Origin of the sequence: Micrococcus lacusdianchii (assembly GCF_023155805.1) — a bacterium.
Taxonomy (GTDB): domain Bacteria; phylum Actinomycetota; class Actinomycetes; order Actinomycetales; family Micrococcaceae; genus Micrococcus; species Micrococcus lacusdianchii.
Map to the genome: position 1 here is coordinate 57,672 of NZ_JAKNUW010000011.1, position 50,938 is coordinate 108,609.

The 50,938-nt window shown below is 73.8% G+C and carries 44 protein-coding genes (1 of these 44 running past the window's edge); 26 read left to right on the plus strand and 18 right to left on the minus strand.

Annotation, left to right across the window (positions count from 1 at the left end):
* From murC to nrdR, 13 genes are all read left to right on the plus strand, one after another.
* On the plus strand, positions 1-940 hold the 3' portion of the coding sequence (gene murC, locus MA879_RS08300; protein ID WP_248125062.1) for a UDP-N-acetylmuramate--L-alanine ligase. 533 nt of this gene lie to the left of the window's left edge; only the last 940 of its 1,473 coding nucleotides appear in the window; its start codon lies beyond the left edge, outside the window; it ends in the stop codon at positions 938-940.
* Positions 937-1,731: a cell division protein FtsQ/DivIB gene (locus MA879_RS08305; RefSeq protein ID WP_248125064.1), complete on the plus strand. Its 795-nt coding sequence runs from the start codon at positions 937-939 to the stop codon at positions 1,729-1,731. The genes murC and MA879_RS08305 overlap by 4 nt, the downstream gene beginning before the upstream one ends.
* Positions 1,728-1,940, plus strand: a complete 213-nt coding sequence (locus MA879_RS08310) for a hypothetical protein (RefSeq protein WP_248125066.1) — start codon at positions 1,728-1,730, stop codon at positions 1,938-1,940. Before MA879_RS08305 ends, MA879_RS08310 begins: the two co-directional genes overlap by 4 nt.
* Before the next feature lie 110 nt (positions 1,941-2,050).
* A complete protein-coding gene (gene ftsZ / locus MA879_RS08315; protein WP_248125068.1) occupies positions 2,051-3,268 on the plus strand; it encodes a cell division protein FtsZ in 1,218 nt (405 codons plus the stop codon).
* Entirely contained in the window at positions 3,265-4,083 is an 819-nt protein-coding gene (locus tag MA879_RS08320; RefSeq protein ID WP_248125070.1) for a purine nucleoside phosphorylase YfiH/LACC1 family protein, read from the plus strand. Before ftsZ ends, MA879_RS08320 begins: the two co-directional genes overlap by 4 nt.
* Positions 4,058-4,858, plus strand: coding sequence for a YggS family pyridoxal phosphate-dependent enzyme (locus MA879_RS08325; RefSeq protein ID WP_248125072.1), 801 nt, complete (start codon positions 4,058-4,060; stop codon positions 4,856-4,858). Before MA879_RS08320 ends, MA879_RS08325 begins: the two co-directional genes overlap by 26 nt.
* Before the next feature lie 93 nt (positions 4,859-4,951).
* Positions 4,952-5,569, plus strand: coding sequence for a cell division protein SepF (locus MA879_RS08330; RefSeq protein WP_248125074.1), 618 nt, complete (start codon positions 4,952-4,954; stop codon positions 5,567-5,569).
* A gap of 2 nt (positions 5,570-5,571) precedes the next feature.
* Positions 5,572-5,859 (plus strand): YggT family protein, encoded by a 288-nt coding sequence (locus MA879_RS08335; protein ID WP_248125076.1) that lies wholly within the window; start codon positions 5,572-5,574, stop codon positions 5,857-5,859.
* A 117-nt stretch (positions 5,860-5,976) separates the two neighbouring features.
* Positions 5,977-6,564 carry a DivIVA domain-containing protein gene (locus tag MA879_RS08340; protein WP_248125086.1) on the plus strand — a complete coding sequence of 196 codons (588 nt, stop codon included), beginning with the start codon at positions 5,977-5,979 and terminating at the stop codon, positions 6,562-6,564.
* A complete protein-coding gene (gene lspA / locus MA879_RS08345) occupies positions 6,561-7,124 on the plus strand; it encodes a signal peptidase II (RefSeq protein WP_418001232.1) in 564 nt (187 codons plus the stop codon). The genes MA879_RS08340 and lspA overlap by 4 nt, the downstream gene beginning before the upstream one ends.
* Positions 7,125-7,145: 21 nt before the next feature.
* The gene (locus MA879_RS08350; protein ID WP_418001233.1) at positions 7,146-8,084 is read left to right on the plus strand and encodes an RluA family pseudouridine synthase; all 939 of its coding nucleotides are present in this window, start codon (positions 7,146-7,148) and stop codon (positions 8,082-8,084) included.
* 114 nt (positions 8,085-8,198) lie between these two features.
* Entirely contained in the window at positions 8,199-11,798 is a 3,600-nt protein-coding gene (gene dnaE, locus MA879_RS08355; protein ID WP_248125090.1) for a DNA polymerase III subunit alpha, read from the plus strand.
* A gap of 22 nt (positions 11,799-11,820) precedes the next feature.
* On the plus strand, positions 11,821-12,315 hold the full coding sequence (nrdR, locus tag MA879_RS08360; protein WP_248125092.1) for a transcriptional regulator NrdR: 495 nt from the start codon (positions 11,821-11,823) through the stop codon (positions 12,313-12,315).
* Positions 12,316-12,413: 98 nt separating this feature from the next.
* On the opposite strand, the gene ppgK is transcribed toward nrdR, so the two are convergent.
* Together ppgK and map are read right to left on the minus strand one after the other, a co-directional pair.
* On the minus strand, positions 12,414-13,226 hold the full coding sequence (gene ppgK / locus MA879_RS08365) for a polyphosphate--glucose phosphotransferase (RefSeq protein ID WP_282447759.1): 813 nt from the start codon (positions 13,224-13,226) through the stop codon (positions 12,414-12,416).
* A gap of 61 nt (positions 13,227-13,287) precedes the next feature.
* Positions 13,288-14,229 carry a type I methionyl aminopeptidase gene (map, locus tag MA879_RS08370; RefSeq protein ID WP_248125094.1) on the minus strand — a complete coding sequence of 314 codons (942 nt, stop codon included), beginning with the start codon at positions 14,227-14,229 and terminating at the stop codon, positions 13,288-13,290.
* Positions 14,230-14,298: 69 nt separating this feature from the next.
* Here map and MA879_RS08375 point away from each other — a divergent pair, with 69 nt between their 5' ends.
* Positions 14,299-14,523 carry an SPOR domain-containing protein gene (locus MA879_RS08375; RefSeq protein ID WP_248125096.1) on the plus strand — a complete coding sequence of 75 codons (225 nt, stop codon included), beginning with the start codon at positions 14,299-14,301 and terminating at the stop codon, positions 14,521-14,523.
* A gap of 32 nt (positions 14,524-14,555) precedes the next feature.
* Here the strand turns inward: MA879_RS08375 and panB are convergent, their stop codons facing one another.
* Positions 14,556-15,458 carry a 3-methyl-2-oxobutanoate hydroxymethyltransferase gene (panB, locus tag MA879_RS08380; RefSeq protein WP_248125098.1) on the minus strand — a complete coding sequence of 301 codons (903 nt, stop codon included), beginning with the start codon at positions 15,456-15,458 and terminating at the stop codon, positions 14,556-14,558.
* 122 nt (positions 15,459-15,580) lie between these two features.
* On the opposite strand from panB, the gene MA879_RS08385 reads away from it, so the two are divergent.
* Together MA879_RS08385 and MA879_RS08390 are read left to right on the plus strand one after the other, a co-directional pair.
* Positions 15,581-16,921, plus strand: coding sequence for a glutamine synthetase family protein (locus MA879_RS08385; protein ID WP_248125099.1), 1,341 nt, complete (start codon positions 15,581-15,583; stop codon positions 16,919-16,921).
* Between the two features lie 4 nt (positions 16,922-16,925).
* Entirely contained in the window at positions 16,926-20,033 is a 3,108-nt protein-coding gene (locus MA879_RS08390) for a bifunctional [glutamine synthetase] adenylyltransferase/[glutamine synthetase]-adenylyl-L-tyrosine phosphorylase (RefSeq protein ID WP_418001234.1), read from the plus strand.
* Positions 20,034-20,085: 52 nt separating this feature from the next.
* Here the strand turns inward: MA879_RS08390 and MA879_RS08395 are convergent, their stop codons facing one another.
* Positions 20,086-21,105 carry an LLM class flavin-dependent oxidoreductase gene (locus tag MA879_RS08395; protein WP_248125101.1) on the minus strand — a complete coding sequence of 340 codons (1,020 nt, stop codon included), beginning with the start codon at positions 21,103-21,105 and terminating at the stop codon, positions 20,086-20,088.
* A gap of 146 nt (positions 21,106-21,251) precedes the next feature.
* Positions 21,252-22,676, minus strand: coding sequence for a type I glutamate--ammonia ligase (gene glnA / locus MA879_RS08400; RefSeq protein WP_248125102.1), 1,425 nt, complete (start codon positions 22,674-22,676; stop codon positions 21,252-21,254).
* A 145-nt stretch (positions 22,677-22,821) separates the two neighbouring features.
* On the opposite strand from glnA, the gene MA879_RS08405 reads away from it, so the two are divergent.
* On the plus strand, positions 22,822-23,349 hold the full coding sequence (locus MA879_RS08405) for an RDD family protein (protein ID WP_248125103.1): 528 nt from the start codon (positions 22,822-22,824) through the stop codon (positions 23,347-23,349).
* Positions 23,350-23,429: 80 nt separating this feature from the next.
* Here MA879_RS08405 and MA879_RS08410 read toward each other — a convergent pair whose 3' ends face one another.
* The 3 genes from MA879_RS08410 to lipB are packed head-to-tail and all read right to left on the minus strand — an operon-like array spanning position 23,430 to position 25,973.
* Positions 23,430-24,242, minus strand: coding sequence for a DUF4191 domain-containing protein (locus MA879_RS08410; protein ID WP_248125104.1), 813 nt, complete (start codon positions 24,240-24,242; stop codon positions 23,430-23,432).
* A 25-nt stretch (positions 24,243-24,267) separates the two neighbouring features.
* Positions 24,268-25,275: a lipoyl synthase gene (gene lipA / locus MA879_RS08415; RefSeq protein ID WP_248125106.1), complete on the minus strand. Its 1,008-nt coding sequence runs from the start codon at positions 25,273-25,275 to the stop codon at positions 24,268-24,270.
* Positions 25,272-25,973: a lipoyl(octanoyl) transferase LipB gene (gene lipB / locus MA879_RS08420; protein WP_248125108.1), complete on the minus strand. Its 702-nt coding sequence runs from the start codon at positions 25,971-25,973 to the stop codon at positions 25,272-25,274. The genes lipA and lipB overlap by 4 nt, the downstream gene beginning before the upstream one ends.
* A 142-nt stretch (positions 25,974-26,115) precedes the next feature.
* On the opposite strand from lipB, the gene MA879_RS08425 reads away from it, so the two are divergent.
* Positions 26,116-27,678 (plus strand): serine/threonine-protein kinase, encoded by a 1,563-nt coding sequence (locus tag MA879_RS08425; RefSeq protein WP_248125110.1) that lies wholly within the window; start codon positions 26,116-26,118, stop codon positions 27,676-27,678.
* A gap of 87 nt (positions 27,679-27,765) precedes the next feature.
* Here MA879_RS08425 and MA879_RS08430 read toward each other — a convergent pair whose 3' ends face one another.
* The 4 genes from MA879_RS08430 to MA879_RS08445 form a co-directional block, all read right to left on the minus strand.
* Positions 27,766-28,125: a hypothetical protein gene (locus tag MA879_RS08430; protein ID WP_248125112.1), complete on the minus strand. Its 360-nt coding sequence runs from the start codon at positions 28,123-28,125 to the stop codon at positions 27,766-27,768.
* Positions 28,126-28,141: 16 nt separating this feature from the next.
* Positions 28,142-29,998 carry a 2-oxoglutarate dehydrogenase, E2 component, dihydrolipoamide succinyltransferase gene (gene sucB, locus MA879_RS08435; RefSeq protein ID WP_248125113.1) on the minus strand — a complete coding sequence of 619 codons (1,857 nt, stop codon included), beginning with the start codon at positions 29,996-29,998 and terminating at the stop codon, positions 28,142-28,144.
* Between the two features lie 95 nt (positions 29,999-30,093).
* Positions 30,094-31,473: a dihydrolipoyl dehydrogenase gene (lpdA, locus tag MA879_RS08440; protein WP_248125114.1), complete on the minus strand. Its 1,380-nt coding sequence runs from the start codon at positions 31,471-31,473 to the stop codon at positions 30,094-30,096.
* Positions 31,474-31,583: 110 nt separating this feature from the next.
* On the minus strand, positions 31,584-33,119 hold the full coding sequence (locus MA879_RS08445) for a leucyl aminopeptidase (RefSeq protein ID WP_248125115.1): 1,536 nt from the start codon (positions 33,117-33,119) through the stop codon (positions 31,584-31,586).
* A 199-nt stretch (positions 33,120-33,318) separates the two neighbouring features.
* Here MA879_RS08445 and MA879_RS08450 point away from each other — a divergent pair, with 199 nt between their 5' ends.
* The 3 genes from MA879_RS08450 to MA879_RS08460 all read left to right on the plus strand — a co-directional run bounded on the left by MA879_RS08450 (position 33,319) and on the right by MA879_RS08460 (position 37,193).
* Positions 33,319-34,302 carry a PAC2 family protein gene (locus MA879_RS08450; RefSeq protein WP_248125116.1) on the plus strand — a complete coding sequence of 328 codons (984 nt, stop codon included), beginning with the start codon at positions 33,319-33,321 and terminating at the stop codon, positions 34,300-34,302.
* A 37-nt stretch (positions 34,303-34,339) separates the two neighbouring features.
* Entirely contained in the window at positions 34,340-35,500 is a 1,161-nt protein-coding gene (locus MA879_RS08455; RefSeq protein WP_248125117.1) for a DUF4192 family protein, read from the plus strand.
* Positions 35,501-35,735: 235 nt separating this feature from the next.
* Positions 35,736-37,193 carry an RNA polymerase sigma factor gene (locus tag MA879_RS08460; protein WP_248125118.1) on the plus strand — a complete coding sequence of 486 codons (1,458 nt, stop codon included), beginning with the start codon at positions 35,736-35,738 and terminating at the stop codon, positions 37,191-37,193.
* A gap of 72 nt (positions 37,194-37,265) precedes the next feature.
* On the opposite strand, the gene MA879_RS08465 is transcribed toward MA879_RS08460, so the two are convergent.
* Entirely contained in the window at positions 37,266-37,490 is a 225-nt protein-coding gene (locus MA879_RS08465; protein ID WP_248125120.1) for a DUF7455 domain-containing protein, read from the minus strand.
* A 240-nt stretch (positions 37,491-37,730) separates the two neighbouring features.
* On the opposite strand from MA879_RS08465, the gene MA879_RS08470 reads away from it, so the two are divergent.
* Both MA879_RS08470 and MA879_RS08475 read left to right on the plus strand, forming a co-directional pair.
* Complete coding sequence (locus tag MA879_RS08470; protein ID WP_248125122.1) at positions 37,731-39,836, plus strand: DNA gyrase/topoisomerase IV subunit B; 2,106 nt, start codon at positions 37,731-37,733, stop codon at positions 39,834-39,836.
* Positions 39,837-39,888: 52 nt separating this feature from the next.
* Complete coding sequence (locus tag MA879_RS08475; protein ID WP_248125124.1) at positions 39,889-40,389, plus strand: hypothetical protein; 501 nt, start codon at positions 39,889-39,891, stop codon at positions 40,387-40,389.
* Between the two features lie 35 nt (positions 40,390-40,424).
* Here the strand turns inward: MA879_RS08475 and MA879_RS08480 are convergent, their stop codons facing one another.
* The 5 genes from MA879_RS08480 to MA879_RS08500 all read right to left on the minus strand — a co-directional run bounded on the left by MA879_RS08480 (position 40,425) and on the right by MA879_RS08500 (position 47,020).
* Positions 40,425-41,489, minus strand: a complete 1,065-nt coding sequence (locus MA879_RS08480) for an NAD-dependent epimerase/dehydratase family protein (RefSeq protein ID WP_282447742.1) — start codon at positions 41,487-41,489, stop codon at positions 40,425-40,427.
* Positions 41,490-41,494: 5 nt separating this feature from the next.
* The gene (locus tag MA879_RS08485) at positions 41,495-44,491 is read right to left on the minus strand and encodes an alpha/beta fold hydrolase (protein WP_248125128.1); all 2,997 of its coding nucleotides are present in this window, start codon (positions 44,489-44,491) and stop codon (positions 41,495-41,497) included.
* Positions 44,492-44,518: 27 nt separating this feature from the next.
* Positions 44,519-45,550 carry a 3-oxoacyl-ACP synthase III gene (locus MA879_RS08490; protein ID WP_017489669.1) on the minus strand — a complete coding sequence of 344 codons (1,032 nt, stop codon included), beginning with the start codon at positions 45,548-45,550 and terminating at the stop codon, positions 44,519-44,521.
* Between the two features lie 132 nt (positions 45,551-45,682).
* Positions 45,683-46,657 (minus strand): M56 family metallopeptidase, encoded by a 975-nt coding sequence (locus tag MA879_RS08495; protein ID WP_248125129.1) that lies wholly within the window; start codon positions 46,655-46,657, stop codon positions 45,683-45,685.
* An 18-nt stretch (positions 46,658-46,675) separates the two neighbouring features.
* The gene (locus MA879_RS08500) at positions 46,676-47,020 is read right to left on the minus strand and encodes a BlaI/MecI/CopY family transcriptional regulator (protein WP_049147394.1); all 345 of its coding nucleotides are present in this window, start codon (positions 47,018-47,020) and stop codon (positions 46,676-46,678) included.
* Positions 47,021-47,187: 167 nt separating this feature from the next.
* Here MA879_RS08500 and MA879_RS08505 point away from each other — a divergent pair, with 167 nt between their 5' ends.
* The 3 genes from MA879_RS08505 to MA879_RS08515 all read left to right on the plus strand — a co-directional run.
* Positions 47,188-48,768, plus strand: a complete 1,581-nt coding sequence (locus tag MA879_RS08505; protein WP_248125130.1) for a cytochrome ubiquinol oxidase subunit I — start codon at positions 47,188-47,190, stop codon at positions 48,766-48,768.
* Between the two features lie 28 nt (positions 48,769-48,796).
* Positions 48,797-49,819 (plus strand): cytochrome d ubiquinol oxidase subunit II, encoded by a 1,023-nt coding sequence (gene cydB / locus MA879_RS08510; RefSeq protein WP_248125132.1) that lies wholly within the window; start codon positions 48,797-48,799, stop codon positions 49,817-49,819.
* Positions 49,816-50,938: ABC transporter transmembrane domain-containing protein (locus MA879_RS08515; RefSeq protein WP_248125134.1), on the plus strand; the 1,123-nt coding region annotated here is incomplete at its 3' end. The genes cydB and MA879_RS08515, both read left to right, overlap by 4 nt.

The window sequence follows — 50,938 nt, forward strand, 5'->3', positions numbered from 1 at the left end:
CCTGGTGGCCTACCCGAGCACCGTGGCGATCGTGACCACGGTGGAGGCCGACCACCTCGACCACTACGGCACCGAGGCGGCCGTCCACGAGGTGTTCCGCACCTTCGTCGGGCAGCTGCCGGCGGCGGACGAGGGCGGCGCCCTGGTGGCCTGCCTGGACGACGACGGCGCGGCCGGACTGGCCGCGTGGGCCCGGGAGAACGCGCGGGCCTCCGTGCTCACCTACGGCACGGCGGAGCGCGACGGCGTGGCGCCCGATCTGCTCGTGTCCGACCTGGAGGTCGAACCGGGCGAGTCCGGCGTCGGGCAGCGGGCCCGCTTCACGCTCGCGGACGGGCCGTCCCTGACCGTGCGCTTGCAGGTGCCGGGCCGGCACAACGCCCTCAACGCCGCCGCCGTGGCCCTGGCGGCGGTCCGTGCGGGGATGCCGTTCGAGGACGCGGTGCGCGGGCTCGAGGCCTTCCGGGGGACCGCCCGCCGCTTCGAGTTCCGCGGCGCGGGCCGCGGCGTGCGGGTCTTCGACGACTACGCGCACCACCCGACCGAGGTCGCGGCCGCCGTCTCGGCCGCCCGCGCGGTGGCCGGGGAGCACCGCGTCCACGTCCTGTTCCAGCCGCACCTGTTCTCCCGCACCCGCGACTTCGCCGTCGAGTTCGCCCAGGCCCTGTCCGGAGCGGACCGGGTGCGGGTCCTGCCCGTGTACGCGGCGCGGGAGGAGCCGATGCCGGGCGTCGACGCCGGCCTGATCGCCTCCCGCCTCACCACCGCGGACCCGGCGGACCGCGCCGTCGCCGAGGACCGCGGGGCCGCGGTCCGCGAGCTCGCCGACGGCGCCGCCCCCGGGGACGTGGTCCTGACCATGGGTGCCGGCGACGTCACGGCCCTCGGGGCCGACCTCGTCGCCCGTCTGGCGGACGATCCCTCCGCCGCCTCCGCGTGAGCCGCCGACGCGGGGCGACGGCCCCCCGTCGGGCCACCGCCCCGACCGGCAGCACCGTGGTGGCGTTCCCCGGACTCAGTGCCCGCCAGCGCCGGGTGCGCCGTCTCACGGCCGTGCTGGCCGCCCTGCTGGTGGCCGCCGCGGCCGTCTGGGCGGTCTTCCTCTCCCCGCTGCTGGCGGTGGACCGGATCGAGGTCACCGGCACGTCCCTCGTCGACCGGGACGTGGTGCGGTCCCGGCTGGAGCCGCTGATGGGCACGCCCCTGCCGCGGGTGCGCTCCGACGACGCCCGCGGGCTCCTGGAGGGCACCCCCGGCATCCGCGAGGTGACGTCCGTGGCACTGCCGCCGACCGGGGTGGAGGTCCGCGTGGCGGAGCTGGCCCCCACCGCCCGGGCGGAGGACGTCGAGGACGGCGTGCTGCTGGCGGACGGGTCCGTGCTGACCGGGGTCGCCGAGGAGACCCTGGTGCGGGCGCGGGAGGGGGAGGACGTCCTGCCCCGCGCCTCGGCCGGCCTCCTCGCCGCGGGACCGGACGTCCGGGCCGCCGCGGCGGCCGTGCTGGCGGGCCTGCCCGCGTCCGTGGCCGCCCGGGTGACGGGCGTGGACGCCCAGACCCCCGAGCAGGTGTCCCTGACCCTGGCGGACGGGCCGGTGCTGGTGTGGGGGGACGCGTCCCGCCCCGGGGCCAAGGCCGCCGTGGTGGAGGCGTTCCTCGACGGGACCGACGGCGCCGTGCGGGGTGTCTCCGAGCTCGACGTCTCCGTCCCGGAGCGGCCCCTGACCCGGTGACGGTGCACAAGGCCATGTCGGGTGCGATTCACCCTCTGATCGAGGGTGAGACCGCGCTCACCGGTCGCGACGGCGGCGAGCCGGGCCGGGCGGTCCTCGACCTTCACGTGAAGGTTGAAGAACGGCCGGAGAACGGCGCGCCGTCGCGCCAATTCCTTTGCGTCGCCCCGCCCGCGCGCAGTACGGTGGGACCGAACGCGCGCGCGTGACCTCCTTCAAGCACGCCTTGAGACCGGAGGCGTGAACCGGCTCGGCGGGACCCTCGTCCCCCAGGTCGCGCGCGGCACAGCGAGCATCGTCGAACAAGGGAATGGACACCGTGGCTGCACCCCAGAACTACCTGGCCGTCATCAAGGTCGTCGGCATCGGCGGCGGCGGCGTCAACGCCGTCAACCGCATGATCGAGACGGGGCTCCGCGGCGTGGAGTTCATTGCCATCAACACCGACGCGCAGGCCCTCCTGATGTCCGACGCGGACGTGAAGCTGGACGTGGGCCGGGAGCTGACCCGCGGCCTCGGCGCCGGCGCCAACCCGGAGGTGGGCCGCCAGGCCGCGGAGGACCACGCCGAGGAGATCGAGGAGGTCCTGCGCGGGGCGGACATGGTCTTCGTCACCGCCGGCGAGGGCGGCGGCACCGGCACCGGCGGCGCGCCCGTCGTGGCCCGCATCGCCCGCTCGCTCGGTGCGCTGACCATCGGCGTCGTGACCCGCCCCTTCACCTTCGAGGGCCGCCGCCGCGCGAGCTCGGCCGAGTCCGGCATCGACGCGCTGCGCGACGAGGTCGACACCCTGATCGTCATCCCCAACGACCGCCTGCTGTCCATCTCGGACCGCAACGTCTCCGTCATGGACGCGTTCCGCCAGGCGGACCAGGTGCTGCTGTCCGGCGTCCAGGGCATCACCGACCTCATCACCACCCCGGGCCTGATCAACCTCGACTTCGCGGACGTGAAGTCCGTCATGCAGGGGGCCGGCTCGGCCCTCATGGGCATCGGCCACGCCCAGGGCGAGGACCGTGCCGTCAAGGCGGCGGAGCTGGCGATCGCCTCGCCCCTGCTCGAGGCCTCGATCGACGGCGCCTACGGCGTCCTGCTCTCCATCCAGGGCGGCTCCGACCTGGGCCTGTTCGAGATCAACGAGGCCGCCCGCCTGGTGCAGGAGGTCGCGCACCCGGAGGCCAACATCATCTTCGGCGCCGTCATCGACGACGCCCTGGGCGACGAGGTGCGCGTGACCGTCATCGCCGCGGGCTTCGACAAGGTGGACGCCACCTCCGCCCCGGCCGCACCGCAGCAGCAGGCCGTGCCGCAGCAGGCGCCGCAGCAGCAGCCCGCCCCCCAGCGTGTCGCCCCGGCGCAGCCGGCGCCGCAGCAGCCAGCCGCCCCGCAGCGCACCCAGGTGCCGGGCACCATGCCGCTGTCCTCCTCGGGCGGTCAGCAGCAGGCGGCCCCGCAGCGGCGCCAGCAGGACCTGCCGGCCGTGGTGGAGCCGGAGCTGGGCGCCGGCGACCTCGACGTCCCGGACTTCCTGAAGTGATCCTCGGGGAGGGGCCGGTCGGGACCCAGCCGGTCCCGTCCGGCCCCTTCGTCCACCGGGCCGACCTGCGCCCGGACTCCCGGGGTCGGCGCGCGCACGTGGCCTGGACGTCCGTGGACGCCGGGAGCCTGGCGCTGCACATCCTCGGCGCGGACAACCCCTCGGGCCGGCGTGGCGTCGAGCGGTCACGGGCGGCCGTGGAGGACGCGATGGGCGTGGCCCGCGGCAGCACGTTCTACCTGGACCAGGTCCACTCCGCGGACGTCGTGACGGCGGACGGGATCGGCTGGGGCGGAGCCGCGGGTCCCGAGGCGGACGCCTCGGTGAGCCCAGACGGCGAGCAGCCGCTGGCCGTGCTGGTGGCCGACTGCCTGCCCGTGCTCTTCGTGGACGGTCTCACCGGAGCCACCGCGGCGGCCCACGCCGGGCGTCGGGGCCTGCTGGACGGCGTCCTGGAGCACACGGTCGAGGCCCTCGAGGCGCTGCGGCCCGCGGGCGCGCGCGGCACGTTCGGCATGAAGGCGTGGATCGGCCCCGGCGTGTGCGGCCGGTGCTACGAGGTGCCGGAGGACATGCGGGCCGACGCCGCCGCGCGGATCCCCGAGCTGCACTCCACCACATCGTGGGGCACGCCCGCGCTGAACCTGCCCGCCGGCGCCCAGGCGGTGCTGCGGAGCCGTGGAGTGGCGGTCGAGCGCATCGACGTGTGCACCCTCGAGGACGAGCGCGTCTTCTCCCACCGGCGCGATCCGGGACGAGGGCGCTTCGCCGGCCTCGTGTGGACCACCGATGCGCGGGCGGACGACCGTGGCTGAGACCGCCCCCGGCCGCGCACGGGACCCTCGGACGGCCGAGCTCGCCGCGCGCCTCGACGCCGTGCGGGAGCGCATCGCCCGCGCCGCCGCGGCCGCCGGCCGCGCCGACCTCCCGCGCCTCGTGGTGGTCACCAAGACCCATCCGGCCGAGGACGTCCTGCGGCTCGCCGCCCTCGGCGTCACGGACGTCGGGGAGAACCGGGACCAGGAGGCGCGGCCGAAGGCCGCGGAGACCGCCGCGCGGCTCGGGCCGGACGCCCCGCGCTGGCACTTCATCGGCCAGCTCCAGACGAACAAGGTCAAGCACGTCGTGAAGTACGCGGCGGCCGTGCACTCGGTGGACCGGGTCGAGCTCGTGGACGCCCTGTCCCGGGCCGTGGTCCTGCGCCGGGAGCGCGAGGGCGCGGACGCCGTCGCCGACCTGGAGTGCCTCGTCCAGGTGGACGTGGACGAGCGGGCCGACGCGCACCGCCCCGAGGGGATCGGACCCCGCGGCGGGGCGCCGCTGGACCGGGTCGACGCCGTCGCGGGCCGGCTGGCCGCCGCTCAGGGGCTGCGGCTGCGCGGCCTGATGTGCGTCGCCCCGCGCGGCGTGGACCCGGCCGCCGCGTTCGCCCGCCTGGCGCAGCTCGGGGCGCGCCTGCGCGCCGACCACCCGGAGGCCGACGTGCTGTCCATGGGCATGTCCGCCGACCTCGAGGCCGCGGTGGCCGTGGGGGCGACACACGTGCGGATCGGCTCGGACATCCTGGGGCCCCGCGGCCCCGTGGGTTAGCGTGGTCCAGCGCGACCCTGTCCGGGGCGCCCGACCCGACGACGAACGACGGCGGGTCCCGACCGCGGGACCCCGACGACGCGGAGGAAGCACATGGCCGGCGGCCTGAAGAAGACGATGATCTACCTCGGCCTGGCCGACGGCGACGAGTACGAGGAGCAGCAGCGGGTCGAACCCCGCGAGGCCGCGCCCCGGCGCGACGCCGTGGAGGCCCGCCGGGTGACCGAGGACACCGCCGTGCGCACGACCCTCGAGCCTGCCCCCGCGGTCCTCTCGGCCGGTGCCGGATCCTCGGCGGCTGAGCCCGCGCCGCGCCGGGCCGTCCGAGCGGAGCCCGAGCCGACCCCTCGACCGGCCCCCGACCAGGGGTATCGTGCACCGGTCACCCCCATCAAGCGAGCTGCCGCCTCGTCGGCCGAAGGAGACTCCGTGCGCACCCTGTCTACTGTCCACCCGCGCTCCTACAACGACGCGAAGAGCATCGGTGAGGCATTCCGCTCCGGCATGCCCGTGATCATGAACGTGACCGACCTGGGCGAGAACGAGGCCAAGCGCCTCGTGGACTTCGCCGCCGGCCTCGTGTTCGGCCTGCACGGGTCCATCTCTCGCATCACGAGCAAGGTCTTCCTGCTCACCCCCGCCACCGTCGAGGTGGTGGGGGAGGACTCCCCGGCTCCGCGTGACGCGGACGCCCCGTACGACAACGACTGATCGTGCAGCTGCTCCTCGCCCTCGCCTACCTGGTCCTGACCGTCGCGCTGGCCGCCCTCACGGTGCGGATCGTCCTGGACGTCACCCGCTCGTTCGCGCGGCAGTGGCGCCCGACGGGCCCCGCCCTCGTGATGGCCAGCGCCGTGTATGCGGTCACCGACCCATCCCTGGACGCCCTGCGCCGGAGGATCCCTCCGCTCAACCTGGGCGGAGTGGGCCTGGACCTGGCCTTCCTGGTCCTGTTCCTCGCCGTGGTGCTGCTGCGAACCCTGGTGCTCATCCTGGCCTGACGGACCGGCTGGGGGCGATGATATCGTCGACCACCGACAGTCCGGCGCCCCGCGGTCGCCCGCCGTGACAGCGAATCCCCGTCCCGGCCGCCGTGCGAGAGAGAGGGGTGCCCGCCGATGGCACTGTCCTGGGAAGACGTCGTCAACAAGGAGTTCCAGCTAACCAAGTTCCGCGAGGGCTACGACCGCGAGGAGGTCGAGGACTTCCTCGACGACGTGGTCGAGGAGCTCAAGCGCCTCACTGAGGCCAACGCGCGCCTGACGTCCGAGCTCGAGGAGTGCCGCGCGGGATCCCCGGCCGCCGCGCCGGAGCCCGCACAGGCGGACCCGGCCGTCGCGGACTCGACCCCGTCCCAGGCCGTGTCCGTCCCACAGCCCGCCGCCGATTCCGCGAGCTCCGCCGCCGGCATGCTGGCGATGGCTCAGCGCCTGCACGACGAGTACGTCGCCGAGGGCGAGCAGCGCCGAGCCCAGATCATCGCCGAGGCCGAGAGCACCGCCACCACCGTGGTCCGCGAGGCCGAGGAGACCCGGTCCCGCACGCTCACGGAACTGGAGACCCGTCGCAAGGGCCTCGAGGAGGACGTCGAGCGCCTGCGCGCCTTCGAGACCGACTACCGCGCCCGGCTGACCTCGTACATCGAGGGTCAGCTGCGGGAGATCACGTCCCAGGAGCGGGTCGCGCCCGCGCAGGGGACCGTGTGAGCGCTGGCGCCGTTCCCGAGGACACCGCCGCCCGCCCCGCCCCGCCCGTCCGTCGGACGGGGGTGAGGCGCGTCGTGCTCTCCGGGCTGGCGCTGGCAGTGCTGGCCTACCTGATCGACCAGGGCACCAAGCTGTGGGTCGAGCGGACGATGGAGCTCGGCGAGTCGATCGTGGTCGTCCCCGGGCTGCTGCGCTGGTACTACATCCTGAACCCCGGTGCGGCGTTCTCCATCGGCACGGACGTCACGTGGGTGTTCACGATCGTGCAGGCGGCCGTCGCCGTCATCGCCCTCGTCAGCCTGCTGCGTGCCCGGTCGTGGGCGTGGGGCCTGGCCCTGGGCGGGCTGCTGGGCGGCGTCCTGGGCAACCTGACGGACCGGCTGTTCCGGCCGCCGTCGTTCGGCCAGGGCCACGTGGTGGACATGATCTCCGTGCCGAACTTCGCGGTGTTCAACGTGGCGGACTCCTTCATCGTGTGCTCGATCATCGGCCTGTGCCTGCTGATGATGACCGGCCGGAACCTGGACGGCACCTGTGACGGTGCCGCCGGACGGGACTGAGCGATGGGGCTGCGACCGGGCGTGACCGAACGACTCGAGGTGGACGACGCCGCGGCGGGCCGACGCGCCGACGCGGTGCTCGCCGAGGCCTTCGGCGTGTCCCGCGCCTCGCTGGCCGACCTGTTCGCCCGCGGCCTGGTCCGCGCCGAGTCCCGCACGGGCCGCCGCGACCGCGTGCTGGCGAAGTCGGCGAAGACGACGGCGGGCGAAAGCCTCGTCGTCGACGTGCCGGACGACCCCGACCCCCTGGAAGTGAGGGCAGAGACCGTGGAGGCCATGACGATCCTCTACGAGGACGAGCACATGCTGGCGGTGGACAAGCCGACCGGCGTGGCCGCGCATCCCTCCCCGGGCTGGTTCGGCCCCACGGTGGTCGGCGGCCTGGCCGCCCTCGGCCACGACATCTCCACCTCGGGCGCTCCAGAGCGCCAGGGGATCGTGCACCGGCTCGACGTCGGCACCACCGGCGTCATGGCGGTCGCCAAGACGGAGCGGGCCTACACGGCCCTGAAGGACCAGTTCCGCGACCGGGTGCCGGAGAAGGTGTACCACGCGGTGGTGCAGGGCATGCCGGACCCGCTGGCCGGCACGATCGACGCGCCCATCGGGCGCGACCCGGGCCACCACTGGCGGTTCGCCGTGCTCGAGGGGGGCCGGCCCTCGGTGACCCACTACGAGACCCTCGAGGCGTTCGGGCGGGCCACCCTCCTGGAGATCCACCTGGAGACGGGCCGCACCCACCAGATCCGCGTGCACACCTCCGCCCTGCGCCACCCGTGCGCCGGCGACCTCACGTACGGGGCGGACCCGCGGCTGGCCGCCGAGCTCGGCCTGACCCGGCAGTGGCTCCACGCGCACCGACTCGTGCTGCCGCACCCGGTCACGGGCGAGACGCTGCGGATCGAGTCTCCGCACCCGCACGACCTCGCCCGCGCCCTGGAGGTCCTGCGCGGCGGCTGAGCCCCGCCCCGCCCGCCCCGCGGCGCCGGCCACTAGACTGGTCCGGTCCCGCACCCCGCCGTCCGACCGGTCGGTGAACCGTCCGCGCGGGGCGTCAAGGAGGATGGACGCGTCATGACCGTGCAGCAGGAGACCACCGCGGAGGCCACGGGGGACGGCGGGTTCGTCCATCTGCACACGCACACCGAGTACTCCATGCTCGACGGCGCCGCGAAGCTGGACGAGCTGTTCGCCGAGGCCCGCCGCCTGGGCATGGACTCCCTGGCCATCACGGACCACGGCTACCTCTTCGGCGCGTTCGACTTCTGGAACAAGGCGACGCAGGCCGGCGTCAAGCCGATCATCGGTCTCGAGGCGTACCTCACGCCCGGCACGCAGCACCGCACGGACAAGGCGAAGACCCGCTGGGGTGAGCCGCACCAGCGCGGGGACGACGTGTCCGGCGGCGGCGCGTACACCCACATGACGCTGCTGTCCGAGGACAACACCGGCATGCGCAACCTGTTCAAGATGGGCTCGATCGCCTCCCTGGACTCGGTCTACGCGAAGTGGCCGCGCATCGACCGCGAGCTGCTGAGCCAGTACTCGAAGGGCCTGATCGCCACCACCGGCTGCCCGTCCGGGGAGATCCAGACGCGCCTGCGCCTGGGCCACTACCGCGAGGCGTTGCAGGCCGCTTCGGACTTCCGCGACATCTTCGGCAAGGACAACTTCTTCTGCGAGGTCATGCACCACGGCCTCGACATCGAGCGCCGGGTGATGGAGGACCTGCGCCGGCTGGCCAAGGACCTGGGCCTGCCGTTCGTGGCCACCAACGACCTGCACTACACGCACGAGCACGACGCGAAGGCCCATGAGGCGCTGCTGGCCATCCAGTCGGGCTCCAAGCTCAACGAGCCCACCTACGACCAGGGCGGCTCCCGCTTCGCCTTCGCCGGCACGGAGTACTACCTGAAGTCCCCGCGGCAGATGCGGGAGCTGTTCCGGGAGCTGCCCGAGGCGTGCGACAACACACTCCTGATCGCCGAGCGGTGCGAGGTGTCCTTCGACACCGACGCGAACTACATGCCGCTGTTCCCCACCCCCGAGGGGGAGGACGAGACCAGCTGGCTCATCAAGGAGGTCGCCAAGGGCCTCGACTACCGCTATCCCGACGGCGTCCCGGACCACGTGCGCAAGCAGGCGGACTACGAGCTGGACGTCATCATCTCGATGGGCTTCCCGGGCTACTTCCTCGTGGTGGCCGACTTCATCACCTGGGCCAAGGACAACGGCATCCGCGTGGGCCCCGGCCGCGGCTCCGGCGCCGGCTCGATGGTGGCGTACGCGCTGCGCATCACGGATCTGGACCCGCTCAAGCACGGCCTGATCTTCGAGCGCTTCCTCAACCCGGACCGCGTGTCCATGCCGGACTTCGACGTCGACTTCGACGACCGCCGCCGCTCCGAGGTGATCGACTACGTCACCCGCAAGTACGGCGACGAGCGCGTCACCATGATCGTCACGTACGGCACCATCAAGACCAAGCAGGCGCTGAAGGACTCCGCCCGCGTGATGGACCAGCCGTTCTCGATGGGCGAGGCGCTCACCAAGGCGCTGCCGCCGGCGGTGATGGCGAAGGACATCCCGCTGAAGGACATCGAGGATCCCGAGGCCACGCGCTACGCCGAGGCCGCCGACTTCCGCCAGCTGGTGGCCACGGACCCGGTGGCCAAGGAGGTCTTCGAGACCGCCAAGGGCATCGAGGGCCTGAAGCGCCAGTGGGGCGTGCACGCCGCCGGCGTGATCATGTCCTCGCATCCGGTGATCGACGTCATCCCGATCATGCGACGCCTGCAGGACGGCCAGGTCATCACCCAGTTCGACTACCCCACCGCCGAGGGTCTCGGGCTGATCAAGATGGACTTCCTGGGGCTGCGCAACCTCACGATCATCTCGGACGCGATCGAGAACGTGAAGGACAACACGGGGATCGAGCTGGACCTCGAGACCCTCGACGTGGACGACCGGGCGTCCTACGAGCTGCTGGCCCGGGGCGACACCCTCGGCGTGTTCCAGCTCGACGGCGGGCCCATGCGCTCGCTGCTGAAGATGATGCGGCCGGACAACTTCGAGGACATCTCGGCGACCATCGCGCTCTACCGCCCGGGGCCCATGGGCGCGAACTCCCACACGAACTACGCCCTGCGCAAGAACGGCCAGCAGGAGATCACCCCGATCCACCCGGAGCTCGAGGAGCCGCTGAAGGACATCCTCGACACGACCTACGGCCTGATCGTGTACCAGGAGCAGGTCATGGCGATCGCCCAGAAGGTGGCGGGGTACTCGCTCGGCCAGGCGGACATCCTGCGCCGCGCGATGGGCAAGAAGAAGAAGTCGGAGCTGGACAAGCAGTACGCCGCCTTCCAGCAGGGCATGCTGGACCGGGGCTACTCGCAGGCGGCCATCACGGCGCTGTGGGACATCCTGCTGCCCTTCTCGGACTACGCGTTCAACAAGGCGCACTCGGCCGCGTACGGGCTGGTGTCCTACTGGACCGCGTACCTCAAGGCCCATCACCCGGCCGAGTACATGGCGGCGCTGCTCACCTCGGTGGGCGACGACAAGGACAAGCTCGCCATGTACCTCAACGAGTGCCGCCGCATGGGCATCACGGTGCTCCCGCCGGACGTGAACGAGTCCTTCCAGAATTTCACCCCGGTGGGCACGGACATCCGCTTCGGCATGGGCGCGGTGCGCAACGTCGGCACGAACGTGGTCAAGGGCATGGTCCAGGCCCGCGAGGACAAGGGCGCGTTCACGGGCTTCGGCGACTTCCTCGCCAAGGTGCCCCTCGTCGTCTGCAACAAGCGGACCATCGAGTCCATGGTCAAGGCGGGCGCCTTCGACTCCCTCGGCTACGCCCGCCGCGCCCTGCTGGCCGTGCACGAGGAGGCGGTGGACGCCACGGTCCAGCAGAAGCGCAAGGAGGACCACGGTGAGTTCACCTTCGACCTGTTCGCCCTCGGGGGTGCGGGAGAGGAGGACGACTCGGACGCCGCGGACGGCGTCGCCGTGCCGGACCTGCCCGAGTGGCCCAAGAAGGAGAAGCTCACGTTCGAGCGGGAGATGCTCGGCCTCTACGTCTCCGACCACCCGCTGCAGGGCCTCGACGCGGTCCTCGGGCAGTTCGCGGACACCCCGATCACGCGCGTGCTCGACGACGACGGGCCGGCCGACGGCGCGCACGTCACCATCGCGGGGCTGATCACCACGCTCGAGCGGCGGATCGCCAAGAGCTCGGGGAACGCCTACGCGCGCTGTGAGATCGAGGATCTCGGGGGCTCGATGGACGTGATGTTCTTCGGCCAGGTGTACGCGCCGATCGCCATGATGCTGCAGGAGGACCTCGTCGTCGCCGTGAAGGGGCGCGTCCAGCGCCGCGACGACGGCTCCGTGGTGCTCTCCGCCATGGAGCTGGCCATCCCCGAGCTGACGGACGCCACCGGCGGGCCGGTGCGGATCACGATGCCCGCGTTCAAGGCCACCGAGCGCGTGGTCGGCCAGCTCGCCGATGTGCTGCGCACCCACGAGGGCTCCTCCGAGGTCCGCCTGACCCTCGCGGGCCAGCGCGGGGCGCAGGAGTTCGCGCTCGGCCCGCAGTTCCGGGTGGCGCCCACGCCGGCCCTGTTCGGGGACCTGAAGATCCTGCTCGGCCCCGCCTGCCTGACCTGACCCCGCCGAGAGGACGCCCGCCGTGCACTGCCCCTACTGCCGCCACGAGGACTCCCGCGTGGTGGACTCCCGCTCCCTCGAGGACGGCTCCGCCATCCGTCGGCGCCGGCAGTGCCGGGCGTGCGGCAAGCGGTTCACCACCATGGAGACCACGTCGCTGACCGTGGTCAAGCGCTCCGGGGTGGCCGAGCCGTTCGACCGGTCCAAGGTCATCAACGGGGTCCGGAAGGCCTGCCAGGGCCGGCCCGTCTCGAGCGACGACCTCGCCGTGCTGGCCCAGGAGGTCGAGGAGGCCGTGCGCGCCTCGGGCCACGCCGAGGTGGACGCCCACACCGTCGGCCTGGCGATCCTCGGGCCACTGCGACAGCTCGACCAGGTGGCCTACCTGCGCTTCGCGTCGGTCTACCAGGACTTTGAGTCCCTGGACGACTTCGCCGACGCCATCGCCGAGCTGCGCACCCAGGAGACGGCGGCACGCGGCCGGGCCGCGGTGCAGCCGCGCCTGCCCAGGCGCTAGAGTGTCCGTCGTGGCCGCCATGTGCGGCCAGTGGACGCCGAGGGCGGTTCCGGAGGGGAAGCCGGAACCGCCTTCGGTGCGTCCGGGGTCGGACCTCGTCAGGCCCCCGTGCGGTCCGACGGGTCGGCGTGGGCCGCGAGTGCGGCCCCCACGATCCCGGCGTTGTTCTTCAGCTGCGCGGGCACGATCGGGGTGTCCAGCGTCAGCAGGGGCAGGTAGTCGTCGGGGCGCTTGGAGATGCCGCCGCCCACGATGACCAGGTCGGGGGAGAAGATCCGCTCCACGTGGGAGAAGAACCGCTGCAGCCGGGTGGCGTACTCGGGCCAGGACAGGTCCTCGCGCTCGCGGGCCTTCGCGGAGGCCCGGGTCTCGGCCAGGACGCCGTCCAGCTCGAGGGAGCCGACCTCGAAGTTCGGGATCAACACGCCGTTGTGGATCATCGCACCGCCGATCCCGGTGCCGAGGGTGATGACCAGCACGAGCCCGTCCACGCCGCGGCCCGCACCGTAGCGGGCTTCGGCCAGGCCGGCGGCGTCGGCGTCATTGACCACGGCAACGGGACGCTGGAGGGCGTCCTCGAAGGTCTCCTGCAGGCTGACGCCGATCCACGAGTGGTCGATGTTGTTCGCCGAGCGGCACACGCCGCGCTGGACGATCGAGGGGAAGCAGACGCCCACCGGCATGTCCGGGTGGGGCGCCTTCGGCCGCGCGTCGAGCTCGGAGACGATCTGCGTGAGCGTGCGCGCCATCGTCTCCGGCAGGGCCGGTTGGGGCGTGGGCAGGCGGAAGCGCTCACCGCGCAGGGTCCCGGACTTCGGGCCGGCGCCCAGGCGGACGATGCCGCCCTTCATGCCGGTGCCGCCGATGTCGACGCCGAGGACGGCGGGGTGCGTGGACGGGGAGGGGGGCAGGTGCGGGACCGCACCGGTGTTCGGGAAGCTCACGGCCGCCAGTGTACGGACCCGGTCCGGGTCAGGGCAGCGTGAGAATCTCCGCGCCGTCGTCCGTGACCACGATCGTGTGCTCGAACTGCGCGGTGCGTCGTCGGTCCCGGGTCACCACGGTCCAGCCGTCGTCCCACTGGTCCCACTCGATCGTGCCGAGGGTGAGCATCGGCTCGATGGTGAACACCATGCCGGGCACGAGCAGGCGGTCGTGGGCCGGGGCCGCGTCGTAGTGGGGGATCACGAGGCCGGAGTGGAAGTCCACGCCCACGCCGTGGCCGATGAAGTCGCGCACCACGCCGTAGCCGAAGCGCTTGGCGTAGGACTCGATGGCCCGGCCGATCACGTTGACCTGACGGCCGGGCTTCACGGCGCGGATGCCGCGGCGCAGGGCCTCCTCGGTGCGCTCCACGAGCAGGCGGGACTCCTCGTCCACGTCGCCGACCAGGTAGGTGCGGTTGTGGTCCCCGTGGACGCCGTCCAGGTACGCGGTGATGTCCAGGTTCACGATGTCCCCGTCCTCCAGGACGGTGCCGTCCGGGATGCCGTGGCAGATGACCTCGTTGATCGAGGTGCAGATGGACCGCGGGAAGCCGCGGTAGCCCAGGCAGGACGGGTAGGCGCCGCGCTCCACGAGGAAGGCGTGCGCGATCCGGTCCAGCTCGTCCGTGGTCACGCCCGGACGGATGTGGGCGGCGGTGTGCTCCATCGCCTGGGCCGCGAGCCGGCCGGCGGCGCGGATCCGGGCGATCCCCTCGGCGTCGTACACGTCCGAGGCGTTGCCCTCGTCCGCTGTGGCCTTGCCGACGTACTCGGGGCGGGGGATCGACGCCGGCACGGGCGGGGCGGGCGAGGCCGCGCCGGGGGTCAGCAGGCCCACGGGCGCGAGCGAGCCCGGCTCCGGGGCGGGCGGGCCCGCGGGACGGGGGCCGTTGTGGCTGGCGGGGGCGGAGGAGGTCTGCGCGGACATGCCCCCAGGGTATCGGGGACGTCCGCTCCGGCTGTCCGGGCGGGGGCGGGCCGGTCTAGGGTGTGGGCCATGACTGACACGCACGAGCCCGGCAGCGGCTTCTGGTTCAACGTCCGCACCCACCAGGTGGAGGAGGGGCCCCAGTCCGACTGGAAGGACCTGCTCGGCCCCTACGGCTCCCGCGCCGAGGCCGAGGGCGCCCTCGCCAGGGTCCAGGCCCGCAACGAGGCCGCGGACCGCGCCGACGAGGCCGAGGACGACTGGGACGCCAACCCCTTCAACGACAAGTCCTGACCCCCGGCCCCGCCCCTGCACGGGGCGGGCCGTCAGGCCTCGAAGCCGTGCTCGGGCGCGGGGAAGGAGCCGTCGAGGATGTCGGCCCGGTAGGCCCGCACCGCCTCGCCGACCACGTCGTGCAGGCGGGCGTACTGCTTCACGAACCGGGGGACGCGTCCCGTGCGCAGCCCGAGCATGTCCTGCCACACGAGGACCTGCCCCGTGGTGTGGGGGCCGGCGCCGATGCCCACGGTGGGCACCTGGACCGCGGTCTCGACGGCGGCGGCGACGTGGGCGGGGACCATCTCCATGAGAACGGCGAAGGCACCGGCCTGCTCGAGCGCGCGAGCGGAGGCGACCACGCGGTCGGCCGCGCCCTCCCCGCGGCCCTGCACGCGGTAGCCGCCGAGGACGTGCTCCGACTGCGGGGTGAAGCCGATGTGCGCCATCACGGGCACGCCGGCGGCCGTCATGGCCGCCACGTGCGGGGCGAACCGCTCGTCCCCCTCGGCCTTGACGGCGTGCACGCCGGCCTCCTTCATCAGGCGCACCCCCGCCGCCACCGCCTGCTCGGGAGAGGCCTCGTAGGAGCCGAAGGGCAAGTCGGCCACCACGAGCGCCCGGGAGGCCCCGCGGACCACGGCGGAGGAGAACAGGACCATCTGGTCCAGGGTGACGGGGAGCGTGGAGGAGTGGCCCAGTACGGTGTTGCCCACCGAGTCGCCCACCAGGAGCACCTCCACGCCGGCCTCGTCGAACAGGGCGGCGGTCATCGCGTCATAGGTCGTGAGCATGGCGAAGCGGCGCCCCTCGTCCTTGGCCCGCTGCAAGTGGACCGTGCGGACCCGGGCGGGGGCGGGCGGCGTCGTCGAGGGTCCGGCCGGGGCGGCGGAGGAGGCGTAGGGGGCGGCGGTCTCGGCTCCGGCGGCGTCGGGCGCGGGGGTCTGGCTCATGGGCCGCAGTCTACGGGCGGGGCCCGTCCGGGCGGCCGGCGGGACGGCCCGCACGGCCGGCGGGTCGGCCCCCGGCACGCGGGACGACCCCCACGGCAGCGGCTGGCGTCTAGAGTGGCGGCATGGACCGTCAGCAGGATTTCGTGCTCCGCACCATCGAGGACCGGGACGTGCGCTTCGTGCGTCTGTGGTTCACGGACGTCATCGGCACCCTCAAGTCCGTGGCGCTCGCGCCCGCGGAGGTCGAGGCGGCGTTCTCCGAGGGGCTCGGGTTCGACGGGTCGTCGATCGACGGCTACACCCGCATCTCCGAGTCGGACATGCTGCTCCGGCCGGACCCCTCGACGTTCCAGATCCTCCCGTGGCGCGGCGAGGCCGGGAACTCGTCCCGCATGTACTGCGACGTGCGCACCCCGGACGGCCGCCCCGCACCGGCCGATCCCCGCAACGTCCTGCGCCGCGTGCTGGACCGTGCATCCGCGATGGGCTTCAGCTGCTACACGCACCCCGAGATCGAGTTCTACCTCCTCGCGTCGGACGTCCCCGGCCCGGACGGCGAGCCGGTGCCGGTGGACCGGGCCGGCTACTTCGACCACGTCCCCGGCGGTGCGGCGCAGGACTTCCGCCGAGACGCGGTGATGATGCTGGAGGACATGGGCATCTCCGTGGAGTTCAGCCACCACGAGAACGGCCCCGGACAGAACGAGATCGACCTGCGCGCCGCGGACGCGCTCACCACGGCGGACAACGTGCAGACGTTCCGCACCATCATGAAGGAGGTGGCCGCGCGCCAGGGCATCTACGCCACCTTCATGCCGAAGCCGTTCGGCCGGCACCCCGGCTCCGGGATGCACACGCACTTCTCCCTCTTCGAGGGTGACTCCAACGCGTTCTACGACCCGGCGGACGAGTTCCGGCTCTCCCTCATCGGGCGCCGGTTCATCGCCGGGCTCCTGCGCCACTCCGTGGAGATCAGCCTGGTCACTCATCAGTTCGTGAACTCCTACAAGCGGCTGTGGGGCGCGGACGAGGCGCCCTCCTACGTGTCATGGGGGCACAACAACCGCTCCGCCCTCGTGCGCGTCCCGCTGTACAAGCCGGACAAGGCGGGCTCCGCCCGCATCGAGTACCGCGGCATCGACGCCTCCGCCAACCCGTACCTGGCCTACGCGCTGCTGATCGCGGCCGGTCTCAAGGGGATCGAGGAGGGCTACGACCTCCCGGAGCCCGCCTCCGAGGACGTGGGCGCCCTGTCCGCCCAGGAGCGGCGGGTGCTGGGCCACGCCTCGCTTCCGGGCACGCTGCACGACGCCGTGCGGGCCGCTGAGGAGTCGGAGTTCATGGCGGAGGTGCTCGGCGAGCACGTGTACGAGGCACTGCTGCGCAACAAGCGCCATGAGTGGGACGACTACCGCGTCGAGATCACCCCCTACGAGCTGCGTCGCTACCTCACGGGGCTCTGACCCGGTGAGCGCACTGCCCCCGCCCCCCGCAGCCTCCGGGGGACTGCGCCGTGCCCTCGGCCACGCGGGCGTCGTGGACCTCGCACGGGCCGAGCGGCTCCTGGACTCGCCTGAGCTCGCCGGGCAGGATCTCGGAGCCCTCGTGGCCGGCCTCGGGCACGCCGCCGACCCCGATCGGGCCCTGCTGCTCTACATTCGCCTGGCGGAGCGGGCGCCGTCCGTGCACGGCATCCTGGACGACGCCGGGGGCACCGCGGCCCTCCTGCGGCTGCTGGGTGCCTCGGAGGCGCTGGGCGAGTTCCTCATCCGCCGCCCCGAGCACCTGGACCTCGTCCTCGCCCCCGAGTCGGCGGCTGCGACCGCCCCGGCCCTGGCCCAGGCCGACCCCGCCGCGGGCCCGCCCTGGGCGGACGAGCCCGCCGCCCTGCGCGCCCTGCTGCTGGAGTCCGTCGGCGCCGATCCGCGTTCGCCCCGGCCCGTGGCCTCCCTCACCGGCGTGGACGCCGCCGTGCCCCTGCGCCGCGCCTACCGGCGCCAGCTCGCCGCCGTCGCCCTGGCGGACCTGGGCTCGCAGGACCCCACGGCCGTCCTGCCCGGCGTCGGCCGCTGGCTCGCCGACCTCGCGGGAGCCGCGGTCGAGGCCGCGCTGGCGGTCTCCCGCGCCGAGCTCGCCGCCCGCGCGGGCGCGGCGGTGGACCACCTGGACCTCGCCGTGATCGGCATGGGCAAGTGCGGTGCCCGGGAGCTCAACTACATCTCGGACGTCGACGTGGTGTTCGTGCACGAGGTGGACGACCCCGCCGCCGAGGACGCGCCCGACGACGCCACCGCCTCCCGCCTCGCCGCGGACCTGGCCGCCGGCATATCCCGCGTCCTCACCGCTCCCGCGCCGGAGCCCGGGCTGTGGGAGGTGGACGCCAACCTGCGCCCCGAGGGCAGGGATGGGGCGCTCTCCCGCACCCTGCCCTCCCATGTGGAGTACTACCGCCGCTGGGCGCACGGCTGGGAGTTCCAGGCCCTGCTCAAGGCCCGTCCCCTGGCGGGCGGGGCGGACCTGGGGCGGCGGTACGTCGAGGCCGTCTGGCCCCGCGTGTGGGAGTCGTCCGCGCGCGAGGGATTCGTGGAGAACGTGCGACGCATGCGCACCCGCGTGATTGACACGATCGCCCGCGGCGAGCGGGACCGCGAGATCAAGCTCGGCCCGGGCGGCCTGCGCGACGTCGAGTTCACCGCCCAGCTTCTCCAGCTGGTCCACGGCCGCGCCGACGAGAGCGTGCGCGTGCGCGCCACGCTCGACGCGCTCGAGGCCCTCAACCGTGCCTCCTACATCTCCACCCCGGACACGCGGCGCTTCGTCGAGCACTACCGGTGGCTGCGGGCCCTCGAGCACCGCATCCAGCTGGTCCGCCTGCGCCGCACCCACCTGATGCCCGCCACGGAGGCGGCCCAGCGCGTGGTGGCCCGATCCTTGCGCGGGGCCGGGGACACGGCCCCCGTGGCGGCCGAGGTCCTCGTGTCCCGCTTCGAGGCCGTCCGCCGCGAGGTCCGCTCCCTGCACGAGACGGTCTTCTACCGGCCCCTGCTGTCCACCACGGCGGCGCTGTCCGAGGACGAGGTCCGCCTCACCGCCGAGGCCGTCAGGGCGCGCCTGTCCGCCCTCGGCTATCGGGACCCGCGCTCGGCCCTGGGACACATCGAGGCGCTCACCCGCGGCGTGTCCCGGCGCGCGGCCGTCCAGCGCCAGCTGCTGCCGGTCATGCTCGGCTGGTTCGCCGAGGGCCCGGACCCCGACGCCGGCCTGCTGGCCTTCCGCCGGCTCTCCGAGTCCCTGGGCGCCACCGCGTGGTTCCTGCGCATGCTGCGCGACTCCTCGGACGCGGCGCACCGGCTGTGCCTGGTGCTGGCCAGCTCCCGCCGGGTGGGGGACCTGCTCGAGCACTCGCCGGAGTCGGTCGCCTGGGTGGGCGACGCCCGCGAGCTCGCGCCCCGCTCCCTCGAGACGCTGTGGGGGGAGGTGCAGGCCCGCCTGGACCGCCGTGGCGCGGAGGAGGGCGCCGCGCAGGTCATCCGACACGTGCGGCAGATCCGGCAGCGGGAGGTCCTGCGGATCGCCCTGGCGGACATGACGGGGGTCTGCTCCCTCGAACAGGTGGGAGCGGCGCTCGCCGACGTCGACCAGGCCGCCGTGCTCGGCGCCCTGCGGGTGGCGCTGCACGCCACGGTCGGGGACGGCGACCAGCTGACGGATCTGCTCGTGGTGGCCATGGGCCGGCAGGGCGGCCGGGAGATCACCTACGGCTCGGACCTGGACGCGATGGTGGTCCACCGCCCCCGCGCGGGCGCCGACGCCTCCGCGGCCGCGCAGCAGGCCGAGGCGGTGGCCCGCCAGCTCATCGGGCTGCTGTCCCGACCGGCGCAGCCGCCGCTGCCGAACGAGCATCCCCTGGAGGTGGACCTGGATCTGCGCCCGGAGGGCAGGCAGGGCCCGCTCGTGCGGACCCTGGACTCGTACCAGGAGTACTACGCCCGGTGGTCGGAGGTGTGGGAGCGCCAGGCGCTGCTGCGCGCCCGTCCCGTGGCCGGCGACGACGACCTGGCCGCGGCCTTCGTGCGCTGGGCGGACGGGGAGCGGTACGGGAGGGACCTCACCGCCGCCGACGCGCGGGAGATCCGCCGCATCAAGGCCCGCGTGGAGGCCGAGCGTCTGCCGCGCGGCGCCGACCCCTCTCGACACGTCAAGCTCGGCCGCGGCGGCCTCTCCGACGTGGAGTGGCTCGTGCAGTCCCTGCAGCTGCGCCACGCCCACGAGGTCGAGGACCTGCGGGTCACGGGCACGCTCCCGGCGCTGCGGGCCCTGGCCCGCCACGAGCTGCTGAGTGCCTCCGAGGCGGCCCTCCTCGAGGAGGCCTGGCTGATGGCCACCCGCGTCCGCGCCTCCCTGGTGCTGTGGACCGGCAAGGCCTCGGACGTGCTGCCCACCAACGCCCGTGACCTGGGCGCCCTCGCTCACCTGGGCGGCGGGGACGACGACGGGGCGGCCTTCGGGGAGCGCTACCTGCGGGTGACCCGCCAGGCCCGTCAGGTGTTCGAGCAGCGGTTCTACGGTCTCTGAGCCGCGCCGACGGGGCCCCGCGCCGACGGGGCCGAGCCCCCGGCGGACGGGATCAGCCGCGGACCACGTGCTCGCCGAGCAGCTCCAGGGCACGCACCCGCGCGGCCTGGTCCGGGGCCGCCGTCGTGACGATCAGCTCGTCGGCCTGGACCCTCTCCGCGAAGTCGAGCAGCCAGGTCCGGACCGCGGGGCCGGTGCCCACCGCGGAGCACTCGAGCATGCCGAGCACCTGCTGACCCGCGGGGGAGTCGAGGAGCATGTCGACCTCGTCCTCCGTGAGGGTGCGGCCCCGGCCGAGCATCATGCGGATCCGCTGGCGCCGGGTGAGCTCCCACTGCTCCTGCGCCTCGACCTCCGAGTCTGCCGCGATCACGTTGGCGGCGGCGATGAAGTGAGGACGGTCCAGGGCGTCGGAGGGCTCGAAGTGCTGGCGGTAGAGGCGGGCGGCGTGCTCGAGCATCTGCGGGGCGAAGTGGCTGGCGAACGCGTAGGGGAGGCCGAGGCGCGCGGCCAGCTGGGCACCGAACGCCGAGGACCCCAGGATGAAGAGCGGCACGTCCGTCCCGGCGCCGGGATAGGCGGCGATGCCCGGAATGCGGGACTCGCCCCGCAGGTAGCCCTGCAGCTCCAGGACGTCCTGCGGGAAGCGCTCGGCGGCCTCGGGGGAGCGGCGCAGCGCCTGCAGGGTGCGCTGGTCCGTGCCGGGCGCGCGGCCCAGGCCGAGGTCGATCCGGCCGGGGTGCAGCTCGGCGAGCGTGCCGAACTGCTCGGCGACCACCAGCGGCGAGTGGTTCGGGAGCATGACGCCGCCCGAGCCGACCCGGATGGTGCTGGTCTGCGAAGCCACGTGGGCGATCAGCACCGCCGTGGCGGAGGAGGCGATGCGGTCCATGTTGTGGTGCTCGGCGTACCACACGCGGTGCAGGCCCTGGGCCTCCGCCACCCGGGCCAGCTCGACGGACTGGGCGATCGCCTCGCCCACGCCCTGTCCGGTGCTCACCGTCGCCAGGTCCAGCAGGGACAGCAGCGGGCCGGGGACGGCGTCAATAGAGGCGGTGGGGGTCGCGGTCATGCCCGGCACAGCGTCCCCGCCCGCGGGACTATTCCCGCCACGCGTCGACCGCACCCCGCGGGGACGTGGGGACGCGATGACGCCGGCCCGTCCCGAGGGGGCGGACCGGCGTCGAGCGGGTGCCACGGCTCAGGCCGGGACGGGGATCACACCGAGTAGTAGAGCTCGAACTCGTAGGGGTTCGGGCGCAGCGACAGCGGGGCGATCTCCGTCTCGCGCTTGTAGTCGATCCAGGTGCGGATGATCTCCTCGGTGAAGACGTCGCCCTCGAGCAGGAACTCGTGGTCCTCCTCCAGGGCGCGCAGGGCCTCCTCGAGGGACGCCGGGGCCTTCTGGATGTCCGCAGCCTCCTCCGGCGGGAGCTCGTAGAGGTCCTTGTCGATCGGCTCGGCGGGCTCGATGCGGTTGCGGATGCCGTCCAGGCCGGCCATCAGCTGCGCGGCGAACGCCAGGTACGGGTTGCCGGAGGCGTCCGGGGCGCGGAACTCGATGCGCTTGGCCTTGGGGTTGGCGCCGGTGATCGGGATGCGGATGCCGGCGGAGCGGTTGCCCTGCGAGTACACCATGTTCACGGGGGCCTCGAAGCCCGGCACCAGGCGGCGGTAGGAGTTCACCGTGGGGTTGGTGAAGGCGAGCACGGCCGAGGCGTGCTTGAGCAGCCCGCCGATGTACCACCGGGCCGTGTCGGACAGGTTGGCGTAGCCCTGCTCGTCGAAGAACAGCGGCTCGCCGTCCCGCCACAGCGACTGATGGCAGTGCATGCCGGAGCCGTTGTCGCCGAAGACCGGCTTGGGCATGAACGTCGCGCTCTTGCCGAACTGGTCCGCCACGTTCTTGACGACGTACTTGAACTTCTGCAGGTCGTCCGCCGAGTGGGTCAGCGTGTTGAACCGGTAGTTGATCTCGGCCTGGCCCGGTGCGGCGACCTCGTGATGGGAGCGCTCGACCTCGAGGCCCACCTCCGCGAGCACCGCGCACATCTCGTCCCGCAGGTCCGCCTGCTTGTCGGTCGGGGACACGGGGAAGTAGCCGCCCTTGACGGCGGTCTTGTACCCCTGGTTGCCGCCCTCGTCCCGGCGCCCGGTGTTCCACCAGGCCTCGTCCGAGTCCACGGCGTAGAAGGAGCCCTTCGGGTGGGACTCGTAGCGCACGTCGTCGAAGACGAAGAACTCGGCCTCGGGGGCGAAGAAGGCCGTGTCCGCGATGCCGGTGGAGGTCAGGTACGCCTCAGCGCGCTGGGCGACGCCGCGCGGGTCACGCAGGTACGGCTCGCCGGTGCGCGGGTTGACGATGGAGAAGTTCATCGTCAGCGTCTTGCGCATGCGGAACGGGTCCAGGAAGGCGGTCCCGACGTCCGGGATCAGCTGCATGTCGGATTCGGCGATCCCCGCGAAGCCGCGGATCGAGGACCCGTCGAACAGCTGGCCGTTGACGAAGAAGTCCTCGTCCACGGAGGAGGCGGGGACGTTGAAGTGGTGCTGCATGCCCGGCAGGTCGGTGAAGCGGATGTCGACGAACTCGACTCCCTCCTCCTTGATGTAGGCGAGCACTTCCTCGACGGAGGTGAACATGGTGCTGGTGGCCTTCCTGGAGACGGTTCGGACGTCCGCGCGCCGAGGCGCACGGCATGGGTCCACCGTAGCGATCCCGCGTGTGCCCGGCGTGACGTGCGTGTTTCGGGACTGTAACGTCCGGCCCTCGCACTACCCTGGTCGGGTGGCACACCGAGCATCTGACCCCCAGGACCGTCCCCGCGACGCAGGACCCTCTGCCGCCGGCCGGCCGAGCGGCGGTGACGAGCCGCTGATCTCCCGCCAGGACCTCGGCGGGTGGATCGAGGGGCCGGGGGCAGGGAGCATCGGCGGACGATGGCCCGGTGATCTGCTCGGACTGCCCGAGCACGGACCCGCATCGATGGCCACGGCGGCCCGCCGCGCCGCCGCCCTCGTGATCGACTGGGCGATCGCGCTGGGGATCTCCGGGGTGCTGTTCTCGGGGGACCCCATCGCCACCCTTCTGGTCTTCGCCGCGATGCACGTGGTGGGTCTGAGCCTGCTGGCCACCACCGTCGGCAAGGCCCTGTGCCGGATCCAGGTGGTCGCCGTGGGCGGTCGCACGGCCCCCGTGCACCGCGTGCTCGTCCGCACCGCCCTGCTGTGCCTGGTCCTGCCCGCCGTCGTCGTCGGCCCCGACGGCCGCGGGATGCACGACCGGGCCGCGGGCACGGTCGAGCTGCGCATGTGAGACGCCGCGCGCGGGTGCACCCGTGCCCGGACACGACGGCGCCCCACCGGTTCCACCGGTGGGGCGCCGTCGTGTTCACGTCAGCGGCCGCGCAGGCCGCGGCGGTCGGGCCGGGCGCGCATCGGGTCCACGCCCTTGGGGATGGGCAGCCGCTGGGCACCGAGGGCGTTCAGGCGCCTGTCCACCGCGGCGACCTCCTGGGCCGTGAGCTTCTTCGGCAGGGACTTGAGCGTCTTGGGGACCTCGTGCAGCGGGGTCTGGCCCTCGCCCCGACCGGTCTGCACCACGTGCACCGGGACACCGGGCAGGAAGCGCTCCATCGCGCGCTCCTCCTTGGACAGGAGCTTGCCGACGCGCTGGACCGGCCCCTCGGTGACCAGCACGACTCCCGGCCGGCCGATCGCCCGGAAGACCAGGTCCTGGGTCTTGGGATTCATCGCCACCGGCTGCTCGGACACGATCCAGCCGCGGCGCAGCGAGGACAGGGTGGCACCCGCCGCGCCGGTCTGGCCTTCGAGGCGCGAGTACATCGCCTTCTCGCCGAGCCGGTTCATCACGATCACCGCGGCGAGCACGCCGAACGGGAGGGCGATCAGCAGCCACGTGATCCAGTTCTCCAGCAGCAGACCGATCACCAGCCCCACCAGCAGCGCCGCCCCGAACGCCAGACCCATCCAGAGGGGCAGGCGCGGCTCGTGCTGCCTGGTGACCGCGTAGACCTGCTTGAGCTGCGTGATGATGCCCGGTCCGCCGGCGGAGCGCTTGCGGGCGCGGTCCGCCTTGGCGTCCGCCTTGATCTGGCGGCGCCGATCGCGCTGCATCGCCTTCACCTCTTTGAGGGAAGCCGCGGTGGAGCCGGACGAGGACACGGGGGTGGGGGCGTTCTTGGCCATGGTGGATCCAGTCTACCGGCGGGCCTCAGGACATGCGGGCGACGACGGCGGCCGCCTCCTGCTTCGCAGTGCGCTCCCCCTTGAGGTGCTCGAGGTGGGCGGGCACCTCCCGGCCGAGGCGTTCCATGGCCTGGGCGTAGAGCTTGCCCGCACGGTAGGACGAGCGCACGAGCGGACCCGCCATCACCCCGGCGAAACCGATCTCCTCGGCGCGCCGGGACCACTCGACGAACTCCTGCGGGCGGACCCACCGCTCGATCGGGTGGTGGAGCTTGGAGGGGCGGACGTACTGGGTGATCGTGATGATGTCGCAGCCGGCCTCGTGCAGGTCCACGAGGGCCTGGTCGATCTCGTGGTCCTCCTCGCCCATCCCCAGGATGAGGTTGGACTTGGTGACGAGCTCCTGCTCCTTCGCCATCGTCAGCACGCGGAGCGACTTCTCGTACGTGAAGGCCGGGCGGATGCGCTTGAAGATGCGCGGCACGGTCTCCAGATTGTGCGCGAACACCTCCGGGCGGGCGTCGAAGACCTGCTGCACGAGCTCGGGGACGGCACCGAGGTCCGGCGGCAGGATCTCCACGCCCGTGTTCGGGTTCAGCTCGTGGATCCGCCGGATCGTCTCCCCATAGAGCCACGCCGCGCCGTCCTTCTGGTCGTCACGGGCCACGCCCGTGACGGTGCAGTAGCGCAGGTCCATCTCACGGATGTTCTGGGCCACCTTGAGCGGCTCGTCCAGGTCCAGCGGGAGCGGACGACCCGTGGCGATGTCGCAGAAGTCGCACCGGCGGGTGCAGATGTCCCCGCCGATGAGGAACGTGGCCTCCCGGTCCTCCCAGCACTCGTAGATGTTGGGGCAGCCGGCCTCCTCGCACACGGTGTGCAGGCCGGACTTCTTCACCGTGTTCTTGAGTCCCACGTACTCGGGGCCCATGTGGACCTTGGCCTTGATCCAGTCGGGCTTGCGCTCGACGGGGACCTCGGCGTTGCGGGCCTCGACGCGCAACAGGCGACGGCCCTCGGGTGCGGCGGTCATGCGGGCGTTCCTTCCGTGGGGGTCAGGGCGATGTGCTGGGGGCCCAGGTCCTCGACGTGACGCACGAGGAGGGGCAGCACGTCGGCCGGGGTCAGGGTGCGGCCGGTCTCGGCGCTCAGGGTGGTGGTGGCGGCGTCGGCGATCCCGCACGCCACAATGCTCTCGTAGGGCTCCAGCGAGTTGGAGCAGTTCAGGGCGAAGCCGTGCATCGACACGCCCTCATGGATGGAGAGGCCGATGGCGCCCAGCTTGCGGTCGGGACGGGCGCGGCCGGCGTCGTCGGTGTCCGCGGGGATCCAGATCCCTGCGCGGCCGTCGACGCGGACGGCGGCGACGCCGTGGTCCGCCGCGGTGCGGATCAGGACCTCCTCGAGGAACCACACGTAGTCCTTGACGTGGGCGCGGTCCCGCAGGCGCACCACGGGGTAGCCCACCAGCTGGCCGGGCCCGTGCCACGTGATCTTGCCGCCACGGTCCACGTCCACCACGCGCGCCCCGTCCGTGGGGCGCTCGCGGTCCTCCGTGCGGCGCCCCGCGGTGTAGACGGCCTCGTGCTCGAGCAGGAGGATCCCGCCGGGAGAACGGCCGGCGACGACGTCGGCGTGCAGGGCCCGCTGCAGGTCCCACGCGCGCTCGTAGTCGACGAGGTCGGGAGCGAGGCCGAGGACACGGACGGGCGGCAGGTCGGGCGCGGACATGGCCTCCACTGTAGCCGCCGTCCCGACGGGCCTGTGGACGGCCGTCCCATGGCCCGTGCGCCTGCGGGAGGCTGGTGCCGACACGACGCGGAGAGCGCCGGCCGAGACGCGGCCCGCGCGGAGAGCGGGGGGAGGGCCCAGGATGTGCACGGAGGACGGGTGGGACCCGGAGGACGGGCCGGAGGAGGTCCCGACGGCCGCGGAGCCGCCGCAGGTCGAGGGCTGGGCGGCCCGGGTCCTGATCGGGGAGGGCGCCCAGGCGGAGGTGTGGCTGGTGCGCTCCCCGCAGGGGGAGGAGGCCGTGCTGAAGGTGGCCCGGGCGGGCGAGGACCCCGCCGCGGTGGCCGCCGAGGCAGAGGCCTACGGGCATCTGCACCATCCCCACCTGCTGCGCGTCCTGGGCACCGTGTCCACGGACCGGGGCACGGGCGTGCTCACCGAGCGGCTGCCCGCGGGGAACCTCGGGTCCATGGTCCAGCAGGCCGGGCCGCTGCGGCCCGGCCAGGCGGTGACGGTGCTCGTGCCCGTCGCGCAGGCCCTGGCGCACCTGCACGCGCACGGCGTGGTGCACGGGGACGTCGCCCCGGGCAATGTCTTGTTCGCGGTCGACGGCCGGCCGGCCCTGTCGGACCTGGGCGTCGCCCGGGTCGTGGGCGGCCCCCGAGGGCGGGGCGGCACGCCCGGCTTCCTCGCCCCCGAATGTCGGGACGGGGACCAGGGCGCATGCGCCGGCGACGGCGCCGCCACGGACGTGTACGCGTGGGCCGCGCTGGGCTGGTACGCCCTGACGGGGCGGGCCCCCGGAGACCGGGAGCACCGGGCGCCGCTGCCCGTGCTCGTCCCGGACGTGCCGGTCGAGCTGGCGCTGCTGCTGGACGCCGCCCTGGACCCCGATCCCGCGCGGCGGCCGAGCGCGGCCGACGCCGCCGTGGCCGCCTACGACGCCGCCGCGCCGGAGCCGGTGCCCCTGCACGACTCGGCGCCGCCGGAGGTGGCGCACCTGCTGCCCACCCTCGTGCCGCCGGAGCGGATGCCGGGTGGCCCCCACGGTGCGCGCTCCCGGCAGGGTGCACGCGTCCGCACGAGCGGGCGGCCCGGGCGCCGGGTGGTGATGCTCGCCCTGGCCGGGGCCGTCGTCGCCGCCCTGGCCTCCGGGGCGGCGCTGCTCTCGCGAGGCGAGACCGGCCCGGAGGCCGCCGAGACGGCGGCACCGGCCGCGCCGCCGCGGGTGGAGACCACGCCGGCCTCGCCCGCCCCGGAGGGTCCGCGCCCTGACCCCGCACTTGAGAGGACCGCGGCTCCGGCACGGGCGGCCGTCCCCGCCGGGGGAGTGCTGCAGGACCTCCTCGACGGCCTGGCGGAGGCGCGCACCGCCGCGCTGGCCGACCCCCGGAGGGACCGCCTGTCCGTGTACGCCGCGGAGGACGGCCCGGCATGGCAGCGCGACCGGACGATCCAGGAGGACCTCGCCGACGGCGGATACGCCTTCTCCGGGCTGGTGGTGGGGCTGACCGCTGACGGGACCGCGACACCCGCCGGGCCGGACCGTCTGACCGTCCCCGCGCGCCTGGTCCTCAGCCCGCACATCGTGCTGGACGAGACGGGCACTCCGCTGGACCAGGTGCCCGGTTCCGAGGAGGAGGTGCTGCTGACCCTGGTGCGCGCCGGCACGGGATGGCTGGTCCACGGGGTGGAGCCCCGCTAGGCGGGGACGCGGGGACGCCGTGGGCCCCGGGGACGGATCCCCGGGGCCCACGGCGTGGGTGCCGCCCGTGGGGCGGCGCTCAGCCGGTCAGTGCCACAGCGTGGCCACCAGGATGTTCACCAGGCCCAGGCCGCCGACGGCATGGGCCAGGCCCGTGGGCACGACCTCCCCGCGGTTGGACTTGCGCCGACCCAGGAGGGCGGCGGCGAACACGAGGAGGCCGATGAGGAACTTGATCCCCAGCTTCATGTGGTTCGGGTCGCCGCCGCCGAGCATGGCCCAGCCGAAGAGGATCACTCCGGTGACGACCATCCCCAGCGACCCCCACCACTGCGAGGCGGTCACGGTCGGATTCTTGAAGTGGGCGAACCACCCGCCCACGATCGCCGCCGCCGAGACGATGTGCAGGGCGACGATCACGTCGTGCAGGACGTCGAGGGACTCCATGGTGATCAGATCCCCCTCAGAGGCCCAGCTCGGCCGCGAACTCGCCGTCCTCCAGGCGCTGCGTGAGCGACTGGAGGAAGCGGCCGGCGTCCGCGCCGTCGACGAGGCGGTGGTCGTAGGTCAGGGACAGGTACATCATGTGGCGGATCGCGATGGTGTCGTTGCCGTCGGCGTCGGCCACCACCATGGGACGCTTCACGATCGCGCCGGTGCCCAGGATGGCCACCTGCGGCTGGTTGATGATCGGCGTGTCGAACAGGGCACCCACGGAGCCGATGTTCGTGATCGAGAACGTGCCGCCGGAGAGCTCGTCCGCACCGATCTTGTTGGTGCGGGTGCGCTCGGCGACGTCGGCGATCCGCTTCGCGATCCCGCCGAGGTTCAGCGAGCCGGCGTCCTTGATCACCGGCACCAGGAGGCCGCGCTCGGTGTCCACCGCGATCGCGATGTCCTCCGTGGCGTGGTAGGTGATCTCCTTGTTGTCCTCGGAGAACGAGGCGTTGAGCTTGGGGTGCTGCTTCAGGGCCTCGGTCACGGCCTGCGTGATGAACGGCAGGTACGTGAGCTTGACGCCGTTCTGCTCCTGGAAGGAGTTCTTGGCCTTGGACCGCAGCTGGACGATGCGGGTCATGTCGACCTCGTGCACCTGGGTCAGCTGGGTGGACAGGTCCAGGGACTCACGCATGCGCTGGGCGATCACCTGGCGGATCCGCGGGGCCTTCTCGGTCCCCCCGCGCGGAGCGGCGGCGGCCGGCGCGGCGGCGGTCGGGGCGGCGGCGGTCGGGGCGGCGGCCGAGGAGTCCTGACCCGCGTCGGCGGACGCGTCCGTCGCCTGATCCGAGGATCCGGCGGAGGCGGACAGCGAGGCGGCCAGCACGTCCTGCTTGCGGATGCGGCCGCCGACGCCGGTGCCGCGCACCGTGGACAGGTCCACCCCGTGCTGCTTGGCCAGGCGACGCACCAGCGGCGTCACGTAGCCCTGGCCCGGCTCGGTGGCCGCGGGGGCGGCGGACTCCTGGTCGGCGGACGCCTCCTGCTGAGGGACGGACGGCGCCGTCGCGGACTCCTCGGAGGCGCTGGTCTCCGGTGCGTCGTCTGACGGCGACTCACCCGCGTCCTCGGCGGCCTCCTCGGTCTGCTCGCCGGTCGGGGCGTCGGTGGCCGCGTCCTCGATCTCCTCGGCGGAGGGCTCCTCGTCGCCCGAGCCGGCGGCCGGGGCGGAGGCGCCGGAGCCGGAGCCGGAGCCCACGCGGGCCAGCACGGCGCCGACCTCGACGGTCTCGTCCTCCTCCACGAGGATCTCCTGCAGCACGCCCGCGACGGGGGAGGGGATCTCGGTGTCGACCTTGTCGGTGGACACCTCCAGCAGCGGCTCGTCGACGGCGACCTCGTCGCCGACCGCCTTGAGCCAGCGGGTCACGGTGCCCTCGGTGACGGACTCGCCCAGGGCGGGCAGGGTCACGTCGCTGGACTCCCCGGAGCCGGTGTCGGCGGAGCCGGTGGCGGCCCGCTCCTCGGGCTCCGGCTCACCCGCGGGCTCCTCGTCCTCGGACGCGTCCTCGGCCGGGGCCTCCTCGTCCTCGACCGCGTCGGCCGACTCCTCGGCGGGCGCGTCGCCGGACTCGTCGGTGCCCTCGCCGTCGCCGATCACGGCCAGGGCGGCGCCGACCTCGACGGTCTCGTCCTCCTCGGCCAGGATCTCCTGCAGCACGCCGGCCACGGGGGAGGGGATCTCGGTGTCCACCTTGTCGGTGGACACCTCCACGAGCGGCTCGTCGACGGCGACCTCGTCGCCGACCGCCTTGAGCCAGCGGGTCACGGTCCCCTCGGTGACGGACTCACCGAGGGCGGGCAGGGTGACTTTCTCAGACATGTCCTGATGCTCCTCACGGGTGGCGGCGCTGTGGGCACTCGCCGGGGGTCGGGTGTGGGTCCGCCGCGCGGACCCGGGATGGTCAGTGCGGTGGGTCAGCTGTGCAGCGGGTGGCCGAACAGGGCCATGGCGGCCTCGCCCAGGGCCTCGTTCTGCGTGGGGTGCGCGTGCACGAACTGGGCGACGTCCTCGGGGTAGGCCTCCCAGTTCACGATGAGCTGCGCCTCGCCGATCTGCTCGCCGATGCGCTTGCCGATGCCGTGCACGCCCACGATCGGGCCGTTCTTCTGCCGGACCAGCTTGATGATGCCGCCGGTGCCGAGGATCGAGGACTTGCCGTTGCCGGCCAGGTTGTACTCGGCGACCTCGACGTTGTCCTTGCCGAACTTCTCCTCCGCCTTGGGCTGGGTGTAGCCCACGGACATGATCTCCGGCTCGGTGAAGGTGACCTTCGGGATGTTGATGTCCTCGACGACCATCGGCTTGTTGCCGGCGATCTCCTCGGCCACGAAGATGCCCTGCTGGAAGCCGCGGTGCGCCAGCTGCAGACCGGGGACGATGTCGCCCACGGCGTAGATGTTGCCGACGCCGGTGTGCAGACGCTCGTCGGTGAGGACGAAGCCGCGGTCCATCTTGACGCCCTGCTCCTCGTAGCCGAGGCCCTCGGTGTTCGGGCCGCGGCCGACGGCGACGAGGCAGACCTCGGCCTCGAACTCCTTGCCGTCCGCGAGGGTCACCTTGACGCCCGAGTCGGTCTCCTCGACCTTGTCGAAGAACGTGCCCAGGTTGGTCTTGATGCCCTTCTTCTTGAACTCGCGCTCGAGGACCTTGATGATCGCCGGGTCTTCGTTGGGGACCAGGGTCTTCAGGCCCTCGATGATGGTGACGTCGACGCCGAAGGAGTTCCACAGCGAGGCGAACTCCGAGCCGATGACGCCGCCGCCGAGCACGATGGCGGACGTGGGCATGTAGTCCAGCTCGAGCGCCTCCGTCGAGGTCATGATCTTCTTGGAGATCGGCAGGCCCATGGTCTTGGACACGGAGCCGGAGGCCAGGACGATGTTCTTGCCCTTGTAGCGGACGCCGTCGACCTCGATCTCGTCCTGGGAGACGAGCTTGCCCTCGCCTTCGACGACCTGGACCTTCTTCATCTTCATGAGGCCGGTCAGACCCTTGTGCTTGCCGGCGACGATCCCGTCCTTGTAGTCGCGCACCTTGGCCATGTCCACGGACTCGAGGGTCGCGTTGACGCCGAACTTCTCGGAGTGGCGGGTCTCGTCCGCCACCTCGGCGGCGTGGAGGTAGGCCTTGGTGGGGATGCAGCCCCAGTGCAGGCAGGTGCCGCCGAGCTTGGCCTTCTCGATGAGGCCCACGGTCATGCCGTACTGCACGGCGCGCAGTGCGGCCGCGTACCCGGCGGAGCCACCGCCGAGGACGAGGACGTCGAATTCCTGAGCGGTTGCCGAATCGGCCACGGTGATGCTCCTTGGTGTCGGGTGGGAGGGAGTCGTCGAGTGGGTCCGCCGTGCCGATCGCGGCCCGGGATCGGCCGGGTCGCGCCGGTCAGCGGCGTCGTTCATTCACCTTACCCGGCACGTCCGGCGATGAGGCCTACCAGGGTGCGCACCATCGCGCCGGTCGCGTCGCGGGGGGTGTAGCCGTAGGCGGAGGACTCGTTGAACGAGGGGCCGGCGATGTCCAGGTGCGCCCACGGCGTGGGCGCGGACGCCCGATCGTCCTCGTCGCGGCCGGCGTCGACGAACTCGCGCAGGAAGGCGGCGGCGGTCATCATGCCGCCGAACCGCTCTCCCATGTTGGAGATGTCCGCCACGCGGGAGTCGAGGGAGGCGCGCAGCTGCTCCGGGATCGGCATGGCCCAGGCGAGCTCGCCGGCCGCGTCGGCGGCGGACACGACCTCGTCGCGCAGGGCCTCGTGGCCCATCACTCCGGTGTGGCGCACGCCCAGGGCCACGAGCTGGGCGCCCGTGAGCGTGGCGACGTCCAGGACGGCGTCCGGGCGCTCGTCGGTGGCGGCCACGAGGGCGTCGGCCATGACCACGCGGCCCTCGGCATCGGTGTTCATGACCTCGACCGTCTTGCCGCCGTACATGGTGATCACGTCCGAGGGGCGGATGGCGGTGTGCGAGGGCATGTTCTCAGCCAGGGCCAGCCACCCGGTGACCTTCACGGGGATCCCGAGCTCGGCCGCGGCGCGGACCACGGCGAACACGGTGGCGGCGCCGGCCATGTCGGACTTCATGGTCATCATGGACGCGGCGGGCTTGAGGGAGATGCCGCCCGTGTCGAAGGTGATGCCCTTGCCCACGAGGGCGATGTGCGCCCGCGCGTCGGCGGGGGCGTGTTCGATCCGCACGAGGCGGGGCGGACGCGACGAGCCCTGGCCGATCGCCAGGATGCCGCCGAAGCCCTCGGCGGCGAGCGCGTCCTCGTCCCACACCTGCACGCTCACGTCCGACCCGGCCAGCTCCTCGCGCACCGTGTCCGCGAAGGAGGCGGGGTACAGGTGGGACGGGGCGGTGTTGACGAGGTCGCGCACGGCGCAGACGGCGTCCCCGACGACGGCGGCGCGCGCCAGGACCTGCGCGGACGCGTCCTCCTCGACGGTCGTGACGACCTCGATGCGGGAGACCGGCGCGGACGAGGAGGCCGCCTCTCGGGCGGCCTCGGACTTGAGCGCCGTGAACGTGTAGGCGCCGAGGGTCGCGCCCTCGGCGACGGCGGCGAGGCGCTCGGGCGTGTCGGCGGGCAGGGCCAGGGCGACGGCATCCGTCCCGGCGAGGGATCGCACGGCCGCGCCGGCGGCCCGGCGCAGGGCCTCGAGTCCGGCGGTGCCGTCGTCCCCCAGCTCGCCCACGCCCACGAGCACGAGCAGCGGCCAGCGCGAGCCGGCGAGGCCGGGCAGGCGGTGCACCTCGTCGGTGCGCGCGCGGACGCCCAGCAGCTCGAAGGAGTCCTCCAGTGCGGCGGCGGCGTCCTGCGGCAGGGCGTCGGTCAGCAGCACGGGGCCGTCGGACCCGGCGCCGACGCCGACCACGACCGCCGACGCGGTGACCTCCTCCAAGGCGCGGGCTGTCAGCGAGGGGCGGTCCTTCGAGATCACGGGGATCCTTCCATGGCGGGGGCTCGGGGCTGCGCCGGCCGCGCGGGGGCGGACGGGCGCGTCCCGGCTCATCCTAGCCAGCACCCCGCGGCGGACGGCAGGACCGCGCGGCGTGGAATAGGGGGGCCGGTCTGCGGGGTTGACCCGGGACGATCCGTCGGCCTCCGCCGGGGGACAGGACCACCGGAAGGCGGCACTCGTGCTGGATCCCACGCAGCTCTACACCCGCGACGACGGCGAGGACGCCGTGCCCGCGGGGCTCGGCCTGCTGGTCACGCTCACGGGCCACCTCGACGCCGGACACGTGGGTCGGCAGCTGCGCTCCGCCCTGCGGGAGCACCTGGCCCACCGGACCGTGGCCTCCTTCGACCTGGACCAGCTGCACGACTACCGGGCCCGGCGTCCGCGGGTACGGTTCGAACACGACCGGTACACCGACCTGCGGCTGCCCGCCCTGACGGTGGACCTCATGGAGGACCTCCTGGGCCGGCCGTTCCTGCTGCTGGCCGGACCCGAGCCGGACCTGCAGTGGCAGCGGTTCACGGCGGCGGTCCTGGGGCTCGCCCGGGAGTGGGCGGTGGACACGGTCACGTTCGTGGACGCCGCCCCGTTGCCGGTGCCGCACACGCGGCGCGTGGGGGTGACCACGCACGGCACGCGCACGGACGCACTCGAGGGCCTGTCCACCTGGAGCCCGGAGGCCGACGTCGTCGCGGGCGCCCTCCAGATGCTCGAGCTGCGCGCGGGCGAGGCGGGCCTGAACACCGCGGGGTACACCGTCCACGTGCCGCACTACGTGGCCGAGGCCGCCTACCCGCCCGGCGCCGTGGCGGCGCTCGAGTACGTGGGCGCCGCGATGGGCCTGATGATGCCGACGGACGAGCTGCGCGACGCCGCACGCGAGGTCGAGGCGGAGATCGAGCGCCAGGTGACGGCCTCCCCGGAGGTCCAGCAGATGATCGCGGGACTGGAGAAGAACCACGACCAGAACGCGGAGGAGCAGGAGCGCTCCCTGCTCGAGTCCGCAGCAGGGCTGCCCGACGGGGAGGAGATCGCCTCCGCGGTCGAGGAGTACCTGGCCCGCCGCGACGACTCGGTGCGCCCCCGCACGCACGGGAACGGCCCGACCCCTCCTGCACAGGACAACGACGGGCCCGCCCCGTCCACCGACCGCGCGGACTGAGGGGCGCAGTCGGCCGGAGGACGGGCAGGGTCGGGGCATGGACCACCTCCCCGGACCGGCAGCCTCCCTCCCGCCGCACGACCCGCGCGCCCTCGACGAGCCCGCGGCAGGCCCCCCGACCTCGGTGCTGCGCGCGCGAGGCGTGGACGACCTCCTCGGCTACGCCGGACATGTCCTCGGGGCGCTGCGGCCGGGCTCGCTCGTGCTGGTGTCCCTCCACGGCACCGTGCTGGGCGCCGTGGTGCGGGTGGATCTGCCGCCCTCGGAGGCGCTCGAGGGACCGGCCGGGGCGCGCTGGGCCGAGGCCGTGGCGGACGTGCTCGCCCGTGACCGAGCCGCGGACGCCACCGTGGCCCTCGAGCTGGCGGGGGACCGTCCCCGGGTGCCCGCACGGGCGGCGGCCCCCGCCTGGCTCGACCCGCTGGCGACGGCCCTGGCCGGCCGTGGCCGGCCCCTGCGGGAGGGCTGGACCGTACGCGCGGGAATCGCCCATCCGTGGTGGGGGACGGACGTGGCGGACGATCGGGAGGGCCGGGCCGGGGTCGCCGTCGCGGTGGACCCGGCCGCCTCGGACCTGTCGCTCCACCTGATCGGCCGCGGCTCCGTGTGGGGGCTGCGCGCCGACCATGCGCACGTGCCCCGGCACCGGCCGCCCGGACCGGCGCTGGCCGCCGAGTGGGGACGGTGCACCCCGGAGCCCGGCCACCCCGAGCCGGCCGCCCTCACGGGCTGGCTCGCGGCCTGGGAGCCCGTCCTCGCCTCGGGGCCGGCACCGGCCACCGGACGGGCTCCCTCGGACGCGGAGTTGGGTGGGCCCCTCGTGCGGCCGGCCTGGCGGGACGCCCTCCTGCTGCACGCCGCGTGCTCCCCGGGCACCGTGCCGGACGATCCAGCGCGACGGGCGGCCGTGCTGACCGGCCGGTCCGCGCAGGCGCCCGACTGGCGGCGCCTGGACGCCCTGTGGGGCCGGCTCCGCGGCCTCGCCGTCCACGCCCCGGCCGGGCACGGCGGGCAGGCGCTGACGCTCGCCGCCTGGGTGGCATGGGCCCGGGGCGAGGGGTCCGCCGCGGGCGCCCACCTCGAGGCGGCCGCCGGCCTCACGAGCCCGGACGGGCTGGGACGGGTGCTCGATGGGCTGGTGGGCTTCGGCGTCGTGTGCGACTGGGCCGCCGACCCCCGGCGGTGCTGGCGGCCCTGAGGCGGGGCCCGTGGGAGGATGTCGGGGCTCGACGCGCTCCGCCCCCGGCGGACGCGTCCGACACCTCGACCGTCTGGAATAGACCCCGGTGATGCGGTGTTGTGAGCACGAGAGACCCTGGCATCCGCGCGGGCCTCGGCGTCAGCCGCGGCCCGCGCGGACTTGACAGGGTCACACCTAGTTGCACTGCAGTGTTCCGCGCCGTCCGGGTGCGGACCCGAGGGAAAGGCCACGAGTGACCACGTCGACGACCAACGACGAGAAGGACGTCCGGAAGGGCGCCGCGTCGGGATCCGCACGGAGCACCGCCGCGGCCGAGGAGTCCACCGGGACGGCAGCGAAGAAGACGGCGGCGGCCAAGAAGCCCGCCGCCAAGAAGACCCCGACGACCGCGACGAGGAAGACCGCCGCCAAGAAGCCCGCGACCAAGAAGCCCGCCACCAAGGCCGCGGCCGAGAAGGCCGCGGCCAAGAAGCCCGCCACCAAGGCCGCGGCCGAGAAGGCCGCGGCCACGACGTCGTCGGCCGCGAAGGCCGCCGCGGAGCCGGAGGAACAGCCGCTGCCCCGGGACGAGGAGCGCCTCGTGACCGACGACGCCGTCGAGGCGGCGTCCCAGGACTCGGACGACGACGACGCGGACGGCTCGGACGCGGCGGACGCCCCCGCTGTCGTGGAGGAGGCCGTCACCGGTGAGACCGTGTCCGGGAAGACGGCCTCGAAGGGCGCCTTCGTGATGGACAACTCGGAGGACGACGCCCCCGTCCAGCAGGTCGTGGTGGCCGGTGCCACCGCCGACCCGGTGAAGGACTACCTCAAGCAGATCGGCAAGGTCGCCCTGCTGAACGCGGAGCAGGAGGTGGACCTCGCCATGCGGATCGAGGCCGGCCTCTACGCCGAGCACCACTTCGCCGAGAACCCCCCGGAGGACTACCGCCTGCGCCGCGACGTGGAGCTGATCATCGCCGACGGCCGCCGCGCCAAGAACCACCTCCTGGAGGCCAACCTGCGCCTCGTGGTGTCCCTGGCCAAGCGCTACACCGGCCGCGGCATGCTCTTCCTGGACCTGATCCAGGAGGGCAACCTCGGCCTCATCCGCGCCGTGGAGAAGTTCGACTACACGAAGGGCTTCAAGTTCTCCACCTACGCGACATGGTGGATCCGCCAGGCCATCACCCGCGCCATGGCGGACCAGGCCCGCACCATCCGCATCCCGGTGCACATGGTCGAGGTGATCAACAAGCTGGCCCGCGTCCAGCGGCAGATGCTCCAGGACCTGGGCCGTGAGCCCACCCCGGAGGAGCTCGCCAAGGAGCTGGACATGACCCCGGAGAAGGTCGTGGAGGTCCAGAAGTACGGCCGCGAGCCCATCTCCCTGCACACCCCGCTCGGTGAGGACGGCGACTCCGAGTTCGGCGACCTGATCGAGGACTCCGAGGCCGTGGTCCCGGCGGACGCCGTGTCCTTCACGCTGCTCCAGGAGCAGCTGCACTCCGTGCTCGACACGCTGTCCGAGCGCGAGGCCGGGGTCGTCGCCATGCGCTTCGGCCTGACCGACGGCCAGCCCAAAACCCTGGACGAGATCGGCAAGGTCTACGGGGTCACCCGTGAGCGCATCCGCCAGATCGAGTCCAAGACCATGTCCAAGCTGCGCCACCCGTCCCGCTCGCAGGTGCTGCGGGACTACCTGGACTGAGCCCGGAGGGCCCACGACGACGGCCCGCCGCCTCCCCGAGGAGGCGACGGGCCGTCGTGGTGCCGTGGAGGGTCAGGCGTCGGCCGGCGCGGGGCGGGCGTGCAGGTCCTCGGTCTGGTCCTGCCACACGCTGGCCTGGGGGCGCAGCGCGTCCTCCACGGCGCGGGCGTGGTGACCGCAGAACAGCAGCTCGCCGCCTGAGGGCAGGATCGCGCGCACGAAGGCCTGGGCCCCGCAGCGGTCGCAGCGGTCGGAACGGGTGAGGGCGGCCGGATCGGCCACGGCGGTGATGGACATGCTGTCCTCCTGATCTGTCGGGTCGGTGGGGGGCAGGGCCGCACGGCTCCTGCGCCTCGTGTCCCCTGGAACGGCCAGCATGGCACCCGCGGGCCCGCCGGGCGTGCCCGGACCCGCCCGTTTCGCCACCCGCGTACGGCCGGGGACGTCCGGTCCGGACATGCCCCCGCCCGCTGCCGTGTCCGGGGCGCGGAGTAGTCTGGACGGGCTCCCGCCGTCCCCTGGAAGGACCCCTCCACCGTGCCCGCCGCCTCCGAGTACTCCGCCCGCCACCTCTCCGTCCTGGAGGGCCTCGAGGCGGTGCGCAAGCGTCCGGGCATGTACGTCGGCTCCACCGACTCCCGCGGCCTCATGCACTGCCTGTGGGAGATCATCGACAACTCCGTGGACGAGGCGCTGGCCGGCCACGGCCAGTCGATCGAGGTCACCCTGCACCCGGACGGCTCCGTCGAGGTCGCGGACAACGGTCGCGGCATCCCTGTGGACGTCGAGCCGCGGACCGGCCTGACCGGCGTCGAGGTGGTCTTCACCAAGCTGCACGCCGGCGGCAAGTTCGGCGGTGGCTCCTACGCCGCCTCGGGCGGCCTGCACGGTGTGGGCGCATCCGTGGTCAACGCCCTGTCCTCCCGCCTGGACGTGGAGGTCATGCGCGGGGGCAAGGTGCACCGCCTGTCCTTCCGGCGCGGCGAGCCGGGCGCGTTCCAGGACGGCTCCAAGCCCTCCCCGGAGGCGCCGTTCACACCCGCCGAGGAGGCCGCCCCGCTCGAGGTGGTCGGCAAGGCCAAGCGCGGGCAGACCGGCACGCGGGTGCGGTACTGGGCGGACGAGCAGATCTTCACCACGGATGCCCGGTTCTCCGCCCAGGACCTCCAGGCCCGGGCCCGCCAGACCGCCTACCTCATCCCGGGTCTGCGCATCGCCGTCCGGGACCTGCGCCGCCTGCCCGGCACGCCGGGGGCGGACGGGCCCGCGGAGGAGGTCTACCAGTACGACGGCGGCATTGCCGAGTTCGTCGAGCACCTCACCCCCGCCGCGCCCGTCACGGACGTGTGGCGGCTGCAGGGCTCGGGCACCTTCACCGAGCGCGTGCCCGTGCTGGGGGAGGACGGGCGCACCCAGATGCAGGAGGTCAAGCGCACCTGCGAGGTGGACGTCGCCCTGCGCTGGGACGTCGGCTACGAGACCGTCCTGCGCCCGTTCGTCAACATCATCGCCACCCCCAAGGGCGGCACCCACCAGTCCGGGTTCGAGTCGGCCCTGCTGAAGGTCTTCCGCGCCCAGGTGGAGGCCGGGGCGCGGCGCCTCAAGGCCGGCTCGGACCGCCCGGACAAGGACGACGTCCTCGCCGGCATGACCGCCGTGCTGACCGTCCGCCTGGCGGAGCCGCAGTTCGAAGGCCAGACCAAGGAGATCCTCGGCACCCCGGCGGTGCGGCGCATCGTGGCGCAGGTGGTGGAGAAGGAGCTCACCGCGCGGCTGACGGCCACGGCCCGCGCGCAGAAGCAGCAGGTCGCGGTGCTGCTGGAGAAGGTCGTGGCGGAGATGAAGTCCCGCATCTCGGCGCGCACCCACAAGGAGAACCAGCGCCGCAAGAACGCGCTGGAGACCTCCACCATGCCCGCCAAGCTGGCCGACTGCCGGACCGACGACGTCGCCTCCTCCGAGCTGTTCATCGTCGAGGGCGACTCCGCCCTGGGCACCGCCAAGCTGGCCCGGTCGTCGGACTTCCAGGCGCTGCTGCCCATCCGCGGCAAGATCCTCAACGTCCAGAAGGCCTCCGTCTCGGACATCCTCTCCAACGCCGAGTGCGCCGCCCTGATCCAGGTGGTCGGCGGCGGCGCCGGACGCAGCTTCGACCTGGACGCCGCCCGCTACGGCAAGGTCATCCTCATGACGGACGCCGACGTGGACGGCGCCCACATCCGCACCCTGCTGCTCACGCTGTTCTTCCGCTACATGCGTCCCATGGTGGAGACGGGGCGGGTGTATGCGGCCGTCCCCCCGCTGCACCGCATCGAGGCGGTGACCCGCGGGAAGAAGGAGCGTGAGGTCGTCTACACCTACTCCGAGCAGGAGCTGCACGCCACGCTGGCGCGCCTCGAGGCCGAGGGGCGCTCCTACAAGGAGCCCATCCAGCGGTACAAGGGTCTGGGCGAGATGGACGCGGACCAGCTGGCTGAGACCACCATGGACCCGCGGCACCGCATGCTCCGGCGCGTGACCATCTCCGAGGTGGAGGCCGCGGAGAAGGTGTTCGAGCTGCTCATGGGCTCGTCCGTGGCGCCGCGCAAGGCGTTCATCGTCTCCCACGCGGACGAGCTGGACCGGGAGCGCATCGACGCCTGAGCGTCCTCGGGCGTCCCCGGGGACGCCCGGCGGGGCTTGCTAGGGTCGGGCCATGGACACCGGCAGCCAGGACACCGCACACGCTGCCGTGGTCGACGCCGGCTCGGCAGCCTCGGCCCGGCCCGCGGACACCCCGCCCCGGGGGGACGCGCCCGCCTGGCGTGCGGCCGGCGTCGGGATGGCCTTCGGGATGGCCTCGGTCGTCTGGAGCCTGCACGCGCGGCTCCCCGACTGGGTGGCGGTCGGCGCCGTCGCCGGTCTCCTGGCCCTCGGCCTCCTCTGCATGGCAGGGCTGCGGTTCGTCGTGGACCAGGACGAGGCCCGCCGGGCCGTGTTCTACACCGGCGAGGGGCAGGGCTCCTGGTTCGCCGTGAACTTCTTCGGGGTGTTCCAGATCCCCTGGGTCTTCATCACCGGCATCACGGAGACCGTCCCGCTCGTCCTCAGCGCCTCCGGGCTCGGCATCGTGGTCGCCGTCGCGAACCAGACGATCGTCTCCCGGTGCATGACGCGCCGGCCCCAGCCCGCACCGGAGATCGTCCCCCTCGGCTGACGGGGGACGGGGCGGGACGGGCCAGGCGGTCCGGCTCACCGGTCGCGGTAGTACGCCGCCAGGCGGTGCAGACCCTCGTCGATCGACACGGTGGGGGTCCACTCGAGCACCTCGCGGGTGCGGCGCTGGTCGAACCAGTGCGCCGTGGAGAGCTGCTCGGCGAGGAACTCGGTGAGGGGCGGCTCGCCGTCGGCCGAGCCGATGCCCGCCGAGCGCACCCGGAACAGGTCCCGCTCCCACACCCTCTCGATCAGGGCGCCGGCGCGGCGGGCCAGGCCCGCGGGCACGGTGCGCTCGGGCTCGGGGGCCCCACCGGCCAGCGCGATGCCGCGCACGAGCTCGCCCACGGGGCGGGGCTCGCCGTTGGTCACCACGAGCGCCTCGCCGTGGGTGTGGTCCACGGCCGCGACGGCGGCCACCACGGCCTCCACCGCGTTGCCCGTGTAGAGCGTGTCGATCAGGGGCGCGCCCGTGCCCAGCACGGGCATGCGGCCCTCACGGGAGCGCTGGACGATCCGGTCGGTGAGCTGCAGGTCTCCCGGCCCCCACATCAGATGGGGGCGCAGGACCAGCACGCGGAAGTCCTCGGAGTCCGCCTCGAGGGCGATCAGCTCGCCGGCGGCCTTGGTCCGCGCGTACGGCCCCCGGGCGCGCTCCGGGTCGGCCGGGCCCGCCCCCTCGCCGACGATGGAGGAGCCCGCGTGGGCGACGGAGGGAGAGGAGATGTGGACGAACCGGCGCACCCCCCGGCGGCGCGCGGCGTGCACGAGGATCCGCGTGCCCTCCACGTTGACCGCGCGGAACTCCTCCTCGGGTCCGGACATCGAGACCTTCGCGGCCACGTGCACCACGGTGTCCACGCCCTCGAGGGCGTCCTCCACGGCCGCGGGGTCCGTCACGGAGCCCAGGACGTCCCGCACGCCCGGCACGCCCGAGGGCCGGCGCTGGAGCGTCGTCACCTCCGTGCCGGACTCGGCCAGCACGCGGGCGGTGCCCGCGCCCAGCAGTCCGGAGGCCCCGGTCACGAGGGCGCGTCGGCTGACCACGCGCTCCACGAGCTGCGGCAGGCCGTCGTCGTCGACGTGGATCTCGATGCCCATCCCGCTCACAGCCCGCCCACCGATCCGCCGGCCAGCACGTCCGTGGCCCAGCGGGCCACGCGCGGACGGTCGATCTTCGAGTTGTGCCGGATGTCGGTGGGCACCTCGTCCGCCACGAGCACCGCCGCGACCGGCAGCGGGTCCAGGGCCGCGCGCACCGAGGCGGCCAGCGCGGTGGGGGCGAGCCCCTGCTTGGGCCGGCCGTCGCGATGGTGGCCGGCGCGGCGCGCGGGGCGGTTGGCCGGCACGGCGGCCTCCACCACGACGACGACCGCCTGGGTCCCGGCGGGGCCCGTGCCGACCACGGCGCTGCGGCGCACGGGGCCGAGAGCGTCCACGATCCGTTCGGGACCGCCCGGGGCCAGCGGGCCGTCCGGGGTGGTGAGCACGTGCTGGAGCCGCCCCTCGATCCACACGCGTCCCTCGGCGTCGAAGTGGCCGACGTCCGCGGTGCGGTGCCACACGCGTCCGTCGCGGCGGACGAGCCCGTCGCGCTTGGACTGCTGGTCCGTGGCCCACAGGGCGTCGTAGCGGTCCTTCAGGTGCGGCGCGGACACCACGAACTCGCCGAGCACGCCGTGCCCGGTGGCGGCGTCGAGGGTGACCTCCTCGGCGGTGCCGTCCTCCAGCAGCGGGGCGATCCGGAACTCGACGCCGGGCAGCGGCCGGCCCACGCACACCCCGGCGTCCGGGGCGCGGCGCAGCCGCTGGATCTCCTCCCCGTCGATGTCGGAGAGCAGCAGGCCCTCGGTCATGCCGTAGGGGGTGTGGACCTCCGCGTGCGGCAGGACGGCCGAGAGCTGCCGCAGCAGGGCAGGGTGCACCGGGGCGCCCGCGGAGAGCAGCTGGCGCACCCCGGCCAGGGCGGCGCGCTGCTCACGGGTCAGGTCCCCGGCGGTCTGGACCACGTTGGCCAGGGCCGCGGGAGAGGCGAACATCACGGAGGACTGCCCGGCGATCGCGGCGTCCGCCAGCGCGGAGGCGGTGAGCGTGGCCGGCTTGGTGACGTCCATGACGGGGGTGACCGAGGCCGCCCCCAGGGCCGGGCCCAGCAGGGCGAACGGTGCGAAGCCGGCCAGCAGGGACGCGCCGGGGCGGATGTCGAGGGTCCGGCCGATCATCTGGACGAGCCGGCCGAGGCGCTCATGGGTGTAGACCACGCCCTTGGCCGGGCCGGTGGAGCCGGAGGTGAACAGGACGGCAGCGTCCGCGGCGAGGGCCGGCTCGGCCAGGGGTGCGCCGGCGGCGTCGCGCGGCCCCGACGCGGCGGGGTCCCGGTGGCGCTCGACCATGGCGTACAGCGAGTCGGAGACGTCCAGCAGCGTCCGCTGGGGCGCGGCCAGGGTGGCCACGGAGATGCGGGTGCCCGGCCAGGACTGCGCACGGGCCAGGGTCAGGCCCGGGGTCTGCCCGATGATCCAGCGGGGCCGGGCCGACTTCATGGCGCGGGTCATCCCGGTGATGCCCAGGCCCTGGTCCGCGACGACGGCGACGCCGCCCACACGCAGGACCGCGTACAGCGCCGCGGAGAGGTCACGGCCCGGCGGCACGAGCATGGAGACACGGTCGCCGGGGCGCATGCCCGCCTCCCACAGGCCCGTGGCCATCGCCGAGACGGTCTCCTGGAACTCGCCCCAGCCGACGGCGACGGGACGCCGTCGGGCGCCCACGAGGGCGCGCGAGGACGCGGCGCCGGCCATGTCCACGAGCGCGGTGTACTCGCGCATCGCGGACCCGGGGGCGCCCCAGTCCTCGAGCCGGTCCCACAGCCGGGGCACGCCGCCGGCGGCCGGGGCCGTCGCCCCGTCGCCGCGGTCCGCGTCCGAGTCCGCGTCGGCGAGCTCGAGCTCCACCGCGCGTCCCGTGACGCCGAGCACCGGGTGGGAGGAGGTGGCGGGGGCGTCGTCGTCGGCGTGGGGCCGGGGTCCGGGCAGGCCCGAGGCCGGGTCGTCCAGCAGACCCGCGAGGAGCAGCTGCGCCCAGGTCAGCAGGGGGGTGACGACGTCGCGGTCGTCGATCAGCAGGTGCCCGGCCTCCTCGTAGCGGTGGACGCGGGCGGCCGGGAGGCGGTCGCGGAGGTCGTCCAGGTAGCGGTCCAGGAAGACGGGGTCGTCGGCGCCCCACTGGATCAGCGCCGGCACGCCGGCCGCGCCGAGCGCACTGACGCCGTCGGACACGCGCGTGAGCTCGGCGTGGCTGCCGTGGGCGGGGTCGGCCGGGATGTCGGCCACGAACCCGCCGACGCCGCCGCGGCGGGCCGCGTCCGGGTAGGGAAGGTGGTAGGCGGCGCGCACCTCGGGTGCCAGGGACGGCTTCGCCAGCGAGGTGGTGACGGCGATGAACGCGTCGGTGGCCACCGTGGACGCCGGCAGGACCGGACCGGCCAGCGCCGCCTGCAGGGGCGCGGGCAGGGAGGCCTGCGGGGGCTGATGCACCGCGGTGTTGAGGGTGCTCACCCCCGCCACGGCGTCGCGGTGACGACCGGCCCAGCCGAGGGAGACCACGCCGCCCCAGTCGTGGCCGAGGGTGATGACCGGGTGCCCTGCCTCCGCCTGGGCGGTGATCCCGAGCTCGGCCAGCAGGGCCTCGAGGTCGTCCACGCGGTCCCGGAGGCCGCGGTACGTGCTGCGCGCCCGGCCCATCTCCGACGGCGTCGGGTTCGCCGGGTGCTCGAGGCGTTCGGAGAAGCCCATGTCCAGCTGGTCGGGGGCCACCACGCGCCAGGCCTGCTGCCCGCGGCGGGCGCGGCGGACCGTCTCGGCCAGCAGCGAGCGCCACAGGTAGGACCACGTCGGGTTGCCGTGGACGGCCACGATGGTGCCCACCACGTCCGCGCCGAGCGCGTCCAGGAGGGGCCCGGTGTCGGCCACGTGCAGGGTGCGGGAGACGCCGTCCGGGTCCGCGGCGGAGCGGACGGTGACGAGACGGGACCAGGCGGCGTCCCAGCCGGGCAGCTGCTCGTGCGGGGGGAGGGCGGCGGGGGCGGCGGGGATGTGCGGCATGGCGGTCTCTCGTCCTCCTACGTCAGTTCACCACTGGATCTCGAGCATGGCGGTGTTCAGGCCCGAGCCCACGCCCAGGCACACCACCGTGTCCCCGGCGGACAGCTCGTCCATCTCCCGCACGAGGGTGATGGGCAGCGAGGCCGGGCCGACGTTGCCCAGCACGGGGAACGTCGTCGGGATCCGGTCCAGGGGCAGGCCGGCGGACTCGGAGATCGCGTTGGTGTGGAGCTGGGAGACCTGGTGGGTGATGAACCGGTCCGCGTCCTTCCACGCCCACTCGGCGGGGGTGTCGTTCCACGCGTCCATGACGAGCTCGAGGCCGTCGTTGAGCAGGGCGGTGGAGTCCGTGTACATGCCGCGGTGGTCGCCGACGCACAGGTCGTGGTGGTCGGTGCCGGCGCGGGTGATGCCGCGGACGATCCGGTGGGCGTCCGGGTGGTCCTCGATGGAGCCGACGACGGCGGCCGCGGCACCGCAGCCCAGGGTGAGGGAGGCGAACTGCTCCATGAAGTTGCCGCGGTTCGTGGTGGAGGCGTGCAGGTTCTCCACGGTGGCGTCCTGGACCTTGGAGGCGTCCTCGCTGGCGACGACCACGGCGTAGTCCACCTGGCCCGCGTCCACGAGGGTGGAGGCCATCATCAGGCCGTTGACGAAGCCGAGGCAGGCGTTGGTGATGTCGAAGTTGGTGGCCGAGGTGGGCAGGCCCATCATGTGGTGGATCCGCACGGCCACGGAGGGCTCGAGGGTCGCCCGGGTCACCGAGGTGTTGATGAGCAGCCCGACGCGCTCGGGACCGATCCCGGCGGCGGCGAGGGCGGCGGTGCCGGCCTGCGCGGCGGCCTCCTGGAAGTCCTGGGAGGCGTCCCAGTTGCGCCGGGCGCGCACGCCTGCGACGCGCTGCAGCAGGTGGGGCGGGAGCTTGAGCCGCCGGAGCACGTCCGCCAGCCGCTCGTCGAGGTCGTCCGAGGTCACCTCGAGGGGCGCCTCGACCTCGGTGACCGCCAGGAGGGCGGCGCGGGAGTACTCGTAGCTGGCGTTGCCGGACACGTTCGTCACCAGGACCAATCTGCGGGAGGACGGGGGACTCACCCCGGGGTGAGGCGAGATGTCACTCTAGCGGAGCGGTGCGGACGCCCGCCCAGGATGGGTGTCGCTCGGCCCGGGGCGAACACGCCCGGGGGTGCCGGCTCAGGGCAGGCCGAGCAGGGCGGCCGCGGTGGCCGCCGGCAGGGCGAGGGAGGCCGCCGCCACGAGCGCCGCCGCCGCGGCGGGCAGGGGCGCCGGCCGGGTGAGCAGCCGCGCGGCCCGGTCGCCGAGGCCCGCGGAGGTCGGCCCGGTCGCGTCGGTCTGGCCGGCCGGACCGGCGTCGGGGCCCGGGGCGGCCTGCGCGAGGGCCCGGACGAGCACGTCCGCCGGGGCACGGCGCAGGGCGGCGTCGTCGGCGAGCATCTCGGTCACCTGGACCACGGCCAGGCGCGCGGTCTCGGCGGTGGGCAGCCACGCGCACGCCCGCGCCCACGCGGCGAAGGCCAGGCGCAGCAGGCCGTGGTGCTGGTCGAGGTGGGCCCGCTCGTGGGCCACGACGGCGTCCAGCTCCTCCGGCGACAGGCGCGCCAGCAGGCCGCTCGAGACGACGGTGAGGGCCTCCCCTCCGCGCGGGGAGCCGGGCACGCAGTAGGCCAGCGGGTCGTCGACGGGCAGCTCGCGGGCCCCGCGCGCCCCGCCGGGCCACCGGCCCGCGTCGGCGGGGCCCGTGGCCACGAGCTCGACGGCGTCCCGGTGGCGGGCCCGGGCCCGCAGGGTGCGGACGGCCGTCACGGCCGTGGTGAGCAGCAGGTGCACCGCGATCCCGGCCCCGGCGCCCACCGCCATCAGGTGCAGGCCGACGGGCAGGCCGGTGGGCCGCGGCGCGGCGGCGGCGTCGCCGGCCAGGTGCGCGGCCAGCCGGGGCGCCGCTGCCACGAGGCCCTCGCCCCACGGCAGCAGGCCCCACACGAGGGGCGCGCCCAGCAGGGCGAGCCCGCCGGCGAGGGCGACGGCCTGCCAGGCGAGGGCGGCGAGCACGGGGGAGCGGGCCGGCCACGCGGCGCGCCCGACCAGCACGGGCACGGGTCCGGCCAGGGCCACGGCGACGACGGCGAGCAGCAAGACGGGGACGGACACGGTGCCTCGGCGTCCGGGTCAGTCCAGCAGGCGGCGCAGGGCGGCGGAGTCGGTCTCCGAGATGCCGCCCACGAAGGCGGCCAGGACGGCCTCCCGGTCCGGGGCGGAGCCGAGGAGGTCCCGCAGCAGCTCCGCCGTGTGGGCCTCTCGGGTCACGGCGGCGCGAAAGCGGCGGGGGCGGCCCCCCTCGGCGGGGCGCACGCGGCCCTTGGCCGCCAGCCGGGTGAGGGCCGTGTGGACGGTGGTCAGGGCGGGCGGGGCGCCCTCGCGGTGCAGGTGGGTGCGGACCTCGGCGGCCGTGAGGCCCTCGGCGTGGTCCCAGAGGAGGTCCATCACGGCGCCTTCGAGGCGGGCGCGGGTCATGGGTCCTCCTTCGTCTCACCGGTGCGTGCCCCCCGATCCTAGGCCAGGGTCGCCGGCGAGGCCCGTCGCCGTCGGTTGTTTTCGACAACGTGTAGAAAAAGTGGCTAGAGTGGACGGGACCCTCCGGCCCGTCCCCGCCGGAGCCCGCCTCGTCTCAGGAGCCGTCCGTGGATCCCCTCGACCTCGCCCGGTGGCAGTTCGGCATCACGACCGTCTACCACTTCCTCATGGTGCCCCTGACCATCGGCCTCGGCCTGGTGGTCGCCGTCATGCAGACCCTCTGGGTGCGCACCGGCCGGGAGCAGTACCTGCGCATGACGAAGTTCTGGGGCAAGCTCTTCCTGATCAACTTCATCATGGGCGTGGCCACGGGCATCGTGCAGGAGTTCCAGTTCGGCATGGCCTGGTCCGAGTACTCCCGGTTCGTGGGCGACGTCTTCGGGGCCCCGCTGGCCCTGGAGGCGCTCATCGCCTTCTTCCTGGAGTCCGTGTTCCTGGGCGTGTGGATCTTCGGCTGGGGCCGGGTGCCCCGCCGCCTGCACCTGGCGGCCATCTGGTGCGCCGTGATCGGGGCCCACCTGTCCGCGTACTTCATCATGACCGCGAACGCCTTCATGCAGCATCCGGTGGGCTACGAGGTGGTCGACGGGCGGCCCGTGCTGAACGACATCGGTGCGGTGCTGGCCAACCCCATCGTCCTCACGCACTTCCCCCACACCATCGCCGGCTCCTGGGCCGTCGCCGGAGGCTTCCTGCTCGGCATCTCCTGGTACCACCTGTGGAAGCGCCGGCGGGACGGGATCGACACCGTGGACGAGCACGGGCGCGTCGTCGTCGGCACCACGGGCTCCAAGGCCCGCGACCGCCTGGACCACCGCGTGTGGATCACCTCCCTGCGCGCCGGCGCCGCGGTGGCGATCGTCGGCTTCCTCGGCACCGCCTTCACCGGGCACGCCCAGGCGCAGCAGATGATCGAGTTCCAGCCCACGAAGATGGCCTCCGCCGAGGCCGCGTGCCAGGACGGCACCGCCTTCTCCGTCCTCACCCTGGGCGACCTGGGCGCGGGCGACCGCACCACCTGCACCGACGTCACCACGGTGATCGAGCTGCCCGGGCTGCTCTCCTACCTCGCCTACGAGGACTTCACCACCCCCGTGCCCGGCCTGAACTCCCTGCTGCCGGACTTCGAGGAGCGCTACGGCACGCACCTGCCGGACGACCCGCTGTACGGCGAGCGCGCCGGAGCGCCCATCGACTACCAGCCGCTCATGGAGGTCACCTACTGGGGGTTCCGCCTCATGATCACCTTCGGCGGCCTCGGCGCGCTGGCCGGGGCGCTCACCCTCTGGATGACCCGCCGCGGCACGGTCCCCGACTCGCGGGGCTGGACGGCCACCGCCGTCGCCTCCATCGGCGCCCCCTTTGCGGCGAACGTGGCCGGCTGGGTGTTCACCGAGATGGGCCGGCAGCCCTTCGTGGTCTACCCGAACCCCGCCATGGGCGTCGACGAGGTGTACATGTTCACGGCCGCCGCGGTCTCCCCGGGCGTGAGCGCCCAGGAGGTGCTCGCCTCCCTGATCGTGCTCGTGGGGATCTACGCCGTGCTGCTCGTCGTCGAGGTGGTGCTGATGGTGCGCTACGTGCGCGGCGGCGTGCCCGCCGGCATGCCGGAGCTCACGGCGGGCGAGCACCGGGACCCCGACGAGGACCGCCACGACCGCGACGACGTGCTCGCGTTCGCCTACTGACCCCCGCAGCTGAGAGGACCGAACGAGAATGGCCGAGGCCCTGCCCGTCTTCTGGCACGTGATCATCGCCGTGCTCTGGCTCGGCTACCTGGCCCTGGAGGGGTTCGACCTCGGCGCGGGCATGCTCATGCAGGCCTGGGCCCGCGACGAGCGGCGCCGCCGGGTGCTGCTGAACGTGATCGGCCCCGTGTGGGAGGGCAACGAGGTCTGGCTCATCACGGCGATCGGCGCGATGTTCGCGGCGTTCCCGTTCTGGTACGCCTCCCTGCTCTCCACGCTGTACCTGCCCATGCTGCTGCTCCTGCTCGCCCTGATCCTGCGGGCGGTCTCCATCGAGTACCGCGGCAAGGCGCGCACGGACCGCACGCGGGCGGTGTGGACCTGGTGCCTGGCCCTGGGCTCCTTCACGGCCGCCTTCGTCGTGGGCGCCTTCCTGGCCCTGACCACCACCGGGCTGCCCATCGACGCGAACGGCGACCGCGTGGGCGGGCCCTTCGCGTGGCTCAACGGCTGGGCCGTGCTGGGTGGGCTGGCCGTGGTCGGCTTCTCCATCGCCCAGGCGTGGGCGTTCATCGGGCTCAAGACCGACGGCGCCCCGCGGCAGGCGGCCGCCCGCTTCCTCTCGCGCTGGACCCCGGTGGCCCTCGTCCCGCTGCTCGTGTGGGCCGGCGCCGTCCTGCTGCGTGGCGACCGCCCCTGGACGTGGGCGCTGCTGGCCGCCGGCGTCGCGGCCGCGGCCGGGTCCGTCGTGGCCGCCCGCCGAGGCCGGGAGGGCCTCGCCCTGGCCGGCCTGACGCTGTTCCTCGTGGCGGCCTGGAGCGCCGTCATGATCGTCCAGTTCCCCGTGCTGCAGCCCTCCACCGTGGACCCGGCCTTCGACCTCACCGCCGAGATCGCGGCCTCCGGCCCGTACACGCTGGGCATCATGGCCGTCATCAGCCTCGTCTTCGTGCCGATCGTGCTGGCCTACTCCGCGTGGTCCTACTGGGTGTTCCGCCGTCGCGTGCGCGAGACCCACATCCCCGAGCCCCACGCCGTGGAGCCGGTGTGACCGACGACGGCGCGCCCCGTGGGCCAGGCCGCAAGCACGACGACGGCCCTCGGCGCCGCCGCGGTCCCGACCTGAGCCCGGCCGCGCGCCGCGCCGTCGCGGCGATGCTCGGGCTCGCCGCGCTGCGGGCCGCGGGCTGGATCCTGCTCGCCGAGTCGCTCGCCCGCCTGCTGACCCGCATGGCCGACACGCTCGACCCCGAGGGCACGGCCCAGCTCTTCGAGATGCTCTTCCTCCCGCCCGCGCCCGTCGGGCCGGTCGGTGCGGCGTCGTCGTTCGCCGGGGCCCTCGCGCTCGGCGCCGCCGGCGTGGGGCTGCGCGCCCTGGCCGACGCTGGCCAGCGGGTGTGGGGCCGCCGCGCCGCGCTCGGCGTGCAGGTGGGCGTGCGCCGCGACCTCGTGGCCCACCGCCTGGCCTCCGCGGACGGCTCGCGCCCCCGCTCGGGCGCGGACGCCGTGCTGGTCACCCACGGCCTGCAGGGCCTGGACGACTACTACACCGAGGTCCTGTCGGCCCTGGCCTCCGCCGCCGTCGTGCCCCCGGTCCTCGGCGCCTGGATCCTCACCCGTGACCCGCTCTCCGCCCTCGTGGTGCTGCTGACCGTCCCGCTCGTGCCCTTCTTCATGGTCCTCATCGGCCGGCACACGCAGGAGCGGATCGACGCCGCCCAGGACGGGCTGGACCGCCTCTCCGGCCACCTCGTGGAGCTCGCCCGCGGACTGCCCGTGCTCGTGGGGCTGCGCCGGGCCGGCGTCCAGCGCCGCGCCCTCGAGCGGGCCTCGCAGCGGTACCACGCCGCCACCCTGGGCACCCTGCGCACCGCGTTCGTCTCCGGCATGGCCCTCGAGCTGATCGCCTCGCTCTCCGTGGCCGTGATGGCCGTGTTCATCGGCCTGCGCCTCGTCTACGGGCAGATGGACCTCGGTGCCGGGCTCGTGGTCCTCGTCCTGGCCGCCGAGGTGTACCTGCCCCTGCGTGACGTCGGCAGCGCGTACCACGCCTCCGAGGACGGCCGCGAGGCCGAGGGCCGGGCCCGCGCCGCCGCGCGGGAGCCCGTGCCCGAGGCGGCCCGGGACGCGCTCGCGGACCCCGCCGCCGCACCGGCGCGCGCGGTCGGTC

Coding starts and splice junctions, on each gene's coding strand:
- MA879_RS08480 (WP_282447742.1), bottom strand. CDS start 41,489: ATGGGCATCGAGATCCACGTCGACGACGACGGCCTGCCGCAGCTCGTG.
- glnA (WP_248125102.1), bottom strand. CDS start 22,676: ATGTTCACCTCCGTCGAGGAAGTGCTCGCCTACATCAAGGAGGAGGGA.
- MA879_RS08500 (WP_049147394.1), bottom strand. CDS start 47,020: ATGACCCGCGCCCGCCTCGAAGGCGCCGTGATGGACCTCCTCTGGGAC.
- MA879_RS08465 (WP_248125120.1), bottom strand. CDS start 37,490: ATGTCCATCACCGCCGTGGCCGATCCGGCCGCCCTCACCCGTTCCGAC.
- MA879_RS08410 (WP_248125104.1), bottom strand. CDS start 24,242: ATGGCCAAGAACGCCCCCACCCCCGTGTCCTCGTCCGGCTCCACCGCG.
- cydB (WP_248125132.1), top strand. CDS start 48,797: ATGGCCGAGGCCCTGCCCGTCTTCTGGCACGTGATCATCGCCGTGCTC.
- MA879_RS08340 (WP_248125086.1), top strand. CDS start 5,977: ATGGCACTGTCCTGGGAAGACGTCGTCAACAAGGAGTTCCAGCTAACC.
- MA879_RS08375 (WP_248125096.1), top strand. CDS start 14,299: ATGACTGACACGCACGAGCCCGGCAGCGGCTTCTGGTTCAACGTCCGC.
- MA879_RS08430 (WP_248125112.1), bottom strand. CDS start 28,125: ATGGAGTCCCTCGACGTCCTGCACGACGTGATCGTCGCCCTGCACATC.
- MA879_RS08395 (WP_248125101.1), bottom strand. CDS start 21,105: ATGACCGCGACCCCCACCGCCTCTATTGACGCCGTCCCCGGCCCGCTG.
- lipB (WP_248125108.1), bottom strand. CDS start 25,973: ATGTCCGCGCCCGACCTGCCGCCCGTCCGTGTCCTCGGCCTCGCTCCC.
- MA879_RS08325 (WP_248125072.1), top strand. CDS start 4,058: ATGCGCGGGCGGACGACCGTGGCTGAGACCGCCCCCGGCCGCGCACGG.
- sucB (WP_248125113.1), bottom strand. CDS start 29,998: ATGTCTGAGAAAGTCACCCTGCCCGCCCTCGGTGAGTCCGTCACCGAG.
- MA879_RS08385 (WP_248125099.1), top strand. CDS start 15,581: ATGGACCGTCAGCAGGATTTCGTGCTCCGCACCATCGAGGACCGGGAC.
- lipA (WP_248125106.1), bottom strand. CDS start 25,275: ATGACCGCCGCACCCGAGGGCCGTCGCCTGTTGCGCGTCGAGGCCCGC.
- MA879_RS08330 (WP_248125074.1), top strand. CDS start 4,952: ATGGCCGGCGGCCTGAAGAAGACGATGATCTACCTCGGCCTGGCCGAC.
- MA879_RS08455 (WP_248125117.1), top strand. CDS start 34,340: ATGGACCACCTCCCCGGACCGGCAGCCTCCCTCCCGCCGCACGACCCG.
- map (WP_248125094.1), bottom strand. CDS start 14,229: ATGTCCGCGCAGACCTCCTCCGCCCCCGCCAGCCACAACGGCCCCCGT.
- MA879_RS08425 (WP_248125110.1), top strand. CDS start 26,116: ATGTGCACGGAGGACGGGTGGGACCCGGAGGACGGGCCGGAGGAGGTC.
- panB (WP_248125098.1), bottom strand. CDS start 15,458: ATGAGCCAGACCCCCGCGCCCGACGCCGCCGGAGCCGAGACCGCCGCC.
- dnaE (WP_248125090.1), top strand. CDS start 8,199: ATGACCGTGCAGCAGGAGACCACCGCGGAGGCCACGGGGGACGGCGGG.
- MA879_RS08475 (WP_248125124.1), top strand. CDS start 39,889: ATGGACACCGGCAGCCAGGACACCGCACACGCTGCCGTGGTCGACGCC.
- MA879_RS08485 (WP_248125128.1), bottom strand. CDS start 44,491: ATGCCGCACATCCCCGCCGCCCCCGCCGCCCTCCCCCCGCACGAGCAG.